Annotated in this window: 49 protein-coding genes, 1 tRNA gene, 3 pseudogenes and 1 riboswitch (1 of these 54 running past the window's edge); of the genes and pseudogenes, 33 read left to right on the top strand and 20 right to left on the bottom strand. The window is 64.6% G+C overall.

All coding sequences use genetic code 11. The features are described from left to right. Positions 1–646, bottom strand: the 5' portion of a protein-coding gene (gene recA / locus RZR99_RS24720; RefSeq protein ID WP_323122402.1) for a recombinase RecA. It extends 443 nt beyond the left edge of the window; only the first 646 of its 1,089 coding nucleotides appear in the window; the start codon lies at positions 644–646; its stop codon lies off the left edge, out of view. A 208-nt stretch (positions 647–854) separates the two neighbouring features. Between recA and RZR99_RS24715 the strand changes: the two genes are divergently transcribed. The 8 genes and pseudogenes from RZR99_RS24715 (at position 855) to RZR99_RS24680 (ending at position 8,365) form a co-directional block, all read left to right on the top strand. Next, complete coding sequence (locus RZR99_RS24715) at positions 855–1,580, top strand: response regulator transcription factor (protein ID WP_323122401.1); 726 nt, start codon at positions 855–857, stop codon at positions 1,578–1,580. A 14-nt stretch (positions 1,581–1,594) separates the two neighbouring features. Beyond that, entirely contained in the window at positions 1,595–3,142 is a 1,548-nt protein-coding gene (locus tag RZR99_RS24710) for a sensor histidine kinase (protein ID WP_323122400.1), read from the top strand. Positions 3,143–3,364: 222 nt separating this feature from the next. Then, positions 3,365–5,023 carry an MFS transporter gene (locus tag RZR99_RS24705; protein ID WP_323122399.1) on the top strand — a complete coding sequence of 553 codons (1,659 nt, stop codon included), beginning with the start codon at positions 3,365–3,367 and terminating at the stop codon, positions 5,021–5,023. 112 nt (positions 5,024–5,135) lie between these two features. Further along, positions 5,136–5,212: transfer RNA gene (locus RZR99_RS24700), tRNA-Met, on the top strand. Positions 5,213–5,377: 165 nt separating this feature from the next. Continuing rightward, positions 5,378–5,862: pseudogene (locus RZR99_RS24695) on the top strand (DUF2778 domain-containing protein). Continuing rightward, the gene (locus RZR99_RS24690) at positions 5,859–6,143 is read left to right on the top strand and encodes a hypothetical protein (protein ID WP_323122398.1); all 285 of its coding nucleotides are present in this window, start codon (positions 5,859–5,861) and stop codon (positions 6,141–6,143) included. Before RZR99_RS24695 ends, RZR99_RS24690 begins: the two are co-directional and overlap by 4 nt. 92 nt (positions 6,144–6,235) lie before the next feature. Then, positions 6,236–7,365, top strand: a protein-coding gene (locus RZR99_RS24685; protein WP_407655497.1) for an IS3 family transposase whose coding sequence is annotated in 2 segments (ribosomal slippage) — positions 6,236–6,485 and positions 6,485–7,365 — 1,131 coding nt in all. Because the reading frame shifts where the segments join, the coding sequence is not laid out codon by codon here. Positions 7,366–7,657: 292 nt separating this feature from the next. Next, positions 7,658–8,365 (top strand): AbiU2 domain-containing protein, encoded by a 708-nt coding sequence (locus RZR99_RS24680; RefSeq protein WP_323122397.1) that lies wholly within the window; start codon positions 7,658–7,660, stop codon positions 8,363–8,365. Positions 8,366–8,609: 244 nt separating this feature from the next. Here RZR99_RS24680 and RZR99_RS24675 read toward each other — a convergent pair whose 3' ends face one another. Further along, positions 8,610–9,119 carry a site-specific integrase gene (locus RZR99_RS24675; protein WP_323122443.1) on the bottom strand — a complete coding sequence of 170 codons (510 nt, stop codon included), beginning with the start codon at positions 9,117–9,119 and terminating at the stop codon, positions 8,610–8,612. A gap of 309 nt (positions 9,120–9,428) precedes the next feature. Here RZR99_RS24675 and RZR99_RS24670 point away from each other — a divergent pair, with 309 nt between their 5' ends. The 6 genes and pseudogenes from RZR99_RS24670 to RZR99_RS24645 all read left to right on the top strand — a co-directional run bounded on the left by RZR99_RS24670 (position 9,429) and on the right by RZR99_RS24645 (position 17,411). Continuing rightward, positions 9,429–11,936: a type VI secretion system Vgr family protein gene (locus tag RZR99_RS24670; protein WP_323122396.1), complete on the top strand. Its 2,508-nt coding sequence runs from the start codon at positions 9,429–9,431 to the stop codon at positions 11,934–11,936. Positions 11,937–11,995: 59 nt separating this feature from the next. After that, positions 11,996–14,752 carry a hypothetical protein gene (locus tag RZR99_RS24665; RefSeq protein WP_323122395.1) on the top strand — a complete coding sequence of 919 codons (2,757 nt, stop codon included), beginning with the start codon at positions 11,996–11,998 and terminating at the stop codon, positions 14,750–14,752. A 135-nt stretch (positions 14,753–14,887) separates the two neighbouring features. Beyond that, positions 14,888–15,463 (top strand): hypothetical protein, encoded by a 576-nt coding sequence (locus tag RZR99_RS24660; RefSeq protein ID WP_323122394.1) that lies wholly within the window; start codon positions 14,888–14,890, stop codon positions 15,461–15,463. Next, positions 15,460–15,711 (top strand): PAAR domain-containing protein, encoded by a 252-nt coding sequence (locus RZR99_RS24655; protein ID WP_323122393.1) that lies wholly within the window; start codon positions 15,460–15,462, stop codon positions 15,709–15,711. The genes RZR99_RS24660 and RZR99_RS24655 overlap by 4 nt, the downstream gene beginning before the upstream one ends. Before the next feature lie 50 nt (positions 15,712–15,761). Continuing rightward, positions 15,762–16,715, top strand: a pseudogene (locus RZR99_RS24650) (lytic transglycosylase domain-containing protein); the annotation flags it as partial. A 444-nt stretch (positions 16,716–17,159) separates the two neighbouring features. After that, on the top strand, positions 17,160–17,411 hold the full coding sequence (locus tag RZR99_RS24645; RefSeq protein ID WP_323122392.1) for a PAAR domain-containing protein: 252 nt from the start codon (positions 17,160–17,162) through the stop codon (positions 17,409–17,411). Positions 17,412–17,846: 435 nt separating this feature from the next. Here RZR99_RS24645 and RZR99_RS24640 read toward each other — a convergent pair. The 5 genes and pseudogenes from RZR99_RS24640 to RZR99_RS24620 all read right to left on the bottom strand — a co-directional run. Beyond that, a pseudogene (locus RZR99_RS24640) lies at positions 17,847–18,609 on the bottom strand (phage portal protein); the annotation flags it as partial. Positions 18,610–19,088: 479 nt separating this feature from the next. After that, entirely contained in the window at positions 19,089–19,763 is a 675-nt protein-coding gene (locus tag RZR99_RS24635; RefSeq protein WP_323122391.1) for a response regulator, read from the bottom strand. 394 nt (positions 19,764–20,157) lie between these two features. Beyond that, entirely contained in the window at positions 20,158–20,358 is a 201-nt protein-coding gene (locus tag RZR99_RS24630; RefSeq protein WP_323122390.1) for a hypothetical protein, read from the bottom strand. Positions 20,359–20,492: 134 nt separating this feature from the next. After that, positions 20,493–20,879: a hypothetical protein gene (locus tag RZR99_RS24625; RefSeq protein WP_323122389.1), complete on the bottom strand. Its 387-nt coding sequence runs from the start codon at positions 20,877–20,879 to the stop codon at positions 20,493–20,495. A 293-nt stretch (positions 20,880–21,172) separates the two neighbouring features. Continuing rightward, positions 21,173–22,210 carry an AraC family transcriptional regulator gene (locus tag RZR99_RS24620; RefSeq protein ID WP_323122388.1) on the bottom strand — a complete coding sequence of 346 codons (1,038 nt, stop codon included), beginning with the start codon at positions 22,208–22,210 and terminating at the stop codon, positions 21,173–21,175. A 187-nt stretch (positions 22,211–22,397) separates the two neighbouring features. Here RZR99_RS24620 and RZR99_RS24615 point away from each other — a divergent pair, with 187 nt between their 5' ends. After that, complete coding sequence (locus RZR99_RS24615; RefSeq protein WP_323122387.1) at positions 22,398–23,522, top strand: fatty acid desaturase; 1,125 nt, start codon at positions 22,398–22,400, stop codon at positions 23,520–23,522. Positions 23,523–23,591: 69 nt separating this feature from the next. Here RZR99_RS24615 and RZR99_RS24610 read toward each other — a convergent pair whose 3' ends face one another. The 3 genes from RZR99_RS24610 to RZR99_RS24600 all read right to left on the bottom strand — a co-directional run bounded on the left by RZR99_RS24610 (position 23,592) and on the right by RZR99_RS24600 (position 28,066). Then, positions 23,592–25,274, bottom strand: coding sequence for a purple acid phosphatase family protein (locus RZR99_RS24610; protein ID WP_323122386.1), 1,683 nt, complete (start codon positions 25,272–25,274; stop codon positions 23,592–23,594). Positions 25,275–26,160: 886 nt separating this feature from the next. Then, positions 26,161–27,381: a dicarboxylate/amino acid:cation symporter gene (locus tag RZR99_RS24605; protein WP_323122385.1), complete on the bottom strand. Its 1,221-nt coding sequence runs from the start codon at positions 27,379–27,381 to the stop codon at positions 26,161–26,163. Between the two features lie 22 nt (positions 27,382–27,403). Continuing rightward, positions 27,404–28,066 (bottom strand): GntR family transcriptional regulator, encoded by a 663-nt coding sequence (locus RZR99_RS24600; RefSeq protein ID WP_323122384.1) that lies wholly within the window; start codon positions 28,064–28,066, stop codon positions 27,404–27,406. Positions 28,067–28,201: 135 nt separating this feature from the next. Between RZR99_RS24600 and RZR99_RS24595 the strand changes: the two genes are divergently transcribed. Beyond that, positions 28,202–28,687, top strand: coding sequence for a GNAT family N-acetyltransferase (locus RZR99_RS24595; RefSeq protein ID WP_323122442.1), 486 nt, complete (start codon positions 28,202–28,204; stop codon positions 28,685–28,687). A gap of 115 nt (positions 28,688–28,802) precedes the next feature. On the opposite strand, the gene RZR99_RS24590 is transcribed toward RZR99_RS24595, so the two are convergent. Further along, on the bottom strand, positions 28,803–29,567 hold the full coding sequence (locus tag RZR99_RS24590; RefSeq protein WP_323122383.1) for a CerR family C-terminal domain-containing protein: 765 nt from the start codon (positions 29,565–29,567) through the stop codon (positions 28,803–28,805). Positions 29,568–29,660: 93 nt separating this feature from the next. Here RZR99_RS24590 and RZR99_RS24585 point away from each other — a divergent pair, with 93 nt between their 5' ends. From RZR99_RS24585 to RZR99_RS24570, 4 genes are all read left to right on the top strand, one after another. Then, positions 29,661–30,803 carry an HlyD family secretion protein gene (locus RZR99_RS24585; RefSeq protein ID WP_407655498.1) on the top strand — a complete coding sequence of 381 codons (1,143 nt, stop codon included), beginning with the start codon at positions 29,661–29,663 and terminating at the stop codon, positions 30,801–30,803. After that, entirely contained in the window at positions 30,796–32,376 is a 1,581-nt protein-coding gene (locus tag RZR99_RS24580) for an MDR family MFS transporter (RefSeq protein ID WP_323122381.1), read from the top strand. The genes RZR99_RS24585 and RZR99_RS24580 overlap by 8 nt, the downstream gene beginning before the upstream one ends. Positions 32,377–32,390: 14 nt before the next feature. Beyond that, complete coding sequence (locus RZR99_RS24575; protein ID WP_323122380.1) at positions 32,391–33,884, top strand: efflux transporter outer membrane subunit; 1,494 nt, start codon at positions 32,391–32,393, stop codon at positions 33,882–33,884. 116 nt (positions 33,885–34,000) lie between these two features. Beyond that, positions 34,001–34,375 carry a DUF4377 domain-containing protein gene (locus tag RZR99_RS24570; protein WP_323122379.1) on the top strand — a complete coding sequence of 125 codons (375 nt, stop codon included), beginning with the start codon at positions 34,001–34,003 and terminating at the stop codon, positions 34,373–34,375. Between the two features lie 82 nt (positions 34,376–34,457). Here the strand turns inward: RZR99_RS24570 and RZR99_RS24565 are convergent, their stop codons facing one another. Next, complete coding sequence (locus RZR99_RS24565) at positions 34,458–34,805, bottom strand: GFA family protein (protein ID WP_323122378.1); 348 nt, start codon at positions 34,803–34,805, stop codon at positions 34,458–34,460. Between the two features lie 475 nt (positions 34,806–35,280). Here RZR99_RS24565 and RZR99_RS24560 point away from each other — a divergent pair, with 475 nt between their 5' ends. Continuing rightward, positions 35,281–35,526 (top strand): DUF1272 domain-containing protein, encoded by a 246-nt coding sequence (locus tag RZR99_RS24560; protein WP_323122377.1) that lies wholly within the window; start codon positions 35,281–35,283, stop codon positions 35,524–35,526. A 38-nt stretch (positions 35,527–35,564) separates the two neighbouring features. Here the strand turns inward: RZR99_RS24560 and RZR99_RS24555 are convergent, their stop codons facing one another. Continuing rightward, positions 35,565–36,281 (bottom strand): FadR/GntR family transcriptional regulator, encoded by a 717-nt coding sequence (locus tag RZR99_RS24555; protein WP_323122376.1) that lies wholly within the window; start codon positions 36,279–36,281, stop codon positions 35,565–35,567. A 108-nt stretch (positions 36,282–36,389) separates the two neighbouring features. On the opposite strand from RZR99_RS24555, the gene dgoD reads away from it, so the two are divergent. Next, on the top strand, positions 36,390–37,538 hold the full coding sequence (dgoD, locus tag RZR99_RS24550; RefSeq protein ID WP_323122375.1) for a galactonate dehydratase: 1,149 nt from the start codon (positions 36,390–36,392) through the stop codon (positions 37,536–37,538). Positions 37,539–37,615: 77 nt separating this feature from the next. Here dgoD and RZR99_RS24545 read toward each other — a convergent pair whose 3' ends face one another. Beyond that, positions 37,616–38,548: a CopD family protein gene (locus tag RZR99_RS24545; RefSeq protein WP_323122374.1), complete on the bottom strand. Its 933-nt coding sequence runs from the start codon at positions 38,546–38,548 to the stop codon at positions 37,616–37,618. Positions 38,549–38,942: 394 nt separating this feature from the next. On the opposite strand from RZR99_RS24545, the gene RZR99_RS24540 reads away from it, so the two are divergent. The 3 genes from RZR99_RS24540 (at position 38,943) to RZR99_RS24530 (ending at position 42,567) form a co-directional block, all read left to right on the top strand. Next, on the top strand, positions 38,943–39,704 hold the full coding sequence (locus RZR99_RS24540) for a c-type cytochrome (RefSeq protein ID WP_323122373.1): 762 nt from the start codon (positions 38,943–38,945) through the stop codon (positions 39,702–39,704). Between the two features lie 19 nt (positions 39,705–39,723). Then, entirely contained in the window at positions 39,724–41,022 is a 1,299-nt protein-coding gene (locus RZR99_RS24535) for a c-type cytochrome (RefSeq protein ID WP_323122372.1), read from the top strand. Between the two features lie 129 nt (positions 41,023–41,151). Next, the gene (locus RZR99_RS24530) at positions 41,152–42,567 is read left to right on the top strand and encodes a DEAD/DEAH box helicase (protein WP_323122371.1); all 1,416 of its coding nucleotides are present in this window, start codon (positions 41,152–41,154) and stop codon (positions 42,565–42,567) included. A 41-nt stretch (positions 42,568–42,608) separates the two neighbouring features. Here the strand turns inward: RZR99_RS24530 and RZR99_RS24525 are convergent, their stop codons facing one another. From RZR99_RS24525 to RZR99_RS24515, 3 genes are all read right to left on the bottom strand, one after another. Beyond that, positions 42,609–43,142, bottom strand: coding sequence for a hypothetical protein (locus RZR99_RS24525; protein ID WP_323122370.1), 534 nt, complete (start codon positions 43,140–43,142; stop codon positions 42,609–42,611). 74 nt (positions 43,143–43,216) lie between these two features. Then, positions 43,217–44,044 (bottom strand): ferritin-like domain-containing protein, encoded by an 828-nt coding sequence (locus tag RZR99_RS24520; protein WP_323122369.1) that lies wholly within the window; start codon positions 44,042–44,044, stop codon positions 43,217–43,219. A gap of 296 nt (positions 44,045–44,340) precedes the next feature. Beyond that, entirely contained in the window at positions 44,341–45,981 is a 1,641-nt protein-coding gene (locus RZR99_RS24515; protein WP_323122368.1) for a gamma-glutamyltransferase family protein, read from the bottom strand. A gap of 218 nt (positions 45,982–46,199) precedes the next feature. On the opposite strand from RZR99_RS24515, the gene RZR99_RS24510 reads away from it, so the two are divergent. Continuing rightward, positions 46,200–46,979 carry a DeoR/GlpR family DNA-binding transcription regulator gene (locus RZR99_RS24510; RefSeq protein ID WP_323122367.1) on the top strand — a complete coding sequence of 260 codons (780 nt, stop codon included), beginning with the start codon at positions 46,200–46,202 and terminating at the stop codon, positions 46,977–46,979. Between the two features lie 315 nt (positions 46,980–47,294). Continuing rightward, positions 47,295–47,492 carry a hypothetical protein gene (locus tag RZR99_RS24505; RefSeq protein WP_273999025.1) on the top strand — a complete coding sequence of 66 codons (198 nt, stop codon included), beginning with the start codon at positions 47,295–47,297 and terminating at the stop codon, positions 47,490–47,492. 82 nt (positions 47,493–47,574) lie between these two features. Here the strand turns inward: RZR99_RS24505 and RZR99_RS24500 are convergent, their stop codons facing one another. Then, positions 47,575–47,949 carry a hypothetical protein gene (locus tag RZR99_RS24500; RefSeq protein ID WP_323122366.1) on the bottom strand — a complete coding sequence of 125 codons (375 nt, stop codon included), beginning with the start codon at positions 47,947–47,949 and terminating at the stop codon, positions 47,575–47,577. A 165-nt stretch (positions 47,950–48,114) separates the two neighbouring features. Between RZR99_RS24500 and glpD the strand changes: the two genes are divergently transcribed. From glpD to RZR99_RS24480, 4 genes are all read left to right on the top strand, one after another. Next, on the top strand, positions 48,115–49,650 hold the full coding sequence (gene glpD, locus RZR99_RS24495; protein ID WP_323122365.1) for a glycerol-3-phosphate dehydrogenase: 1,536 nt from the start codon (positions 48,115–48,117) through the stop codon (positions 49,648–49,650). A 77-nt stretch (positions 49,651–49,727) separates the two neighbouring features. Next, complete coding sequence (gene glpK / locus RZR99_RS24490) at positions 49,728–51,230, top strand: glycerol kinase GlpK (RefSeq protein WP_323122441.1); 1,503 nt, start codon at positions 49,728–49,730, stop codon at positions 51,228–51,230. 90 nt (positions 51,231–51,320) lie between these two features. Then, positions 51,321–52,037 carry an MIP/aquaporin family protein gene (locus RZR99_RS24485; RefSeq protein WP_323122364.1) on the top strand — a complete coding sequence of 239 codons (717 nt, stop codon included), beginning with the start codon at positions 51,321–51,323 and terminating at the stop codon, positions 52,035–52,037. A gap of 205 nt (positions 52,038–52,242) precedes the next feature. Beyond that, positions 52,243–52,929 (top strand): HAD family hydrolase, encoded by a 687-nt coding sequence (locus tag RZR99_RS24480; protein WP_323122363.1) that lies wholly within the window; start codon positions 52,243–52,245, stop codon positions 52,927–52,929. A gap of 45 nt (positions 52,930–52,974) precedes the next feature. On the opposite strand, the gene ribB is transcribed toward RZR99_RS24480, so the two are convergent. After that, entirely contained in the window at positions 52,975–53,697 is a 723-nt protein-coding gene (gene ribB / locus RZR99_RS24475) for a 3,4-dihydroxy-2-butanone-4-phosphate synthase (RefSeq protein WP_323122362.1), read from the bottom strand. 125 nt (positions 53,698–53,822) lie between these two features. Continuing rightward, positions 53,823–53,971: riboswitch (FMN riboswitch) on the bottom strand. Between the two features lie 124 nt (positions 53,972–54,095). Further along, a complete protein-coding gene (locus RZR99_RS24470) occupies positions 54,096–54,758 on the bottom strand; it encodes a helix-turn-helix domain-containing protein (protein WP_323122361.1) in 663 nt (220 codons plus the stop codon). A 426-nt stretch (positions 54,759–55,184) separates the two neighbouring features. Between RZR99_RS24470 and miaB the strand changes: the two genes are divergently transcribed. Both miaB and RZR99_RS24460 read left to right on the top strand, forming a co-directional pair. Then, positions 55,185–56,558: a tRNA (N6-isopentenyl adenosine(37)-C2)-methylthiotransferase MiaB gene (gene miaB / locus RZR99_RS24465; protein WP_323122360.1), complete on the top strand. Its 1,374-nt coding sequence runs from the start codon at positions 55,185–55,187 to the stop codon at positions 56,556–56,558. A 28-nt stretch (positions 56,559–56,586) separates the two neighbouring features. Continuing rightward, positions 56,587–57,642 carry a PhoH family protein gene (locus RZR99_RS24460; RefSeq protein ID WP_323122359.1) on the top strand — a complete coding sequence of 352 codons (1,056 nt, stop codon included), beginning with the start codon at positions 56,587–56,589 and terminating at the stop codon, positions 57,640–57,642. Positions 57,643–57,671 lie beyond the last annotated feature (29 nt).

Here is a 57,671-nt window from a genome sequence, read left to right as displayed (position 1 = left end):
CCGGGTTGCCGAACATCACGCCGATCTTCATCCGGATCTGGTTGATGAAGATCACGAGGCAATTGGTACGCTTGATCGTGCCGGTCAGCTTGCGCAGCGCCTGCGACATCAGCCGCGCCTGCAGACCCGGCAGCGAATCGCCCATCTCGCCTTCGATTTCGGCCTTCGGCACGAGCGCCGCGACCGAGTCGATCACGATCATGTCGATCGAGCCCGAGCGCACCAGCGCATCGGCGATTTCGAGCGCCTGCTCGCCCGTATCGGGCTGCGAAATCAGCAGTTCCTGAATGTTCACGCCAAGCTTGCCCGCGTACTGGACGTCAAGCGCATGCTCCGCGTCGATGAACGCCGCCGTGCCGCCGATCTTCTGCATTTCGGCGATCACCTGCAGCGTGAGCGTGGTCTTGCCGGACGATTCCGGGCCGTAGATCTCGACCACGCGGCCGCGCGGCAGACCGCCGACGCCGAGCGCGATGTCGAGACCGAGCGAACCCGTGGATACCACCTGGATATCCTCGACCGCTTCGCCGGCGCCGAGCCGCATGATCGACCCCTTGCCGAACTGCTTCTCGATCTGCGCGAGCGCAGCCGCCAGTGCCTTGCCCTTTTCCGCGGTCATCCCGGAGGCCTTCTTGCTTTCTTCCATGAATCGTCCTTTGCTATGATGAGCAGCGTCTGCCCCGGGTGCACCGGTTTCGATCCGGCTCGACAAGCCGTTAGGTGCACGAATGCAGACACTGTATAAAAAAACAGTGGTTTATGCAAGCACGCGATGCGAGCACGCGTAATCCAGATCATTTCGGAGACAGCCGCGCCGGCCCCCACGCCGCGTTGCCGGCCATCGGTTGCGCATCATGCGAATTCTCATTGCCGAAGATGACAGCATACTCGCGGACGGCCTGACCCGGTCACTCCGCCAATCGGGCTATGCCGTCGATCACGTGAAGACCGGCGTCGAAGCCGATACCGCGCTGTCGATGCAGGCATTCGACCTGCTGATCCTCGATCTCGGCCTGCCCCGGATGTCCGGTCTCGAAGTGCTGCGCCGGTTGCGGGCCCGCAATTCGAACCTGCCCGTGCTGATCCTGACGGCCGCCGACAGCGTCGACGAACGCGTGAAAGGTCTCGATCTCGGCGCGGACGACTACATGGCCAAACCGTTCGCGCTGAACGAACTCGAGGCCCGCGTGCGCGCGCTGACGCGGCGCGGCGCGGGCGGCGGCCCGACCGTCGTCCGGCACGGCTCGCTCGCCTACGATCAGGTCGGGCGCATCGCGTATGCGAACGAGCACGTCCTCGACCTGTCCGCGCGCGAGCTCGGCCTGCTCGAAGTGCTGCTGCAGCGGATCGGCCGGCTCGTCTCGAAGGAGCAGCTGGTCGACCATCTGTGCGAATGGGGCGAGGAAGTCAGCAACAACGCGATCGAAGTCTACGTGCACCGGCTGCGCAAGAAGATCGAGCCGAGCGGGGTGCGCATCGCCACCGTGCGCGGCCTCGGCTACTGCCTCGAGAAAGTCGCCCCGGCAGACGGCCCCGCCGCGTCGGCGGCCCCGAGCGCCGTCAGTCCGTCGCTGCGCTGACGCGCGGGCGCCCGATGGCCACCCCGGCCCATTCCGCCCGCGCCGCACCGCCTCAGACCGACGCGGCGGACGCCGCACGCGACGCCCGCTACGAGAATCCCTTCGCCCCGCCCGACGAGGCCGACGCCGCCGAAGGCACGCGCCCGCGCTCGCTGTTCGGCGAAATCCTCGACTGGATGCTCGCGCCCCTGCTGCTGCTGTGGCCGATGAGCATCGCGGTCACTTACCTCGTCGCAAAGACGATCGCGAACGGCCCGTTCGATCGGGCGCTCGAAACCAACGCGTACGTGCTGGCGCGCCAGATCGCCCCTGTCAACGGCGTCGCCGAACTGACGCTGCCGCGCGCGACGCTCGACCTGCTGCGCACCGACAACGTCGACAGCGTCTACTATCAGGTGCTCGGCGCGCGCGGCGAACTGGTGTCGGGCGAAGCCGACATGCCGCTGCCGCGCGACGAGGATCGCCCGCCGCCCGGCGTCGTCGTGTTCCGCGACGATCTGCTGCGCGGCAACGACATCCGCGTCGCCTACACGACGGTCGCGCTCCCGCAGGCGCGCGGCGCGCAGCCGGTACTCGTGCAGGTCGGCGAGACGCTCGACAAGCGCAACGCCCTCGCGAACGACATCATCAAGGGCGTGATCCTGCCGCAGTTCGTGATCCTGCCGCTGGCGATTCTGCTGGTTTGGTTCGGGCTGTCGCGCGGCCTCGCGCCGCTGACCGCGCTGCAGGCGCATCTGCGCGGCCGGCGCCCCGACGACCTGTCTCCCGTCGAGGCACAGCGCGCGCCGCCGGAAATCGAACCGCTCGTTACATCGTTCAACGATCTGCTGGCCCGCCTCGAACAGAGCATGGCGCTGCAGAAGCGCTTCATCGCCGACGCCGCGCACCAGATGAAGACCCCGCTCGCCGGGCTGCGCACGCAGGCGGAGTTCGCGCTGCGGCACGACGTGCCGCCGGAGGTCGCGCGCTCGCTCGAGCAGATCGCGACCAGTTCCGAGCAGGCGGCGCGGCTCGTCACCCAACTGCTGGCGCTCGCCCGCGCCGAGAACCGCGCGAGCGGGCTCACGCTCGAACCCGTCGAAATCGCGACGCTTGCGCGGCTCGCCGTCCGCGACTGGGTGCAGGCCGCGCTCGCGAAACGGATGGATCTCGGCTACGAGGGCCCGGACGACGATGAGCGGCTCGACGTCGACGGCCACCCGGTGATGCTGCGCGAAATGCTCGGCAACCTGATCGACAATGCGATCCGCTATACGCCGGACGGCGGCCGCATCACGGTGCGCGTGCGGGCCGAGCGGCCGGCGGGCGTCGTCCACGTGGAAGTCGAGGACACCGGGCCGGGAATCCCCGTGCACGAACGCGAGCGGGTCGTCGAGCGCTTCTACCGGATCCTCGGCTGCGAAGGCGACGGCAGCGGGCTCGGTCTCGCGATCGTGCGCGAGATCGTCGCGCAGCACGGTGGCACGCTGACGCTCGACGACCACGTCTATCAGGCATCGCCGCGTCTCGCGGGGACGCTCGTCCGCGTCGGCCTCGCGCTACGGAATCCGGCCCCGGAATAACCCTGACTCCCGCCCCGGCCAGTCGAATCAAGCCGATCATTTGACCGACATTTACAATCAATTCGCCTATGATGATTAGTACATGTCTGGCGATGACGAATTTTAGCGCTCCGCAATTTTGATATTTCGAGTCAGTACGCCGTAAGTTTCCCCGCCAATAATCGATGCGGGAGCCGCCCGAGCAGGCGGACCGCACACGTATATCAAAATTGGAGACAATTCATGGCAACGGTAGGCGGGGACATTTCGCACGCACCGATGACGCGCGACGAGAAGCGGGTGATCTTCGCGTCGTCGCTCGGCACGGTGTTCGAGTGGTACGACTTTTATCTGGCCGGCTCGCTCGCGGCCTATATCAGCAAGAGCTTCTTCTCCGGCGTCAATCCGACCGCCGCATTCATCTTCACGCTGCTGGGCTTCGCGGCGGGCTTCGCGGTCCGGCCGTTCGGCGCGATCGTGTTCGGCCGCCTCGGCGACATGGTCGGCCGCAAGCACACGTTCCTGATCACGATCGTGATCATGGGCGTCTCGACCTTCGTGGTCGGCTTCCTGCCCGGCTATGCGTCGATCGGCATCGCGGCGCCGGTCATCTTCATCGCGATGCGGTTGCTGCAGGGCCTCGCGCTCGGCGGCGAGTACGGCGGCGCCGCCACCTACGTGGCCGAACACGCGCCCGCGCACCGCAGGGGCTTCTACACGTCGTGGATCCAGACCACCGCGACGCTCGGCCTGTTCCTGTCGCTGCTCGTGATTCTCGGCGTGCGCACCTCGATCGGTGAGGAAGCCTTCGGCGCATGGGGCTGGCGCGTGCCGTTCGTCGCGTCGATCCTGCTGCTTGCCGTGTCGGTCTGGATCCGTCTGCAACTGAACGAATCGCCGGTGTTCCTGCGCATCAAGGCCGAAGGCAAGACGTCGAAGGCGCCGCTCACGGAAGCGTTCGGCCAATGGAAGAATCTGAAGATCGTGATCCTGGCGCTGGTCGGGCTGACGGCGGGCCAGGCGGTGGTCTGGTACACCGGCCAGTTCTATGCGCTGTTCTTCCTCACGCAGACGCTGAAAGTCGACGGCACGAGCGCGAACATCCTGATCGCGGCCGCGCTGCTGATCGGTACGCCGTTCTTCGTATTCTTCGGCTCGCTGTCGGACAAGATCGGCCGCAAGCCGATCATCCTCGCGGGTTGCCTGATCGCCGCGCTGACCTACTTTCCGCTGTTCAAGGCGCTGACGCACTATGCGAATCCGGCGCTGGAGACGGCCACGCAGCAGTCGCCGATCACGGTGATCGCCGATCCGGCCGAGTGTTCGTTCCAGTTCAATCCGGTCGGCACCGCGAAGTTCACGGATTCCTGCGACATCGCGAAAAGTGCGCTCGCGAAGGCGGGCCTGAACTACGAGAACGTCGCCGCGCCGGCAGGCACGCCCGCGCAGATCAAGGTCGGCGACGCCGTCATCCCGACCTACGACGGCAAGGCGGCCGACGCGAAGGACCAGGCCAAGGTCTTCGACAAAACGCTCGCGGCAACGCTGAAGGACGCGGGCTATCCGGCCAAGGCCGACCCGGCCCGCCTCAACTGGCCGATGACGATCGTGATTCTGACCATTCTCGTGATCTATGTGACGATGGTGTACGGACCGATCGCCGCGATGCTGGTCGAGATGTTCCCGACGCGGATCCGCTACACGTCGATGTCTCTGCCGTACCACATCGGCAACGGCTGGTTCGGCGGCTTCCTGCCGGCGACCGCGTTCGCGATCGTGGCGGCGAAGGGCGACATCTACTCGGGGCTCTGGTATCCGATCGTGATCGCGCTGGCGACCTTCGTGATCGGCCTGCTGTTCGTCAAGGAGACCAAGGATACGAATATCTACGCGCAGGATTGACGCGCAGAGGCCGCCTGGCGCGCGAGACCGGCCTGGCGGCCCCGCCTTTTTAAAGAAATTGGGGATAAGCGCTTGACACGTTCGCGAAGCTTCCCCATAATCGCTTTCTCTTGGCGAATTAGCTCAGTCGGTTAGAGCGACGGAATCATAATCCGCAGGTCCGGGGTTCGAATCCCTGATTCGCCACCATATGCAGAAAGGGTCTCCGATGGAGACCCTTTCTCATTTATATTCCGCAAAATTCCGCCTGTTCCGCAAAATGGATTCACGGCGCGGCCATAGTCGTTCCGACAGCTGGCGAATTCACCAGTGCTTTGCTACAGTTTTCCGACATTTGACTCTCGCGGAAAACCTATGCCGGCGACGTGTCTCTACACCTTGAACAATCAACGCCTGTCTACGCTGACATGCACTGGATTCGGCAGCGCCGCCGCGTTCTCCGGCGAATCGGCATACGTCAACAACCCTCGGGCAACCTCGGTCGCCGGACAGGGGCCTCTTCCAGCCGGCCGCTATTTCATCGTCAACCGGGAAAGCGGCGGCCACCTCGGGTGGCTGTACGATTCAGTCAAAGACGCTTGGTCGAACAGCAATCGTTCCACGTGGTTTTCGCTCTATCGGAACGACAGCGCCATTGACGACTGAACGTACATCAATGGCGTGAAGCGCGGGTAACTTCAGGCTACATCCAATCGGACGCGGGGGCATTAGCGATGGGCTGTATCACGCTGACGTCGCCCGCTCAATTCGATCGACTACGCTCGTTTCTCTTGTCTCAGCCGACTCAAGTGATTCCGGGAACTACCATCAAGTACTACGGAACCGTAGACGTGCGATGAAACTGCTAATCCGTCTCGCGATTGCTGCCGCCCTGACCGTGCCGATTTGCCTCGGCCTGGCGCGAATCGACATACTCGCTCGCTGGGTCTGGAGCGAGTCGACATGGAACGCGCTGCTACCGCTTTTCAGACTGCTCGGCATCTACGGCAGCGAGGGTGGCGAGGACGTCCTCGTCACCCTGCTGTTAATCCTGAGCTTCACTATCGCCTTCGCCGTCGCATCGGGAATCGTCTGGATCGCGACTAGATTTATCGTCCGTCGGCACAACAAAACCGCATGAATTGCCACTACCTGGGCCCCGGACAATTGACCTTTCCCCTCTGAAGTATCCCACTGTAAAGTTAGTGGCAAGGCCGCAGGAGAACCCTTGTCATGAAGAAGTCGCGGTTCAGCGAAGAGCAGATTATCGGGGTGCTGAAGGAAGCCGACGCAGGCATGAAGGTCGCAGACCTGTGCCGCAAACACGGCATATCGGATGCGACGTTTTATAACTGGCGTAGCCGTTACGGCGGCATGGACGTGTCGGAAGCGCGACGATTGCGGCAACTAGAGGAAGAAAATCAGCGGCTCAAGCGGCTGGTGGCCGACCAGGCGCTGGACATCCAGGTCCTGAAGGACGTTCTCGGAAAAAAGTGAGTTCGCCCGCGCAGCGTCGAGAAGTTGTGCGGCAGGTGATTGAACAGCACGACTTTTCGGAGCGCTGGGCGTGCGCGCTCATTGGCCTGAATCGCCGAACGTACCGGCGGCCGGCGCCGCCTGACGCCGACCATGAAGTACGGCAACGGCTGCGCGAGCTGGCACAGGAGCGGCCACGGTTTGGCTCGCCCCGCCTGCATGTCTTGCTACGCCGAGAGGGCCTGGTCCAGAACCACAAGCGTACTGAACGGCTGTACCGCGCAGAAGGCCTATCGCTTCGGCTGAAACGTCGCAAGAAACGCCCGAGTCATCTACGCGTAGTCATGCCGACGCCCAACGGCGCAGACGAAAGCTGGGCGATGGACTTTGTTGCTGACGCGCTGGCGCATGGTCGACGCATACGCATGTTGACGATCATCGACGCGTGGAACCGCGAGTGTCCGCACATCGAGGTCGACTTCTCGCTAACGGGGGTACGCGTGGCGCGTGTGCTCGAGCAGTTGCGGCAACGAGGACGATGTCCCAACCTGATTCAGATGGATAACGGGCCGGAGTTTGTCAGCAAGGCGCTCGATGCCTGGGCGCACGAACATGGCGTCAAGCTGCAGTTCATCCGTCCAGGCAAGCCGGTGGAAAACGCGCACATCGAAAGCTTCAACGGCCGACTGCGCGAAGAATGTTTGAACCAGCATGCGTTCGTCAGTCTCGACGATGCACGCATGCGAATCGAAGCCTGGCGCACTGACTACAACTCAGTGCGCCCGCATAGCGCCTTGGGGCAACTGGCGTCGGACCAATCCCGGCAACTGCATCAACCGAAAACCGGCGAACCCACTAAATTACGAATGGTGTACTCGGCGGGGTAAGGTCACCTGCGCGGTTCGTGCTTGTCCTGACACCACTGATGCTGATGTTTTGGTCCATGTTTTATCTGAAGACGAACAGGATCATATTTCTACAGAAAAAACACGAGGTGAAAGGACTGCTTGACCGGTATGGAGAAAAGCTTATCTTCACCATTGTCGGCGCAGCACTCGCCGTTGTGGGTCAGATAGTTGTCAAGATGTATCTGGGGAAGTAATTCCCCGTGTGCGAAATACACCGAGCCCGCGAGCAACGATCAAATAGATCAAGCGCAACGACATGGAGACGCACGCAATGGACTTTGATGAAGAACTTGCGCAGATGAAAGTTGCGGTGAAAGCCGCCGAAGATGAAGTAATGCAGGCGGTCATGTTCCATGAGAGCTGGAAGCCAACCGCATACGATGAAGGACTTCAGGTGCGAATGGGAAATTCATATGCCACCCACACATTTCACATAGTACGACACGCACTTCGACGCGAGATGCTCTTGGCGCTCATGCGAATTTGGGATACGAACAAACAGGCACTTCGAATGAGTGCCATTGCTGACAAACTGAAGAATGGTGAATTCTTCGACAATCTTGTGGCCGTCCGGGCCAAAAGCAGAGGTTCATCAACGATCGATATGAGAGGCGCTCTTGAACCGAAGAGGGATAAAATCATCGAACTGGTTCAAAAGTATTCAGAGAACGGTGACGGTTTCGCAGTATTCCAGAGGGTCAAGACACTGCGCCACGAACAACTGGCGCATCGACAAATAGGCCCGACAAAGATGAAGCCGACAGATGCGGATGGCGCAAATGTCCCTGACAAGGAAATTGAAGTCTTCCACAACGACACTGCTGAGATTGTTCGGCTGTTACTTAGCGTGGTACACGCTACCGCGTTTGATATTGCTTCGGATGGCGCAGGGGTCTACGAACACCACGCCAAGTTCTTTTGGGCGGCAGCGCGCGGAGAACGAACTGAGGGACATCCAAACTACATGCCACCGGCCTGACGAGGCAATCGAAACCTCATCTGGCTAGTTAAGATCATCCGCCCGAGGGCGAACATGCATAGCGCCGAAGAAGCAAAAAGCATGATCTACTCGGAGGTCACCGGGTCCGACCAGGACCGTACCGCTGCTTTCCTCGCGCGGTACGGCCAGCAAGTCGAGCGATGCGCGGAGTTGACGGTGCAAGCGATGATGGACTGGCAAGCGTTCGACGAGGCAGCGAGGCAAGATGAAAAGCGCGGGCATATCACTCTCCATCGCGCTCCGACTCCGCGTCACCGGTAGCAGCCAAACCAGCAGCTTGCAACATCGCACTAGCGGCCGTCTCCATCGAATTTCGAACAGGCTCCATCCAGAGACGCGCATAGATCGCCGTCGTCTGTGTCGACTTGTGATTTACGATCACCGACAAATTCGCACCGGTCCCGGCCTGCCACGAGCCCATCGTGCGGCGAAGATCGTGCAGCCGCAGATCGGCAATACCGGCTTTGTCGAGAACTATCTTCCACGCCTTCTTCGGCTCCACCAGATGGCCCGATTCTCCCGTTCCCGGAAACACAAAGTCTGAATCCGCGCACACCGCCGAGTTCTTCCGGGCTTCGAGGATCGCAATGGCATCCGGGACAAGCGGCACCGATTGCGGCGTTCCATTCTTCGTTTCCCGGATGCGCCACTCGCCTCGTTCCAAGTTCACGTCGTTCCAGTTCATCGCGAGCACGTTGCTGCGTCGCGCACCGGTTAGGAGACTCATAAGTATGTAGTCGCGTAAGCCCTTTTTGCTTCCAATCTACGTCTCATATTAGACAATGTCTAATATCGGGCGGACATCAAACGTCAAAAATCGTCACCTTTCCGCTATCAATCGGGCCGACTTTGATATGCTCTTTTGAGCATCGGGACGGGATTTTCCAGTGCCTCTTCTCTCAGACGCCCCGATATTCGAAGGCCCGGCTTTCGGTCTCCATACTGCAGTCGGGCCTTCGCATTTTCTGATATGACGCACGCAGTCTCGGCCTCGGAATGTTGATAGCGGTCGAACTCGCTTTACACAAAACGGGGTGACCACGTGGCCGGGGAAATCTTGCTGAAAGTACTGCGCGGCGGCTACGCGCAGTTCGATCGCATCGTCAAACTCGACACGCCGCTCGGCGACGACTGGCTCGTGCCGCTGTACGTCAAGATCAACACCCGGCTCGGGCGCAACTTCGAGGTGATCGTCGACGCGTCATCGGTCGTCGGCGACAAGATCAAGCTGAACGCCCTGATGCTGCAACCCGTCACGCTCTGGATTCGCCAGACGGACGGCGGCTATCTGCCGATCCACGGCTACGTGCAGCAGGTTCGCCGCCTGGGATGTGACGGGGCGGTGTCGTATTTCCAGCTCCGGTTCGCCTCCTGGTTAAGCTTCCTCAAGCTCAGCAGTGACCGGCGCGACTGGCAGGAAGCCAGCGGCTGGCAGATTCTCGCCGACATATTCGACAAGCATCCGCAGGCTTCCGGCAACTATGGGCTGGAACTGCGCGCGGCGATGCGCTCGTATTCGCACCGCATGCAGTGGGAAACCGACTGGAATTTCGTGCACCGGAGCCTGGAAGAGGTCGGTGTGTTTCCGCGCTTCGATTTCGCGACGGACGGCAAATCGCACAAGGTCGTCATCATGGACGATCTGTATTTCGGCCCTTCGCTGCCGCAGCCGGAAATGAAATTCAGCCACGCGGGCTCGAACGAGGAGTTCGACGGGCTGACGCAATTGAGCGAGCAGCAGGACGCGCAAAGCGCGACGCTGACGCTCGGCACGGCCGACTATAAGCGGCCGGACCTCGATAAGCAGGTCAGCACACCCGCCGCAAATCTGGATGAGCTGCCCGGACAGGGCGAGGATTACCTCTATACCGGCTCGCAGACGTGGGCGGTATCCGATATCGGACAGCAACAGGCCAACATTCGCACCGAGGAATGGGCTTCGCGGGCGAAGCGCTATTTCGCGGTCGGCAGTCCGCGCTACGCGTTGCCCGGCTACTGGTTCAAGGTGACGGGACACCCGATCCTCGACACGCTGTTGGCCGAAGACCGCGAGCTGTCGATCATCGCGAGCGACTGGCTGATTCAGAACAACCTGCCCGGCCTTGACACACTCGCGCGATTTCCGCGTAGCCTGCGCAGCGAGATCGAGCAGGCGCAGGCGGCCGGGGCCGGTACGGCGGTCAGTCACCGCGACGGCGGCGTCGGATTTCTCCAGGTCGAGATCGAGGCGCAGCGCCGCCGCACGCCGTTCCGTAGCCCGTTCGAGCACGAGAAGCCCGAGATGCACCTGCAAACGGCGATGGTCGTGACGGACAGCGACGACGAAATCCACACGGACGACGGCAACCGCGTGCGGGTCCGAACAACGGACAGCCGAAAGGATCGCAATACGAAGTCGACGCCGTGGATTCGAGCGGCGATGCCTGACGCCGGCGCGAAGCGCGGCGGCTACTTCCCGTTGCGCAAGGGCGATCAGGTGCTCCTGGGTTTCGTAAATGGGGACTGTGACCGACCCGTCATCATCTCGAGGCTGCACGGGGGCGCGACGATGCCGGTATGGCACACGCACGGCCTGCTGTCCGGTTTACGGTCCCGCGAATACGGCGGCGACGGCTTCAACCAGCTCGTGATGGACGACTCTAGCGGTCAGAACCGGGTCCACCTTTACTCATCGAGCTACAGCTCTCACTTACATTTGGGTTACCTGGTCGAGCAATCCGACAACACGCGCGGCGCGTTCCTCGGCAGCGGTTTCGACCTGAAGTCCGGCGCACACGGTGCCGTGCGTGCCGAACAGGGGCTATATGTGTCGACACAGCCGGCCACCGGGCAGCCGCTGAACGTGACGGCGGCAACCGAGCCACTCGCAGGCGCGGAAGCCGTATTCGAAACCGTGTCGAAAGCCAGCGAAACGAACCGGGCCGAAAGCCTGCAAGACGGCCAGACCGCACTGAAGTCGTTCAACGACGCGACGCAGCGCACCGTTGCGGGTTCGACCAGCGGTGGCCGCACGGCCGGCGGTGGCACAGGCAATGCGAACGGCTTTTCGAAGCCCGTGATGCTGCTGTCGAGCCCGGAAGGCATCGCCGCGTCGACGCAGCAATCGGTGCATGTCACGGCGAACCAGCACGCGAACGTCGTTGCCGGCAAGAACGTCAACCTCGCGGCCGGCAAGTCGTTGTTGGTCAGTGTGCTCGACAAAGTCAGCCTGTTCGCGCAGAACCTCGGCATCAAGATTTTTGCGGCGAAGGGGCCGGTGGACATTCAGGCGCAAAGCGGCCCGGCGTCCCTTGTGGGCCTGCAGGACGTGAAGATCGAAAGCGCGGACGGGCGGTTGATTCTGACGGCTGCGAAAGAAGTGTGGATCGGCGCCGGCGGCTCGTACATCAGCATCAAGGGTGGTTTGATCGAGAACGTGACGACCGGGCAGATTCTGGAAAAGTGCGGGAATTGGGACAAGCCGAGCGGCGCGAGCGGGACGATTCGCGATCCGTTGCAGGCGACGCCGGTGTCGACCGATGGCGGGCGCGGTTCGCTCTTCTCCGGCTGACACAGCGGCGGGCATCGTCCACGCAGAAAAAAAACGAGAAACGAGAGATTTCGAGAAACATGAGCAAAAATCCCCTCTCCCCGAAGTCTGCCGCGCCAGCCAAGCCAGCGTCCGCGCCGAGCACACCCGCGACGCCACCGTACACGCCGCTGAACTGGGCCTTTCCGTTCACACCGTCCGGCAAGGAAGATCCGGCCAATCCCATGACCTACATGAAGGCGCTGGCGGTCGCTGAAGATGGGTTCTATCCACTGGGCGCAAACGGCATGTGGCACGGCGGCATCCACTTCGACCAGAACACGGGAGCGCAACTGAAACAAGGCGACGGCATCCGCGCAGTCGCCGACGGCGAAGTCGTCGCGTACCGGCTCGACAGCAAATATCCGGAACAGGACTACCAAGACGGCCGACACGCGTTGTATTCGACGGGCTTTGTGCTGATCCGGCATCGGTTACAACTACCGCCAGCACCACCGCCACCGAAACCGAAACCGAAACCGGACCCGGACCCGACCAAGAATTCGGCTGCGCAACCGGCGACGTCATCCAAGGCGACCGCGACGCCCGGGGCCACGCCATCACCGGGAGCGGCACCGGCAGCGAACACGAACAAGCCGGCACCAGGCGAAGTGTTGACGCTCTTCAGCCTGTACATGCACACGATGGACTACGACAGCTACAAGTCGGCGGCGGAACAGGCGAAAGTCGCCCAAGTCGATCCGGCGAAGCTAAACATGGGGCCGATGCCATATTGGGAAGGCGACCGTTTCTATCGGGTCGGCGACAAGGCCAAGGATCCACAGGAGATGCCGCGGCCGAAGGTGCCCTTGTCGAGCACACGCGATGTGCTTGGGGAGTTCATCGCAAGCGATTTCAAGAAGGTGCCCGAGCCGGTAGCAGATGCGAAAGACACGACGCCGCTCCCACCTCCCGTCACGGGCCTCCGTATCCGCGATCTGCCGAACGGGAAGATCATCGGCATCCTGCCGCGCGGGGCCGAATTGATCGTCACTACCGACGACCAGACAAAAGCGAAACCAGGCTGGGTAAAGATCAAGGCGATCAAGTCTGGCACGCCGGCCAGCGCAGTCGTCGGCCAGCCGGTGTCGCCACACGCGCCGTACGGGTATGTCTACGAGAAGGAACTGGACCCGATCGTCGACCCGAAGCCGCTGGACACGGTCGTCGTGCTGAAAGACCCATATACGGTCAAGGCAGGCGACGTGATCGGCCAGTTCGGCCACTATCTGCGCTACCCGGACGCAAAGCTGCTGCCGCCGAAACCGACCCGGCCATTGCTGCATCTCGAAGTGTTCGCCGGTCCTGAGCTCGAAGCATTCATCCAAAGGAGCCGTGAACGGGCAAAGCAGTTGCCGGCGTCCAAAGCGTTTCTGGAAATTTCGCAGGGTGCGCGACTCGTTAGCGATCTACCGGAACCGGACCAGAAGCTGCAACCCGGCGTCAAGCTTGCACCTCTCGCCGGCGACTCAAAGGGCAAGTGGGTCAAGGTACAACCGAAAACAGCCGCACCCGTCCATGGCAACCGCCACGCAAAGCCGGTATTCAACGACACCGGTACGCCTGTCTGGGTCGACGGCGGCCTTGCCAACACGACCACCACCGCGATCGTGCCCGGCTGGAAGGATTTCCCGTTGAGCTGCTCGAACGCAAAGGGGCCGGGAGCGGATTTCCGTGACGTGTTCCGGAGCGTCGATCTGGAGAAGAACGGCGCGGGGAGCATCGCGAAAGACGACAAAGGGCGCCGTTGGTATTACGTGAAGATCGGCACCAAGGACGGCGGAACACGCGATGGATGGGTATGCGAGCAAGACCACCCGCTCGTGCGGATGTGCGGGCCGTGGGACTGGCCGGGCTTCGAATTGGTCGACAACAGCAGTATCATGCCGGTCGACATGTTCAAGCGCTACATCCACGTTGCTGAACAGTTTCTGGCCGACGAAGACAAAACCGAATTCGAGACAAGCGCAGCCACGGTCAACGCGAGTCCGCTCATTGCGAAGCTCGAGAAGGCGATCGACGCGAACCACGACGGGAAGGTGACGGCACAAGAACTGAAGCATGCGCAGGAAACGCCATGGATGGCAGAAGCCCTCACCCACCTCGTCGTACGCTGCGAAAGCGAATGGGGCGGCGGCCTCGGTAAGTGGGAAGCACTGTCGCCGCTGATGAAGAAGCTGCTTTGGCTGTGGAAGACCGAGATCGAGCGGATCGGGAAGTTGCAGTGGTGGGAGCAAGTCACCGGCGTGGAAGGCTTCCCGAAGGAACCGAACCCTTGGCATTTCCATTCGATTGGAATTGTCGGAAATTTCATCGCGAAGCCTGTCACTGGCGAAAATAACTTCAACGAGGAAGACGCTAAGGACGCACTAAAATATATCTTTGACAAATATGGGCGCACCATCGCCGAGACCGTTGAGCGTATGTATCGGACGGAGACGAGACATTTCCAATCGAGCCAATATCGTCGATGCGGAACGGGCGGCATGGAAGTACATGGTCCAGCACCGTACTATGGATGGACTTCCGATTTTTACAGCGAACCTCCGATTGGGACATGGGCAGCCTTTGAAGGTGCCGGCCTCAGCGGAGCAGGTGGAAATGCGCAAGTTACGGATCGAAAGAAAGTGTTCGTCGTAGTTTCATCAGTGCGAGTAGGTATGGAATTCAAGGCCAAGTACATCGTGCACTACAATGGAAATTACGCGCGGTGGTTCTCAACCGACGCAAATGCACAGGCGGTTTACCGGAAAACACTTGAATCCATAACACCTCGAATCGTAAATTCATTTCAGTGATCTGACATGAGAATCGTTGATAAAATTGTAACGCTCACCCTCCTTCTGATAATTTCATGCGGCGCCCACGCCTCAACCGAAATCTGCAGAAGCGAATTAAGAGAGTTAGTTGTGCCTCCGCTTGAGCATGTTGCAATGAACAAGAAAGACATCCAGGCGGACATTGAAGATGTGTCTGATGGAGTTTATAGCGTCAGACTGCACGTCGCTACAGATAGCCCCGACAATCTTGATAAACAAGTGTCTATCGGCTGGGTGAATTTGGATACAAACTCAATGAAGGTACTGGATGTAACGCGAGACCCCGAACATCCAGACATGCTAAAAGTAGATGATGAAAAATACCGAAAATTCATTTCGGATTGCATTCCCAATAAATCGAAAGCAGCATCGAACTGCGACGACATCAACAAGCGTGCCTCGAAGCCTGCTACCGATATACCTCATTCTGAAAGTGGGATGGTAGTCATTGGAAACGGTCGACTCCAGTTTTATTCAGCACCGGATTACTCGTGCAAAATGCCAGGAGTCTTTATTTTGACTGGTGAATCTGTCGATGCATACACCCGCTATCACGAATTCACGTCTGTCACTTACCAGAACTCCAAGAAAACCAGCCCCGTTCGAGGCTGGGTAAGAAGTAGCCGACTGCGATCCAACGGCCTTGGTGCTGCTCCGCGGCAACCCGCCGCTAGCGAGCCCACGAAATGATGAATCTCATCCGCGTCGGTGACGACACCGACCACGGCGGCAAGGTCGAAACTGGCTCAAGCACAATGCACTTCGAAGGCCGTTATGTCGCTCGCAAGGGGGATTGCGTGTCGTGCCCGCAGCATCCTGACGTGTCGCCCAACGTCATCGAAGAAGGTGACCCGTCGATGACGGACGACGGCATCCCGATCGCTCGGCATGGTCACCGGGCCACGTGTGGCTGCCACCTGATTTCGAGCCTCGTCTAACGATATCAGTGCATGAAAGCGCACCTCCGCGCATAAAAACGCACGATTGATTCGAGACAAGCGCAGCCACGGTCAACGCGAGTCCGCTCATTGCGAAGCTCGAGAAGGCGATCGACGCGAACCACGACGGGAAGGTGACGGCACAAGAGCTGAAGCACGCGCAGGAAACGCCATGGATGGCAGAAGCCCTCACCCACCTCGTCGTACGCTGCGAAAGCGAATGGGGCGGCGGCCTGGGTAAGTGGGAAGCACTGTCGCCGCTAATGAAGAAGCTGCTTTGGCTGTGGAAGACCGAGATCGAGCGGATCGGGAAGTTGCAGTGGTGGGAGCAGGTCACCAGTATTGATGGCTTTCCGAAGGAGCCCAATCCTTGGCATCTCCATCCGATTGGAATTGTCGGAAATTTCAAAGCCAGCACCAGTAGCGCATTGGACGAACTTATAAAGAGGATTGGAGACATAATCTCCGGTGGCGAAGGCGGATACGAATCCTACAACTCGGGAACGAAGGGTGTTCCTGGAGGAAAGGTCGGCCATTCCTATATGAGCCCAGGTGCTGGCACCGTCACAGGCAAAACGATCAATGAGATTCTTGCCACAGACCCACTTTCTGGTACCGACTCAAAACGAATGTTCGCAACAGGAAAGTATCAAACGACGCTTTCCACTCTTAGATCTGGAAAGGCGGCGCTTGGACTGACGGGGGATGAGAAATACGATGCTGTAATGCAAGAGCGATTCTTCAAGGATTTTCTTTTCAGCAAGGCCGGAGGTGGAAAATTGGCATTTTTTGTAAAAAGCGGGGGTGGAACTGTAGACGGAGCGCAATATGCAGCGGCCCAAGAATGGGCCTCGATTTCCGTTCCCAAGGATATGCCCATTCAAGATGGAAGAATTTCGGATGGGCGCATGTCATATTATCAAGGCGCATCCAATTCGCACAATGCCGGTTCCACGGAAAAATTGCGCGACATACTTAACGAAATTGAGAGCACAAGAAATTAATTATGCGTATTCAATCCATTATTAAGCTGCTTCTCTGCATCGCCCTCTCTCTGATTGTGGGAACTGCGCTTGCCGATTCAAGTGTAAGTCCTCCGGGGGTTCCAAAAATCAAGATAGAAACCTCTTATGAAAAGGTACGCACAATCATGCTAAAGAGCGGATGGCACCCTTATCACGGAAAAAATGCATTACCTTGCCCCCCTGACGACAATAGATGTCAAGGACGCCCCGAAATGCAAGCCTGCTCTGACGTCGACCTCGGTCGATGCTCTTGGCTGTGGGAAAAAAATGGCCGAATTGTACTAATTAGAACGCAAGACGATGATCTATTTTATGGATTCTCCAAATATTACGGACAATGAACCACCGTAGTGTCCGGAAGATCGAGTTGTCGGAGGGAGCCGAATTTTCACTTCATTAGCCTGTATTTCCCATATTCCATTCATGATGAACCTGATTCGTGTCGGCGACGACACTGACCACGGCGGCAAGATCGAAACCGGCTCCACGACGATGCGCTTCGACGGACGTTTCATCGCCCGCAAGGGCGATCGCGTGTCGTGCCCGCAGCATCCCGATGTATCGCCCAACGTCATCGAGGAAGGTGACTCGTCGATGACGGATGGCGGCATCCCGATCGCATGGCACGGCCACCGCGCCACCTGCGGCTGTCACCTGATTTCCAGCCTCACCTAAGCGGCCACGGGAGAGCTGGTTGCTCGCGATCACGAAAGATCGAGACTGCATAACCAAGGCGCATAAAAGTGCATAGAAGAATCGGCCCGCCCATCGCCGCGCGGCCCGTGCCGGGCGGCCCGGAACGCCCGGCGCATGCGTGCATAAAAACCGTTCGTTTTTGCGGGCAGGTGGGGCGGGGTCACAACTGCGCGCGCCGGGTCTGAATCGTCATCCCTGGGGCAGGGTCCGGCCCCGTGGGGCGGCACCTCTGGCGCTTCAGGCGGCCCGCCGCGGTCCTGCGACGGGCTGGTCCGACCCCCTTGGGGTGCATCTCAGCGGCGACCGCCCTGAGGCACTCTAATCCGCCGGGGCCACGCCCAGGCGACAGACGTAAAAAAGCCGCCGGCACCAACGTGCCCGGCGGCTTTGCTCTGCCGGTTGCGCGGTCGGGCGTCAGCCCTTCGGCATCTCGAAGTCCTTGAACCGCACGACCTCGGCGCCGAGCCAGTCGTTCACCTCTCGCAGCCGTGCCTTCAGCGGTTCGATCTCGAGTTCGTTGAACACCTCGGCCGTGTCGTGCACGTCACCGAACCCGCCCGCGTTCGACGGGATGATCCCCATCAGTTGCGGGGGCACGCGGTGCGTCGCGAGCTGATCCTCGACCGTCACCTTCTTGATGTTCCAGAACTCGTCTTTCGCCGCGACCTCGCCGATCGGCAGGAGCTGGATGCCGTCCTTCTTTCCCTTCGGCGCATACATGAACAGGTTCCGGAAGCTGCCCGGCCCCTTCGCGTTCTTCAGCGCCAAGGTGCAGGTTGTCGACGTCCTCCTGGCGCTCAGCCGCGTCCGTCATGTACAGGATGAAGCCCGCGTGACTGCCGTTCTTGTAGTAGCGCCGGCGGAACAGCGTGGCGCTTTCGTTCAGCCAGGTCGAGTTCAACGACGACAGGTATTCGGGCAGCCCGTAGATCTCCTGATTCAGGTCGGGCTCGAACAGGTGATAGACCGCGCCATTCGGAAACTCATGCGGCTCGCGCACGTTCGTCACGAACCAGTATTGGCCCGGCTCGACGCCCACCCGTGTGTATTTCGCCAGTGAACACTTCAGTGCCATCGGTTTGCCGAGCCGGTTTGTGCGCAGTTCGAGGTAGCTGTTCGCGAAGACCAGGTACTCGAGCACGAACCGGCTGAAGTCCGCGCGCGGCAGCAGCGGATGGCGCGGCGAGCCATCGGCCGCGAATCCAAGGCAGAACAGGTGAATGCCTTCAGTCTCCAGAGCGGACAGCCTTCAACGCAATCCCGTCTCGCACTGTCCGCTCACCGCTGCGTTCTTGCAAAGCAACCCGCCATCAGACGCCGCACGTCCGGCTTTCCTGCCCAGCGGACTTCGCTCAGCTCACCCGCGTCGCCGCAGCGCAGTTCCGCTTAACCCAACGGTCCAAGTCCCGGCATCGCTCGAGCGGTGAACGCGAAACCGTCCGCCGACACCCGCAATCACCGGCAGCGAGTACCCGTGGCGGCAATCAGCACGCCCCAAACTTTCGGCGACGACACACCGACGTCGACCGCGAATGCCGTGTCGAGCACTCCGCCGACGAACCTTCCTATTCACGCTGCCGCATGATGCGCGGCACTCGACTCAGCAAAACCATCGACAACGGTGGCAGCACCACCTCGACCGCTCCGTGCACGACATCAATCCGCGGACGGCACATCGCCCGGCGTCGGCGCCGGTGCCGCGCCCGCCTCGCCCTTGTAGCGGATCAGATCGGCATCGCGCACGATGCCCAGCTTCTTCATCGCGCTCGATTTCTGCGAGCTGATGGTCTGCTTGCTGCGATGCAGTTGCGCGGCAATCTCGCCGACCGTGTACCCGGCACAAAACAACCGGACCACTTCGATTTCCCGCGCGGTCAGCTCGCGCGTGGACACCCCCATCTCGACATCGTCGAGCAGCTTCTTGATCGACGGCGACAGATAGTTCCCGCGCACATACGCCGCATGCACGGCCCCCACCAGATGCGACGTCGCATCCGACTTGCTGAGAATACAGGTGACGCCCTGCTTCTGAATCGCGCGCAGCACGCTCGGGCTGTCGATCATCGTGATCGTCACGAGCCTCAGCGCCGGGTAGCGGCGCTGCAGGAAAGACAGCAGCACGAGACCGTCGCCGTACTTGCCGCCCGGCATCACGTAATCCAGCACGAGCACGTCGCACGAGTGTTCGTCGAGCGCCGCGACCAGATCGGTCGAATTCGACACCGTTCCGGCCAGCTTGATCGTCGCGATCCCGGTCAGCGCCTGCGCGATGCCGAGCGCCACCGCCGGATGATCATCCGCCACCATCACACGTACGCAGAATTCTTTCATGATTGACTCCCCGAAACGCCCGGACAGCCCCCCGCTGCATCCCGTTCGTCGAAGGCCGTCGACCTGCGCGACATGAACGGAATGAGCAGAGCCGAGGCGCTGCTTGCATTGAATGAAATTGAAATGGATCTTACACGCGTCTCGAGTTCGCGATCCATGCCGGACACGCCATCAACCCGCCACGCTCCGTCTCGCTCCATCGGTGCCAAGTCGGCCGGAGCCGCACCACACCGGACTCCCGACGCCCGACTCATCAAGCGCCGTCAATCCCGGCGCCGTCCGTACAGTCGTCTGCCCATCGAATCGGCTCCCGACGTCCTCCAGGCCGCCGGGATATCGCGACACGCGCGTGCCGGCGAGTGCCGCGCTGCGCGAGCCGCCGACAAGCGCGAAATCAGTTCGATTTGCACGCATCCGATCTCGCGCGCTGCCGCCCCTTCGCCATCGTCTGCTCCCATTCCTGCATGACGCGTCGCTTCTGCAGCGGCGACATGATGAGGAATTCGTTCACTCTCGAGAGAAAATCCCGCCTGGCTCTCTCGGGAAGCATCGCGAAATCGAGCAGCAGCGCCGATACCTGATCTGTATAACGCACGTCCCGTCCCTTTCCGATTGAAATCCGCATTGATCAATCCATCGCCACCCTGGTAGCGCACCGCGTCGCAATCGTTCGAATCACGCGACACACGCCCCAGCCCGCTCGCATCTCAAACGCGGAGATCGGCCGTCCTACGGGACGCACTCTTCGTTTTCTTCACGCTTCATGGAACGGCCCGATCCGCTCCGCCTTTCCGCCGCACCGGCGCCGCGTTCGCAACGGCCGCTCCGCAACGAGATCCCGCCGCCCCCGGCCTCGTCGACGCTGCGCCCCTTGCCGATCAAGTAGCCGCGCTGTTCCGTCTCGGCGTGGTCGCGCGAGATCGACGCGCCATCCAAAACGCTCCCAACGGCGATCCCGCTGTCGGGCAGCGAAATATCCTGATACCGGCGAACGATGGAAGGTGCCTCGGTATATGGCGCGAGTGACAAGACGGCCGGGATCCACGTGCGGCCCGCCGCCACCCCGGCGCTTTTCCGCGTCTGTTTGGGTTGGCGGAAACATGAGCCGCCAATCATGCCAAGCAAAATCGCAAATGCAATTGATCGAACCTAAAATTAGAACCTGTCCTACTCTTTATTAATTTTCAATATAACTTTTACTATCACCGGGTTCGCCATTCTCGACAGGCACCCGGTGTTCCGCCGTCGCGTCGGCCCGGGCGTCACGAAGCCGCGTATCCAGGCAATCATTCCGAATCGGTTTTTGCGGGGGCCACTCGAACGATCGCAGAACGCGTAGTGCATCACCGCGTTCGCGTCGCTCGGCGAGAAGCGGATTCCGGCGGGAGCCGGAACCGCGAGCGGCACATTCAGCGCTTGCCGCTCGGCGGCACGCCGGTCCAGCGCTTGAACGCACGCGTGAAATTCGCGCGGTCGGTATAGCCGACCCGCGCGGCGATCTCGTCGACGGTCAACGGCGTCTCTTCCAGCAGGCGCTGCGCGTCGCGCAGACGGATTTCGGCAAGCAGGCCGGAGAATGTCGCCCCGTACTCGCCGAGCTTGCGCTTCAGCGTGCGCTCGGAGCAGTGCAGTTCGCGCGCGACCTCGCCCAGACCGGGATACCCCTGCGCACCGCAGATCAGCAGATTGCGCACCCGCTCGACCACGCTCTCCGCATAACCCAGTCGCGCCAGTTCCTCTTCGCATTGCTGCACGACCAGTTGCGCGGTTTGCGCATTCGCGGTCCTGATCGGCTCGCTCAGCAGCGCCGCGTCCAGCCGGATCCGGTTGGCCGGCGCATCGAAGTGACAACGCGGCAGGCGCGCGCGGTAGTGCGCGAAGTACGACGGTTCGGGCCATTCGAAACAGAGTTCCGCGTTCGACTTCAGCGTATTGTCGTACGCCGGACTCAGCAGCGAATTGAACAGGATCGCGGTTTCCACCATGAAATTCTCGACCGCGAATTGCCGCAGCCGGCCGAGCGGGAAAGCCTCGTGAATGTCGATCCATGCCGCGCTGGCCGACTGCGAAAACCGGACCGAAAAGAACGGCACGCGAGTCGGCAGATAGCGGATCCCCAGCTGGATCGCCTCGCCGAGCGTCGCGCAGCTCATCAAGCCGAAGCCGATCAGCCCGGACTTGGTCAGGCTGCTGCGCAAGCCGATCTCGATCGCGATCGACGGATCGTCGGTCGCGCCGAGCAGATTGAACACGATGCCCGCCTGCTGCAGCGGCGTAATCCGGGCATTGGGTTCGGCCAGCCTCGCGCGCGTCGCGCCGGTGCCCGCCAGGATCGCGTCATCGGCAATGCCGCGCTCTTCCGCCAGCATCAGCATGAACAACGCATAGGCCGACGAAACGGTCGCCTTGTTCAATTGCCTGGTCGGATCGGGGACAGATATCGCCATGCGGCGCTCCTGCGAGGGCATCCGCGCGATTATAGGCCGGTGGCCCCAAATGACACGGCTCAAGGGGCGATCGCGCAGGATGGCCCGAAATGACTCGCCGATTGGCACGCCCGGCTCTCGCCCGGCCGCGTCCGGGTTCCTAAGATGGCGTCATCGGCATCCCGCCTTCGACTGTGGAACTCGCAACATGCAGACACATACGGCTTCGCGTTTCGACAACGATGCGCAGAAAGTGGCTTACGTCCGCCAGCAGGTCAACGCGGCCAGCGACGCCGTGCGCGCGCAGTATCCGCTGCTCGATCGGCAGAATCTGATCGGCGCGACGGTCATGGCGCTGTCCGTCGCCGCGCTGCTGGCAAGCGCATGGCTCTATGCGATCGGCGTCATCGCCTGGTATGTCGCGCTGCCGTTCGCCGCGTTCGCGACGTCGCTGATCCACGAACTGGAGCACGATCTGATCCACACGATGTATTTCAAGAAGACGCCGTGGGCCTATCACCTGATGATGGCGCTGTGCTGGCTCACCCGCCCCGGCACGATCAACCCGTGGACGCGCCGCCGCATGCACCTGCATCATCACAAGGTGTCCGGCGGCGAATCCGATCTGGAAGAGTACGGCATCACCAACGGCGAGCGCTGGGGCGTGAAACGTCTGTTGATGATCGCCGACGGCATGCTCGCGGTGGCGTTCCGTCCGCTCGGGATGCGCCGCAAAGTGCATCAGTACGTCGCCGCGCAACCCGCGCAAAGCGCGACGGAGCGCATCCAGCTGCGCGTCGAGCAACTGACTTCATATCTGCCGGTCGGGCACCTGTACTACGTGCTGTGGCATGCGTTCATCGTCTATCACGTGGGCCTCTTCGCGCTGCAAGGTTCCGGTTACGCGGTGCCGGTACCCGATGCGCTGAGCGCCGCGATGCGCATCGTGGATTTCCTCGCGGTCACGTGGCTCGGCCCGAACTTCCTGCGCAGCTTCTGCATCAACTTCATCAGCTCGAACATGCATTACTACGGCGATATCGATTCGCGCAATATCGTCCAGCAGACCCAGGTTCTGAATCCCTGGTGGCTGATACCGCTGCAACTGTTCTGCTTCAATTTCGGCAGCACGCATGCGATCCACCACTTCGTGGTGCGCGACCCGTTCTACATTCGCCAGTTGACGGCGCGGCGCGCGCATGCGGCGCTGCGCGAGGTCGGCGTCCGCTTCAACGATATCGGCACCTTCCGGCGCGCGAACCGCTGGCACGCACCGGATCGTGCCGCGCACGGCACGATCGGAACGACCGGCGCGCGCGGGCCGGCGCACTGAACGACGCACCGCCCGATTCGCGGCGGGCGCGGCATCCCCACCGCGCCGCGCGCCCGCGCAACCCGCGCTTCAACCCCGCCGCGTCTTGCTCAACACGATCGTTTCGAACAGTTCGTAGTTCGCGGTGGGGGTCTGGTCGGCGCCCGGCGCATGGTAGTAGTTCACCGTGATCGACGTCTGTCCGCCCCGCTCGCCCGGCTCATAGTCGAATACGGCGATGCCGTAACCCGTGCCGGTATCGCGGCGCGCCGACCAGATCGCATCCTCGACGGCATCCGCGCCCGCGCGCGCGAACGTGTTCGCCGCGCTCCCCGGCGCCGGGCGGTTGGGCTTCGTGAACACCCTCGCCTGCGGCAAGCCGGTCGCCTGATCGACGCCGTAGACGTCGAGCGGCGCGCTGGTGCCGCCGCCGCCGAGAATCAGGTGGATCGTCCCCCGGCTCGTATCGAAGCGGCCGTCGACCGGATCGGTCGTGATCACCGGACGGGGCTGCAGCGTATCCACGACCACGCCCGTCGCGATATCGACGCCCGCGCGATGATTGCAGCCGCGCACCGGATAGCTGCGCTCGTAGTCGTGATCGTGGCCGCACAGCACCAGATCGACGCCATAGCGATCGAACAGCGGCAGCCATGCCTCGCGAATCCCCTTGTCGGAGCCGTTGCCGACCTTCGACGAGCTGAGCGCGTCCTGATGCATCTGGACGACGATCCAGTCGATCTCGTGATCCCGCGCCGCGTGCCGCAGCGTCTCTTCGAGCCAGCGCGTCTGCTCGCCGCGGCTGTAACCGCGCACATAGAACGACGTGCCCGGCTCGATCGGCGGATTGCCGGTGCTGGCGGCCGGCACCAGCGCGTTCGGACCCGCCACGAACGCGGCGGCGTCCTGGTAGACGACATCGTCCGCATCGAGCGACACGAACAGCACGGCGCCGACCCGGAAGCTGTACCAACGGCCCGGAAAGCGCGTGCCGTTGCCGGGCAGCGTGTAGCGCGCGAGGTACGAGTCGAGCCCCTGCGGGCCGTTGTGAAACTCGATCTCGTGATTGCCGGGGCACGGCATCCAGGGGCGGTTGGCCGAGGACGTCTGGTTGTTGTTGCCGAAATCGCGCCATACGTCGGGTTGATGCGCGGGATTCAGGTTCGCGTAGCAGAGGTCGCCGTTCAGCAGATGAAACAGCGGCTGGAACTGCTCGACGGCCTGAACCGCGAAGCGGCTCTGCGTCGACGACAGCACCCACGCGGTATTCGGCGTCGCCAGATCACCGTAGCTCGTCCAGCGAAACGGCGTACGGCCGCGAGGTGCGGTCCGGAACGTCGCCGTGAACGGAGCCGCGGCACGGCTGTCGTTGTCCGCCGTGACCGCGTACTCGTATTGCGTGCCGGGCCGCATTCCGCAGAGACGCGCGTGATAGGTGAACACCACGTCGCCGTTCAATCCGTCAGTGTAGGTGCGCTGTACGCCGTGCACCGTCGTCCACGACTCGCCCTCGCGCCTGAATCGCGCGCGGGGATTGAACGCGGGCGCGAGCGTCGCCCACGAGACGACGACCTCGGCGGCGGGATCGTCGCCCCAGGTCAGGTGGATCTGCTCGGGTGTGCCATCGGGATTCGCGCCGGCGGCGCGAGCCGCCGCCAGCCCGCCCGCGGCGGTTGCCAGACCGGACACGCCGGCCAGTTTCAGAAAGCCTCGGCGCGATACATAGGAACCCTGTTCATTCGCCGCTTCGTCGGGATTATTGGTATTCGACATGATGATCGTTGTAATCCTGGGGATGGGGAAAAGGTACGGGCAACCGCTCCGCCCGCACGCGGGGCGCGACGCATCGGTCCTGCCGGCGCACCGCGCAGCCCAGCTTGCGACATTAGTCCGGGATGTGTGACCCGGCGATGTCAGCGGCAAGAGCCCGCCGCCACCGGCCGCCGGTCCGGCTAACGCGCGCGACGCGAAGCCATTCCGCCGGGGATAAAAAAAAGCGCGCTTCCCGTGAAGGAAACGCGCGTAAATCCGCCTGACTTGCTTACCCGAGGGCCGATCGAGGCTTATCGTCAGACGGGACACGAGATACGATCTCGCGCCGAGAACACGGTTCAGACGCCGGGCGATTCTCCCGCGTGCGATGCGCGACGCCGTCGGCCGACCCGGCGACCCGGGCCGAAGGCCGGATCGCCGCGGCGCGGCTTGCGAACGTCGTAAAGGAAAGTGATCAGGCGAGCGCCGGACGCGAACGCGCGGCGCCGGTACGCCACCGCGCGCATCGAGCGCGCGCGCGGAGCCAGATGAACCGGCGCTTCGCGAAACCGCATCCCGCGCGGCGCGACCGTGCGGATGCGCGCTTCGCCCGCCTGATGCCACGCGGAAACCTTCGATGCGGAATGCGCGCGACCGCCGCCTAGCAGGCGCAGCAGACGGGCGAGCGCCGGCGAGCCTCTGCTTGCTCGACGGCGCCATTGTTGCCGTAGAATACGGGCAGCCATGGGTGGCCTCTCTAAACGTCCGATGGTCAGGTTGACGCCCGTGCTCGCAACACCGACGTCAACCGCTCTCCTTCAGACCGCCGCCCGCGCTCGCAACGCCGGCGTCGGTCCTGCTTCCCTGCTCGGTGCGGCCCCCTTCGCGCCGCACCTCCGCTACGCGTTCACACCCGGCTCTGCGCGGCCGGCAAACCGCCGAGCGGCGGCGCCTCGCGTTCGCCCGTATAGGACTCGCCGGAGATCCGCATCGCCACCGCCGTCGCCACCGTGCTCGCATAGACGTTCAGCGCGGTGCGTCCCATGTCGAAGAACACATCGACGCCGAGGATCAGCAGCACCGCTTCCGCCGGCAGGCCGATCGCCGCCAGAATGACCGTGATGGCGACGATCGCGCCGGACGGAACGTTGGCCGCGCCGTCGATCGTGATGATGGTGAGCACCGCGATCGTCAGCAGCAGCGGCCAGCTCCACGTGAGGTGATACGCATCCGCCAGGTAGCCGACCGCAAGCGCCGTGTAGAGCACCGCGCCGTCGCGATTGAAGATGTACGACAGCGGCAGGATCGTGGACGCGACCGACGACGGCACGCCCATCTCGGTCAGCTTCTTCAGGTGCACCGGAAACGTGATCTCGGACGAACGCGTCGTGAAACCCAGAATCAGCGGCTCGCTCACCTGCTTCAGCACCGCGAGCGGCGACAGCCCCGCCAGTTTCACGATGAGCGTCAGCAGCGCGGCGAGAATCGCCATGCCGAGATACGCGATGCCGAGCAGCTTGACGAGCGGCGTGATCGCGGCCATCCCTTTCGACGACAGCAGAAACGCGAGTGCCGCGAAGATCGCCAGCGGCGAAAATGCGACCACCCATTCCGTCAGCTTGAACAGCGCGGCAAGCAGCGATTCGAACACAGCGATCAGCGGCGCCGCGCGCTCCTCGACCGCGGACAGCGCCGAGCCGAGCAGCACGCCGAACACGAGCACCGGCAGCGAATTGCCGGCCGCCAGCGCCCCGACGATGTTCGCGGGAATCAGGTCGGTGACGAATTTCAGCCAGTCGATGTCGCCGGCCAGATTCGCGGGCAGCGACGCCGTATGCGCGAGGCTGGCGCCGACGCCCGGCCGAAACAGCATGTTGAGCCCGAGCCCGAGCGAGCTGGCGACCAGCGTCATCACGATGAAAAACGCAATGCTGAGCAGCGCGGTCCTGCCGAGATGGCCGCGCGAAATGCCCGCGCGAAACGCGCCGATCGTCACGGACATCAGGATCAGCGGCATCACGACCATCTTGATCGCATGCCCGAAAATGGTGGAAACGAACGCCAGCTTCGCGCTCACGCCGGGCACGAACAAACCGAAGAGAATCCCGAACACGAGGCCGGCCAGCATCTGAATCGGGAGTGAAATTCTTTTAGCTTTCGGATTCATGTTTGGCCCGGATGAGTTTGATTCGCGCGGACGTGCCATCCACGATGTGATTCCACATATGACGTCTCGCGGACTCCGGATCTTTATCCTTTATCGCCGCATAGATATTCAGGTGTTCGAGCGTTCCGCGCCTGACCGTTTCCGCGTCCTCGCGCGGCAATTCGTTGAGCGCCAGCGTTTGAGCCCGCAACACCTTGTACGCGGTGAACAGGCGGTCGTTGTGCGCGGCCTCGAACATTTCCTGATGAAACACCCAGCCGATCCGCTGCTCGATCATGATGTCGCTCGATGTCTGCCCGACAATCTGCTGCAGCTGCTCGGCGGCCCGCGCGAGCCCGTCGGTCACGCCGCTGCGGGCCGCCAGGTAAGCGGCCGTGCTCTCGAGCGCGAGTCGAACCTCGAAGATTTCGCGCAAATCCTGCGACGTCGGCGACGAAATATACGTACCGCTTTTCGTCACCACTTCGACAAGCCCCTCCGCCGCCAGCAACTGAATGGCGGTGCGGACCGGCATATGCCCCAGTCCGAGTTCGCCCGACAGGCCGCGGTAGGAAATCTTTTGTCCGGGCGCGAGACGACCGTCGAAGATTCGATTGCGAATCTGGTCGTATGCGTTATCGGTATCGGAAATGATGCCCTCAGTCATCTGAGATCGCAGTTTGATTATTCGTTGACGTGTCAGCCGTACGCGATTGCAGATTATGCCCGTTGTTTGGCATCATCAACTGATATTTTTGCAGCGTATTTTTGCGCAATGCCATTCAGTATTCACAATGCCGATATGTCTGAAAACCGCCTGCTTTTTTCGATTTGTTCCGTCTCCGCCGCCGACGTCATTCCGCTGCGCAGCACGATCCTGCTCGACGGAGATGTCGGGACGGCGCGATTTCGCGGCGACGACGCGCCGTCCACGCTGCATCTGGCCGTCCGACGCGACAGCGCGACCATTGCGGTGGCGACGATCTGCCGGGAGCCGCTGCCCGGCTCCAACGACACGACAGCGTGGCGATTGCGCGGGGTCGCGGTCGAACCCGCACTGCAGCGCTATGGATTCGGCAAGGTGATGATGAAGCTATGTCTCGAGCATGCGGAGCGGCAGTCCGGCCGGCTCGCATGGTGCACCGCACGCGAATCGGCGCGCGGCTTCTATGAATCGCTCGGCTTCGCGTCCGCGCGGGCGCCATTTACGCTCCCGACTCGCGGCGACTCGCTGTTCTACGAAATGCACTACGTATTGCCCGGCGCGCCGGCGGTCGATGCCGAGTGACGCACGCGAAGCCGGCTGATACCCGGCCGCCCCACATGCCGTGCGCCCTGAAGGCGCGCAAGGCGTCGGCTCCGCTCTGACGCCAGGCCCGACGCGCGGCGCGCGCCGGCCCCCTTCAGCGGGCTTTCACCTGACGCGGCGCGGCCGCACGGCGCGGCGTGTCCCGCGCCTCTTTCGCCTCGCGTTCGCGATGCCATTGCTCGAGCAGCGTGCGCGTCTGCGCGAAGATCGTCGTCCTAAGCAGCTCGGCCTTCTCCGCATCGAAAGCTTTCCACTCGAGCAGCGCCAGCGTCGAGCGATGCGCGACGTGGAAAATCGCCAGCTGGCCATGCAGGCTGAACATCCGGATGCGCGTCACCGTATCGTCCGGCGCAGCGCCGGTGATGCGCCCGATCAGCGCGCAACTCACGTTGTTCAACGGCCCGCGCACCCGCTGGAACAGGATCTCCGACGCACTCTCCGGCTCGTAGCCCGACTGCTCGCGCGCAAAGAAGAGCCGCTGGTTCGGCGTGCCCGGTTCGGAGAACATCCGGTAAGCGATCGCCTCCTGAATGCCCACGAACGCATCGATCAGCGCGTCGGCGCCGGCGTCGGCGTCCAGCACCGCTCGCGCCTGGTCGACCGCGGGCGCAAACCCGGCCCACACCTTGTCGGCGATCGACTCGATACACGCGCGATACACGCCCTCCTTGTTCTCGAAGTAGTACTGCAGCGCAGGCGCATTGACCCCCGCGCGCGCCGCGATATCGCGCGTCGACGCCCCTTCGAAACCGTGCGCACCGAACAGCTCGGCAGCGGCGTCGATGATGCGCTGCCGGGTCTCGTCGCCCCGCGCATAGCCGCCCGCCGACGAACGGCGCAGCTTCTTCGCTTCCTTCATAGCCCCCTCGCATGTCGATCGCCGAACATTTTACTTGACACAATTATAGCGAGTGGAATAATTCGACCACCTGGAATAATTTGGACTGGAATGATGTCGTCTACCGCCACGGACACCTCGCCGAAAGGCAATCGTCAGGATACAGCCGGACAGTCCGCGCGCCGCCCATCGAAGCGCATGATCCTGATCGTGCTCGGCATCGTCGCGTTCGTCGCGGCCGCGGTGTGGGCCGCGCGCTGGTGGACTGTCGGCCGTTTCATCGAAAGCACCGACGACGCGTATCTGCAGGCCGACAGCGTCACGGTCGCGCCCAAGGTGTCGGGGTACATCACGGACGTCTATGTCGGCGACAACCAGCAGGTGAAAGCGGGCGATCCGCTGGTGCGTCTCGACACGCGCCAGTACCAGGTATCGCTCGACCAGGCGCTCGCCACCGTCGACTCCCGCCGGGCGGACATCGAGCGCGCGCAGGCCGACATCCGGCAGCAGCAGGCCAATCTCGAGCAGGCTCAGGCGCAGCGGCAGGTCGCGCGCATCAGCGCCCGGCACGCGAGCGACGAAGTCACGCGCTACGCGCCGCTCGTCGCCACCGGCGCCGAGACCGCCGAGCGCGTGGCGGAACTGACGAGCACGCGCGACCAGGCGCAGGCCACGCTGTCGGCCAACACCGCCGCGCTCGATGCGGCCCGCACGCAGATCGCCGCGAGCACCGCGCAGCTTGCGCAGGCGCGCGCGCAGCTGGAGGCGGCGCAGGCCAGCGCGGCACAGGCGCGCCTCGATCTCGACAACACGATCGTCCGCAGCGCGCTCGAGGGCAAGGTCGGCGACCGCACCGTGCGAGTCGGCCAGTACGTCCAGCCCGGCACCCGGCTGCTGACCGTCGTGCCGGTGCAGCGCACCTATCTCCAGGCGAATTTCAAGGAAACGCAGATCGGCAGGATGCGTGTGGGCCAACCGGTCACGCTGACCGTCGACGCGCTGCCCGGCAAGGAACTGCACGGCACCGTCGACAGCTTCGCGCCCGGCACCGGTTCGCAGTTCGCGCTGCTGCCGCCGGAGAACGCGACCGGCAATTTCACCAAGATCGTCCAGCGGGTGCCGGTGCGGATCCGCGTCGACACGGGCACCGCGACCCGCAGCGTGCTGGTGCCGGGGCTGTCCGTGACGGTCGACGTCGACACGCGCTCCGCGCGCGACGACGACCGGCGCATCGACGCCGAGAATCATCATGGCTGATACGAGCGCCGCGGCCCCGCACGGAGAGCGGGCAAGCGCGGCCGACTGGATCGCGGTCGCGGCCGGCGCACTCGGCGCGCTGATGGCGACGCTCGACATCTCGATCACGAACTCCGCGCTGCCGCAGATCCAGGGCGAAATCGGCGCGACCGGCACCGAGGGCACCTGGATCTCGACCGGCTACCTGATGTCGGAAATCGTGATGATTCCGCTCGCGGCGTGGCTCACGCGCGTGTTCGGCCTGCGCAATTTCCTGCTCACGAACTCCGCGCTGTTCATCGTGTTCTCGATGATGTGCGGCTGGTCGCATTCGCTCACGACGATGGTGATCGGCCGCATCGGCCAAGGCTTCACGGGCGGCGCGCTGATCCCCACCGCGCAGACCATCATCCGTACCCGCCTGCCCTTGTCGCAACTGCCGGTCGGCATGACGATGTTCGGCCTGATCGTGCTGCTCGGTCCGCTGTTCGGTCCCGTGGTCGGCGGCTGGCTCGCGGAGAACATCAACTGGAGCTGGTGCTTCTTTTTGAACTTGCCCGTCTGCCTGCTGCTGATGACCCTGCTGATCGTCGGCCTGCCGTCGGACCGGCCGCAATGGCACACCTTCTTCAATGCGGACTGGCTCGGCATCGCCGGGCTCGCGATCGGACTCAGTTCCCTCACCGTCGTGCTCGAGGAAGGCCAGCGCGAGCGCTGGTTCGAATCGCACATGATCGTGATGCTCAGTTGGGTGTCGTTCGCGGGAATGGTGCTGATCGCCCTGTCTCAATTGACCTCGAAACGGCCGATCATGCGGCTCAGCCTGATGCGCAATCCGCGCTACGCGAGCGTGATCGTGATCGTGTTCGCGGTCGGTGCGGCGCTGTACGGCGTGTCGTACCTGCTGCCTCAATTCCTGAGTCTCGTCGCCGGCTACAACGCGCAGCAGTCGGGCGCGATCATGCTGCTGTCCGGGCTGCCCGCGTTCCTCATGATGCCGATCCTGCCGCGCCTGCTCGGCAAGGTGGATTTCCGGATCCTGGTGATCTCGGGACTCCTGCTGTTTTTCCTCAGCTGCATGCTCGACATCAGCCTGACCGCGCAAAGCGTCGGACACGACTTCATCTGGTCGCAGCTGATCCGAGGCGCCGCGCAGATGCTCGCGATGATGCCGCTCAACCAGGCATCGATGTCCGCCGTCGCGCGCGAGGATTCCGGCGACGCGGCGGGCCTGTACAACATGGCGCGCAATCTCGGCGGCTCGGTCGGACTCGCGATCATCGGCACCGTGATCGACCGCCGCACGGCGTTCCACGCCGCGATGATCCGCGAATCGGTCACGGCCAATTCACTGCTCGGCCAGGATCGCCTCGCGGCGAATGCCGCCGGGTGGTTCGCGCAGACGGGCGACATGGCGTACGCGAAGATGCGCGCGCTCGGCCAGTTCGCGCTGCAGATCCAGCAGCAAGCGGTCGTGATGACCTACTCGGAAACCTTCTACCTGCTCGGCCTGGCGCTGCTCGCCTGCGTGCCGCTCGCGCTGCTGCTGAAAACGCCGCGCGGCCCGCAGCCCACAACGTCCGCCGGTCATTGACTGCCCGCCCCGCCATGATGTCCGTTCGCCTCTCCCGCTGCGCGCTCGCCGCGCTCACGACCACCGCCGCCCTGGCGGGCTGCACGGTCGGCCCCGACTATCGCGGCGCGCCGCCCGCGCCGGACGATGTCGCGCAAACCCGCCAGTTCGTGCGCACGCCCGCGGCCGGCGTCAGCGCCGCGCACGCGCCGAGCCGGTGGTGGCTCGCGCTCGACGATCCGCAATTGAACGCGCTGATCGACGCCGCGCTCGCGCACAACCCGGATCTGCATGCCGCGCAGGCGCGCCTGCGCGAAGCCCGCTCGCAACTGACCCAGCAACGCGCGAACGCACTGCCGAAAGTGTCGGCCGATGCCGCCGCGCTGCGCACGCGCGCGCCGGACCTGAGCACGCTCAGCCTGCCCGGCGGCGCCGGCTCGACGAATCCGGCACTGCCCGCGTCGCTGACCGGTAGCGGCCCGCTGCAGCTCTATACGGCCGGCTTCGACGCCAGTTGGGAGATCGACCTGTTCGGCGGCACGCGGCGCGCGGTCGAGGCCGCGTCCGCACAGGCCGATGCCGTCGAGGCCGATCTGGCCGACACGCAAGTGTCGCTCGCGGCCGAGGTGGCCAGCGCGTATGTCGACCTGCGCGATCAGCAGCAGCGGCTCGCGCTGTCGCAGCGCACCGCCGAGATCCAGCAGCGCATGCTGACGCTCACGCTGCAGCGCCGCGCGCGCGGCGTCGCGGCCGACGCGGACGTCGAGCGTCTGACCACGCAGGTGGAAACGACCCGCGCGACGCTGACTCCGCTCGACGCACAGGTGAGCGATTCGCTGGATCGCCTCGCGGTACTGACCGGCCGGGCACCCGGCGCGCTCGACGCGGCGCTGGGCGCCGCGCAGGCGCTGCCCGCGCTGCCCGCGCTGCCCGGCAGCGTGGCGGTCGGCGACCCCGCGACGCTGCTGCAACAGCGGCCCGACATACGCGCCGCCGAGCGCCGGCTCGCGGCGAGCAACGCGCAGATCGGCGAGCACGTCGCCGACTTCTTTCCGAAGGTCACCTTGCTCGGCGACCTCGGCTTCAGCGCGACCGATCCGGGCCATCTGTTTCGCAAGCGCAACTTCAGCTGGATGGGTGTCCCGTACCTGCAATGGAACCTGCTCGACTTCGGCCGCACGCTCGGCGCGGTGCATGCCGCGCAGGCGTCGCGCGACGAGGCCGACGCGCGCTACATGAAGGCGGTGCTGTCGGCGCTGCAGGACGCGAATTCCTCGCTGTCGCGCTACGGCCACCAGCGCGAACACCTCGCGACGCTGCAGAAGGTCGAAACCTCGGCGAGCCATTCCGCGACGCTGATGCGCCAGCGTTATGCGGCGGGCGTCTCGACGCTGATCGATCTGCTCGACACCCAGCGCGAGGAATTCAGCGCGCAGCAGAATGTGATCGCGGGCCGCGCGGAATTGCTGAAGGATTTCGTGTCGCTGCAAAAGAGCCTGGGGCTGGGCTGGCAACCCGGTCCGGCCTGATCCGACCGGGCTCGGCCGACATCCGGGCTCGCCCAGCCGCGGCGCCTGGACGCACGGCGGTGAACCCGCCGGGCGTCGTCCGGTCCAACCTCGTCGTTTTCAAGATGAGGAATTCCATGATCCAGACGCTCCGCTACCCGCTCGCGGCTGTCGCGCTCGCCGGCGCGCTCGGCCTTGCCGGTTGCCAGACCCAGGCCACGCCGACGCCCGCCGCCGCGCAACAGTCCGACGGCCAGTCCGTCACGAAGACGATCTACGTCGCATCGCAAAAGGCGCGCTGCGTGGGCGTGGCGCCGATGGAATGCCTGCAGGTGCGCAGCAGTCCCGGCGAGCCCTGGGCGTTCTGGTACGGCAGCATCGAAGGCTTCGACTATCAGCCGGGCTACGAATACGTGCTCGAGATCAACGAGTACAAGGTGGCGAACCCGCCCGCCGACGCATCGTCGATCCGCTGGGTGCTGAAGCGCGTCGTCCAGCGCCAGCCGCGCTGACCGATCCCGCCATAAGGAAAAGCCGCGAAGCCCCCGACGGGGTTCGCGGCTTTTTTTGGCGGCGCGCCGGCTGGCGCGCGGATCAGTGCGAGCGCCCGTCGTAGTGCTGTACGGGGATCGCGTCGAGGTCGACCCCTTCCACGCAGCGAAGATTGATCGCCGCCATCCGGTTGCCTTTCGGATCCGTGCCCTCGCCGAACGGATGAATCCCGCATGTCGCGCAGAAGCGATGCTGGATCACGTGCTTGTTGAACATGTAGGTGCTGAGCGCATCTTCCGGCGTGAGCAGATGCAGCGCATCCCGCGGGACGAACCAGAGCAGCGCGCCCTTGCGCGAACAGATCGAGCAATTGCAGGCCAGCGCGCCGCCGATCTCGCCTTCCACCTCGAACTTCACGTTGCCGCAATGGCAACTGCCTGTATAAAGCATGTCTCCTCCTTCGCCGTGACCGGGACGGCGCAAGGCGGAATATCGCGCGCTTCCGACGCGAGGTCAAACGCCGACGCGAACAGCGCACTGCCGAACAGCCGCCGACAGCGCCCTGCCGCCGCGCCCATTCCGACCAAAGGCAAACGCTCCGATGCGATATGCCGCCGTCGGCGTCGGTCCCACTGCGCGGCCCGCAAAACATCGACCCGTTTTCAGTGGTTTTTTTGCGCGGATGCAGCGGAGCGTGAACCCTCGGTTTTTCTCGCGACCCACCACCTCACAGGATGCCCATCGTGCCGTCCAGGCCGAAACCAGCGCGATCCGCACTTGATCCGCAAAGGCTGCGCGGCGCATGCATCTTGCAGACGCATGAAGGAATCATGCTGCCAGTCCGCGCGATCCGCGCACGCGTACAGTAGTGCCCGATAGCGCCGCACGCGATCGTCCGCCGCGCACCATTTGTCTGGAGAATTCCATGCTCGAACTTCGCCCCGGTTGCGAATGCTGCGACACAGACCTGCCCGCCGATTCGGCGGAGGCCCGGATCTGTTCGTTCGAATGCACGTTTTGCGCAGCCTGCGCGGACGGCGTGCTAAACGGCCGCTGCCCGAACTGCGGCGGCGAGCTGGTGGCGCGGCCGCGCCGCGCGGCGGACAAGCTCGCGACTCATCCGTCCTCGACCCGACGCGTCGTGAAACCCGGCGGCTGCGCGGCGGCCTGAGCAAGCGCGCCTTCCCGCCTCGGCCGCCCCTCCTCCGGCTAGCCTTCGATCCGGGCGCGGGTACCCGCCAGCAGCGCCGCCATCGCCTGTCGCGCACGGACCGCGTCACGCGCGCGGATCGCCTCGAATACCGCCGAGTGTTCGGCGAGCGACGCGTTGTACACATCCGCGCGCTTCGCGTTCATGCGCAACTGGGCCTCCAGCGTCCGGTCGATCACCGCAGCGAGCGGCATCAGCAATTCGTTGCCGCCCGCTGCAAGTACGCTCAGGTGAAAGCGCAGGTCGGCGCGTACCCATTCGTCGACGTTGCGCGCCGCCGCCATCGCCGCATGCGCATCCTGGAGCGCGGCGAACGCACCGGGCGTCTGCGCATCCGCCGCGAGCCCGGCCGCATACGGTTCGATCATCTCGCGCATCTCCTGGAGTTTCAGCGCGAACGCGAGCGGCGGCGAGACCCGCGCGTACCAGTCGAGCAGATCCGCATCGAGCAGGTTCCACGCGGTGCGCGGCCGCACCCGCGTGCCGACCTTCGGACGCGACTCGAGCAGCCCCTTCGACGTCAGCGTGCGCAGCGCCTCGCGCAGCACCGTGCGGCTCACGCCGTAGGCTTCCATCAGCTCGGCCTCGCGCGGCAGCGTCGCGTCGGGCGCGTAGTCGCCGCGCAGAATCGCCGTGGCCAGCTGATAGGCGGTTTGTCCATGCAGATCGCGTTGAATGACGGCTCTCCCTGAATGACAACGCGGCGCCCGCCGCATGCCGGATGATCACTATGTGCACAATAGTGCTATTAATACTACTTTTTGCATGACTGGTGTAGGATCACCGCACCGATTCGCGTCACACCAGGACAGGAGACATTCGCGATGAAAATCACCCGCCTCGAGACCTTCGTGGTCCCGCCCCGCTGGCTCTTCCTCAAGATCGAGACCGACGAAGGCATCGTCGGCTGGGGCGAGCCTGTCGTCGAAGGCCGCGCGCACACGGTCGAAGCCGCGGTCCACGAGTTGGCCGACTATCTGGTGGGCAAGGATCCGCTCCTGATCGAGGATCACTGGCAGGTGATGTACCGCGGCGGGTTCTATCGCGGCGGCCCGATCACGATGAGCGCGATAGCGGGCGTCGACCAGGCGCTGTGGGACATCAAGGGCAAGCATCACGGCGCGCCGGTCCATGCGCTGCTGGGCGGGCAGGTGCGGGACCGCATCAAGGTCTATTCGTGGATCGGCGGCGATCGCCCGCACGACGTCGCGGCCAACGCGCGCGCGGTCGTCGATCGCGGCTTCAAGGCCGTCAAGATGAACGGTTCCGAGGAACTGCAGATCGTCGACACGTTCGAGAAGGTCGAGCAGGTGATCGCGAATGTCGCCGCGGTGCGCGAAGCGGTGGGGCCGCATGTCGGGATCGGCGTCGATTTCCACGGGCGCGTGCACAAGCCGATGGCGAAAGTGCTGGCGAAGGAACTCGACCCTTACAAGCTGATGTTCATCGAGGAGCCGGTGCTGTCGGAAAACGCCGAGGCGCTGCGCGACATCGTCAATCAGACGAACACGCCGATCGCGCTCGGCGAGCGGCTCTATTCGCGCTGGGACTTCAAGCACGTGATCGCGGGCGGCTATGTCGACATCATCCAGCCGGACGCCTCGCATGCGGGCGGCATCACCGAGTGCCGCAAGATCGCGTCGCTCGCGGAGGCCTACGACGTCGCGCTCGCGCTGCACTGCCCGCTCGGGCCGATCGCGCTTGCCGCATGCCTGCAGCTCGATGCGGTCAGCTACAACGCGTTCATCCAGGAACAGAGCCTCGGCATCCACTACAACCAGGGCAACGACCTGCTCGACTACATCCGGAATCCGGAAGTGTTCCGCTACGACGACGGCTTCGTAACGATTCCGCAGGGCCCGGGGCTCGGCATCGACGTGAACGAGGAAAAAGTGCGCGAAATGGCGAAGACCGGGCACCGCTGGCGCAATCCGGTGTGGCGCCACGCCGACGGCAGCGTCGCCGAATGGTGACCGGCGCGCGGCAATCGCGGTAACGCGGGCTGCCCGAGGGCAGCCCGCTCATACGAATCGGCGCGGCGAGCGCGCCGTCAGCCGATGGCCGCGAAGCCCGGCACGCTGAACGACAGCACCGCCGCCGCGATGAACACGCCGATCATCGTCAGCGCCTCGAGATGCAGCACGTTGCTGAACGTGTGGGCGTCCTCCGTCGACGCGGTGCGGCGCAGGCGCGGCAGCGCGGAAAAGCGGTTCAGGCCGCCGAGCAGGACGGCCAGCGTGACGAGCGACAGCTTAAGCAGCAACACGTGGCCCCACGTGCTGCCGCCGAGCGGCGCAAGCGACCCGCCGAGGCCGCGCGCAACGTTCAACGCCCCCGTCGCGAGCACGAAACCCACCGCGACGATCGACAGCCTCGACAATCGCTGCGACAGCCGGATCATCGCGCCGCGCGCGATCGACGAGCCGAGCGCGGGTAGCACAGTCAGCCCGCCCGCCAGCACGAGGCCGCCCCATACCGCGGTCGCCAGCAGGTGCAGGGTCTGGACCGCTGCCGCGGCCGACAGCGTGCCGGCATCGGCCGCGTGGCCGAGCGACGCCTTGCCCGCCGCGATCGCGATCGCCGCGAGCCACAGCAGCGCATAGGCGAGCGTGCCGTTCGGCCCCGCGAGCGCCACCGCCAGCAACACCACCGCCCCGCCGAACGCAACGCTCCACGCGAAGCCGGTATGCGTTTGCGTCAGCACCACGGGCAGCGCGTCGAGCGCGCCGCCGAGCCCCGCGCCGCTCATCGCCGCCGCCTGGTAGACCAGCCAGCCGCAATCGGCGAGCACGAGCACGGCCGCCGCGACGGCGAGCGAGCGCTGCGCGCGCTGCCAGGCCGGATGCGACGGCGCCACCAGCGGCCGCGCGCCGTCCTTGGCGAGCCACGCCTTGAGCAGCGCCGAGCCGACGGCGACCGCGAACGCGATGTCCATCAGCGCCGCCAGCGCGACCTGACCGAACCACAAGCTGTCGAGTTTCATCGCACACCGCCTTGCGCGCCGGCGCGGAGCCGGTCTCGTGCGTCGGAAAAAGGAATGCCGGGACTGTTGTTTTCAAGCAATCGCAAAAGAAGAAGCGTCATCGATGAGGCGAAAAGTGGAGAAATGGCACCGCGGCGGCCGGACAGGAAGGCTGCGCGCAGCCCGCGAGTGTACGGTCTTCGATGCGCAATGCGCAGCCAGGTTCACCCGCAAGCTCCGCTCCGCGCGTCAAATTGTCGCAATGTCGTCGCGGGACGGAACCGTGTCGCGCCCGCCAAATAGCCGTCATTACCCATCGATGATAGAATGCCGCGTCGCAGCAGCCATGCTGCCTGCCGTTACTTGCCGTCACGCCGAGCCGATCGAAGCCCGGTCAGGTCCCCGACGAATAACAATGGAGTCTCGTGTGTCTTCAAGACGCCTTTTCCGTCCGCTGCTCGCCCTTCTGTTGATCGGCGGAGCGGGCTTTCTGAGCACTGCACAAGCGCAGACCAAGCCCACGGAGCAAGCCCATACCCAGGCGCCGCTCAAGGCGCCCGATACGATGGCGGAGCGCGTGCGCGGCTGTACGGCATGCCACGGCACGCAAGGCCAGGGCACCGACAACGATTACTTCCCGCGTCTCGCGGGCAAGCCGGCCGAGTATTTGTACAACCAGCTCGTCAACTTCCGTGACGGCCGCCGCAAGTACCCGCCGATGAACTACCTGCTCACCTACCTGAGCGACGATTACCTCCGCGAGATCGCACAGCACTTCTCGGAACAGCGTCCGCCGTACCCGGCGCCCGCGAAGCCGACGCTGCCCGCCGCCACCGTCGCGCGCGGCAAGCAGCTCGCGCTGCACGGCGACGCGGTCCGCAAGATTCCGGCCTGCGTGGCCTGCCACGGCATCGCATTGACGGGCATGCAGCCCGCGATCCCGGGTCTCGTCGGCCTGCACAGCGACTACCTGAGCGCGCAGATCGGAGCATGGCGTTCCGGCACGCGTCATGCGAAGGCGCCCGATTGCATGCACGACATCGCCAGCAAGCTTTCCGATGAAGACGTGACCGCCGTGACGGCATGGCTCGCCGCCCAAGCGGCGCCCGCCAACCCCGTACCCGCCCCGGCCCGTTCGATGAAGACTCCGCTCGCCTGCGGCAGCGAACCGCAATAAGGCTCGGGAGACAGATTAAATGAAACGCAAGTCCCTCTTCGCACTCTCGGCTGTCGTGGTCATCGCGGCAGCGGCTCTCGTGCCGGTGTTCTGGCCCGGCAGCGACAACCTGCACGGCTCCGCGGCGGTCGCCGCGACGCCGGCCGACCAGGCCGCCCTCATCAAGAAGGGCGAATATCTCGCACGCGTCGGCGACTGTATCGCATGCCACACCGTGCGCGGCGGCAAGCCGTTCGCCGGCGGCCTGCCGATGGCCACGCCGTTTGGCACGATGTACACCCCGAACATCACGCCGGACGACCAGGCCGGTATCGGCAAATGGACGTCGGACGACTTCTACCGCGCGATGCACACCGGTCGCTCGAAGGACGGCAGCCTGCTGTACCCGGGCTTCCCGTTCACGAGCTACACGAAGGTCACGCGCGCCGACTCGGATGCGATCTTCGCGTACCTGCGCTCGGTCGCGCCGGTCGCGGTGCCGAGCCGTCCGCACGAACTGAAATTCCCGTTCAACAACCGCAACCTGCTGATCGGCTGGCGCACGCTGTTCTTCAAGGAAGGCGAGTACAAGCCGGATCCGACCAAGTCGGTCGAATGGAACCGCGGCGCGTACCTGGTCGAAGGTCTCGGCCACTGCAGCATGTGCCACACCTCGATCAACATGATGGGCGGTCCGGTCAGCTCGGCGGCTTTCGCCGGCGGCCTGATCCCGCTGCAGAACTGGTATGCGCCGTCGCTGACGAACGACAAGGAGCTGGGTCTGGGCGACTGGCACGTGCAGGAACTGTCCGATCTGCTGCAAGCCGGCGTGTCGAACAAGGGCGCGGTATTCGGCCCGATGGCCGACGTGGTCCACAACAGCCTGCAGTACATGAGCGACGAAGACACCCGCGCGATGTCGACGTATCTGAAGTCGATCCCGCAGAAGGCCGAAGCGCCGAAGAACATGCAGTACGAGCCGTCGAAGCAGTTCGGCACCGCGCTGCTGGAACAAGGCAAGAAGATCTATGCGGACAACTGCGCGACCTGCCACGGTGCATCGGGCCAGGGCAAGCCGCCGGCCTACCCGCCGCTCGCGCAGAACCACTCGATCATGATGGAATCGGCGGTCAACCCGATCCGCATGGTGTTGAATGGCGGTTATCCGCCGAGCACGTTCAAGAATCCGCGTCCGTATGGGATGCCGCCGTTCGCGCAGTCGCTGTCGAACCAGGAAGTCGCGGCGGTCGTCACGTACATTCGCTCGTCGTGGGGCAACAACGGTTCGCCGATCTCGCCGCAGCAAGTGAGCGATCTGCGTTCCGCGCCGCTCGACTAAGCATCGAATGACGCAAACGGGGCGCGGCTGCGGGAAACCGCGGCCGCGCCCTTTTGCTTTTCGGTAACGCCAGCATGCCGCGCAGGCCGCGCGGTGGCGTCGCCCTCCTATATAAAGTTAAGAGTCTCTATGTCTTTCGCTTCTCTCGGCCTCGCCGAACCGCTGGTCCGGGCCGTCAATGAACTCGGCTACACCGAGCCCACGCCGATCCAAACCCAGGCGATTCCCGCCGTGCTCGGCGGCGGCGACCTGCTCGCCGGCGCGCAAACCGGCACCGGCAAGACCGCCGGCTTCACGCTGCCGATCCTGCAGCGCCTGCACACCTTCTACGCGGCCAATCCCGGCGCGAAGCGCGCGGTGCGCGCCCTGATCCTCACGCCGACCCGCGAACTCGCGGCACAGGTGGAGGAAAGCGTGCGCGGCTACAGCAAATACGTGAAGCTGCGCTCCACCGTGATGTTCGGCGGCGTCAGCATCAATCCGCAGATCGACGCGCTCAGGCGCGGCGTCGACATCGTCGTCGCGACGCCGGGCCGCTTGCTCGATCACATGCAGCAGAAAACCATCGACCTGTCGCACCTCGACATCCTCGTGCTCGACGAAGCCGACCGGATGCTCGACATGGGCTTCATCCACGACATCAAGCGCGTGCTCGCGAAGCTGCCGCCGAAGCGCCAGAACCTGCTGTTCTCCGCCACCTTCTCGGACGAGATCAAGGCGCTGGCCGACAACCTGCTCGATTCGCCCGCGCTGATCGAGGTCGCTCGCCGCAACACGACCGCCGAAACCATCGCGCAGAAGATCCACCCGGTCGATCGCGATCGCAAGCGCGAACTGCTCACGCACCTGATCCGCGAACACAACTGGTTCCAGGTGCTGGTGTTCACGCGCACCAAGCACGGTGCGAACCGGCTGGCCGAACAACTCGTGAAGGACGGCATCAGCGCGCTCGCGATTCACGGCAACAAGAGCCAGTCGGCCCGCACGCGCGCGCTGAGCGAGTTCAAGACCAACACGCTGCAGGTGCTGGTCGCGACCGATATCGCCGCGCGCGGGATCGACATCGACCAATTGCCGCACGTCGTCAACTTCGACCTGCCGAACGTGCCGGAAGACTACGTGCACCGGATCGGCCGCACGGGCCGCGCGGGCGCGAACGGCGAAGCGGTGTCGCTCGTCTGCGTGGATGAAAAGCAGCTGCTGCGCGATATCGAACGGCTCATCAAGCGCGAGATTCCGCAAGAAGTGATCGCGGGCTTCGAACCCGATCCGAACGCCAAACCGGAGCCGATCCTGCGACGCGGCCAGCGCGGCGGCGCAAGCGGCGGTGGTGGTAGCGGCGGCGGTAATCGCGCCCCGCGCGCCGCCGGCCAGGCGCAAGCACCGGCCCAAGGCTCGGCCAAACGCGACGGCGGCGGCCAGCAGAAGCCGGCCAAGCCGCGCGGCGCACCGCAAGGCGGCAATGGACCCCGTCCGGCGGGTACCGGCGGCAGCGCGCACGCGAATCGCAACCGTTCGTCGCGCAGCGGCCAGCGCGGCCGTTAAGCTTCAGCGGGCTGTGCGGCACCGCGCGCGGGCCATGGCGGCTAGCGCGCGGCCGCCGCCGCTTTCAGTGCCTCGACCTGCCGCGCCCAGCGATCGATCACGGCGGCCGCGTCCTTTCCCAGTTCGAACGTGATGCCCGCCGTCAGCCGCGCGTAGCCGACCCGCTGCACTTCTCCGCGCACGATCGTCGCGCGGAAACACGCGAGCCCCGCAGCCGTCGTGCCGGCCGGCTCGACGTGCAGCTGTACCTGGTAGAAAGCCGCCTCGGCGACGAAGCCCAGCGTGGCCGCGCGGCGCGCCGGCAGCGCCCGAGCGCCGCGAGAGCCGGGCCAAAGAGAGAAATACAGCGTGCGGGAATCGGGCGCGTAGAGTTCGCCCGCACTCAACAGCGCGGTGCGTATCTCAGGTGTGGCAACGGGATCGTCCGGCCGATCGCCGGCCGTGTCGACGACGAGCAGCGACGCGGTGAACCCCGCCTTCTGCATCAGGCGTTCGCCGTCGAATAGCGCGACGACGGCAGGCGGCCACGCGTCGAACGTCGTTCGTTCGAGCGCGCGGCGGTCGGGATCGGTCACGGCGGGTTCCTCGCGAAGTCACGGATACGACCCGCAGCATACGCGTACGGCACGACGACGCCCACCTGCCCGAGTCACCTGAAGAAGACGTGTTGAGTCAGCTTTGTCAGCGGGTATTGCACGCCCGGCTGAATGCGCGCGGGCAGGTCGAGCGGCTTCAGCAGCATCTTCACGCACATCTCGGCGGACAGATTGCGGCGCACCAGCGCATTGACTCTCGCCGCGCGTTCACGGTGATAAGCGGAATCGCCGATGCGATCCGGATAGCGAATGGCGAATACATGCCGCAGCGCAATTTCCGAATCTTCATTCTTGATTTCCATCACTCGTCGCAATAACGCGCCGAGCACCGCAAGCCGGCCATTGCCTTCGATTTTGTTGTATTTCTTGAAGTATCTGAAAAAGTGCTTGTAATGCCGCACTTCGTCGGTCCGGATGTTGTCGGTGATCTGCTTGAGCACGGGCTCGTCCGAGCAGTCGTTGATCGCACGGTAGAGCGTCGCGGTCCCGGTCTCGACGACGCAGCGCGCGACCATCTCCAGCGCCCGCGTCTTTTCGAATGCCTCGACCGAGCAAGTCTTCGAATATTCGTCGAAGAAATTCCTGAACGCGAGATCCCAGTCGAACTCGGGCCAGACGTACGCGATATACGCCTTCAACGCGCGGCCGTGCTGCAGTTCCTCATGTTCCCATTCGCTATTGAGCCAGGCGGATACTTCGGGATCGTCGTTGAAGAACTGGCTCAGGTTGCTGGTGTAGAGATCGGATCCGCTTTCGATGAACGATGCCGCGCACAGCAGCAGCAGCAGATCCTCGTTGGCCGCCGCGCGTTGACGATCGATCCGCGTCAAGTCGATGTCTTCAATACGCCAGGGCATGACATGCGTCGTTTCAGCCTGCATGGTGTCAGCTCCCAAGCGCCGCATTCGGCATCGAGCCCAGCCGGGCACGTGGTGTCGCGCGTGCAAGATTGGCGCTCTTGTCGAATACAGCGTTTTGCAATCGGTTATTCGATAGTCCCTGGCATCTTAGCCGGACTTTTATCATCGTGCTCCCAATCACTGACCATGCGGAACTAGCGCGGTTCCACGGTCGATCTCACGCAATATTAGACAGGTAATTCGAAAGGCGTTTGCGTATAAAAGGAAAGCGGCCGTCATGGCCGCTTTGCTTACAAGACTTAAAAGAAACGGGACGGTCAGAATCCGGCCGCCAGACCGTCGCGCCGGCTGTCGCTGGCGGCCACGTAGCCGCGCTCGGGCTCGTCGCGGTCCAGCCGCCAGATGAACTGGCCGGAGCCGAAGTCCATGTAAGGATCGTCGATCGACTGGATCGAATGGCCGCGCGCCTCGAGTTCGGCGACCACCGCCGGGTCGAGCGTCGCTTCCACGTCCAGCGTGAAGTCGCGGTTCACCTTCCAGCGCGGCGCGTCACACGCGGCCTGCGGCTGCTGGCCGTAGCCGAGCATCCGCACGAGCGTCTGCAGGTGTCCTTGCGGTTGCATGTCGCCGCCCATCACGCCGAAGCTCATCACCGCCTCCTGCCGGCCGGCCACCTGCTGCGTGACGAACGCCGGGATGATGGTGTGGAACGGCCGCTTGCCGCCCTCGACCACGTTGGGCGACGCCGGATCCATCGAGAAGCCGCAGCCCCGGTTCTGCAGCGCGATCCCCGTACCCGGCACCACCAGCCCCGAACCGAAGCCCATGTAGTTGGACTGAATGAAGCTCACCATCATTCCGCGCTCGTCGGCGGCGCTCAGGTAGATCGTGCCGCCGGCGCGCGGCATGCCGAAGCCGAAACGGGTCGCGCGCTTCATGTCGATCAGCCTGGCGCGCTCGGCGAGGTAGCCGGCATCGAGCATCTGCTCCGGCGTGACGTCCATCGAGCGCGGGTCGGCAACATAGCGATAGGTGTCCGCGAACGCGAGCTTCATCGCCTCGATCTGCACGTGCTGCGAATCTGCCGAATCGAGCGGCAGATTCGGCAGATCGAAGCGCTCCATGATGCCGAGCGCGATCAGCGCGGCGATCCCCTGCCCGTTCGGCGGAATCTCGTGCACCGTGTGACCCCGGTAGTCCTTGCCGATCGGCTCGACCCACTCGGGCCGGTAGCCGCGCAGGTCGCCGGCCGTCAGCGCGCCGCCGCCGTCGCGCGCGAAGCCTGCGATCGCCTCGGCGAGACTGCCCTCGTAGAACGCGCGCGGGCCTTCGTTCGCCAGCGTGCGCAGCGTCTGCGCGTGGCCCGGGAAGCAGACCCGCTCACTGACCTGCGGCGCGCGGCCATGCGGCATGAAGGTGTCGGCAAAGCCCGGCAGCCCCTGCAGTTCGGGCACGGCCGCCGCCCACTTGTGGGCGACGATCGATGCGACCGCATGACCGCGCTCGGCGATGTCGATCGCCGGTTCGAGCAGATCCGCGAACGGCAGCGCGCCGAATTTTCCGTGCAGCGCCTCCCAGCCTGCGATCACCCCGGGTACGGTGACGGTGTCCCAGCCGCGCTTCGGCTGGCGCGCGAGACCGTCGCCCGCGTCGCCGTGACGGCGCCGGAAGTAGTCGACGTTCCACGCGGCCGGCGCCACCCCCGACGCGTTGAGTCCGTGCAGCTTCGCGCCATCCCAGACCAGTGCGAACGCGTCGCCGCCGAGGCCGCACGATACCGGTTCGACCACCGTGATCACCGCCGCGGCCGCGAGCGCCGCATCCACGGCGTTGCCGCCCTTCCACAGCATCCGCAGCCCGGCCTGGGCCGCGAGCGGATGCGACGTCGAGACGATATTGCGCGCGAAGACAGGCATGCGCGTCGTCGGATACGGGTTCTGCCAGGTAAAACGGGTCATGTCGAAACTCTCGGGTCGAGACGATGAAGAGGCCTGCCGGCAGGCCTGAAGCCTGCCATTCCAGCGCGAATCGCGGCTTCGATCAAATTCATTTATCAAATGAATCCATGCATCTGATGCATGAATGAACCCTGTGGCGGCCGCGACGAGCGCCGAAGGTTCGTTCGAACCCACTTACAATACCGCCTTACCGTCCCATCGAGCCCTCAGAACGCGATATGACCCGTGACCCTCGCATCAGCCTCAACGCGCGCCAACAGGAACTGCTCGATTGGGTGCAACGCGACGGCTTCGTGACCGTCGACGATCTCGCCGCGCACTTCGACGTGACGCCGCAGACGATCCGGCGCGACGTCAACTGGCTGGCCGACCTGAACCTGCTGCGCCGCTACCACGGCGGCGCAAGCCTGCCCACCAGTTCCGAGAACGTGTCGTACACCGCGCGCCAGCGGATGTTCCACGACGAGAAGCGCCGCATCGCGACGCTCGCCGCGTCGCACATCCCCGACCAGGCGTCGTTGTTCATCAACCTCGGCACGACCACCGAGGAAGTCGCCCGGGCGCTCAACCGGCACCGCGGGCTGCGCGTGATCACCAACAACCTGAACGTCGCAGGCATGATGAGCGGTTACCCCGAATGCGAGGTCCTGATCACGGGCGGCATCGTGCGCCCTTGGGACAAGGGCATCGTCGGCGAACTGGCGATCGATTTCATCCGCCAATTCAGGGTGGACTACGCGATCATCGGCACGTCGGCGATCGAGACGGACGGCACGCTGCGCGATTTCGACACGCGCGAGGTGCGGGTCGCCGAGGCGATCATCCAGCATGCACGCACCGTCTATCTGGTGACCGATCATTCGAAATTCGGCCGGCCCGCGCTGGTGCGTCAGGGCCATCTGAACCAGATCGACGCGCTCTTCACCGACAAGCCGCTGCCCGCCGAGATGGATGAGACGGTCGCGGCGGCCGGCACGCAGGTCTACGTCGCCGACTAGCCTTCCCGCTCGTGCGCGCTGCTGCGGCGCACCCAAAACCTCAAGTGAAATCAAGAAGTTGGCGCGCAAGCGAACCCGCTTCGCGGCCCTTTTGCTGTCAATCAGAAAATTATCGGGGCGGGATTTGGAGATGTCCGCACGATTGACTAGACTCCAGTTCCCCGACGCGACTGCCTGCACGATGCGGGCAGCCGGAGCGAGAAGAGCGCCAACGCCGGCGGTAGCAGCTTTTCCCCCCACGCCTTCCCTCGCTGGGTAACTCGTACCGGACCGATCAGCCGGTTCGTGGGCAGTACGGTTGTCATGGAGAGAACGATGCTAAGTCCGCATGAATTTGCCACGCTGTTGCTTGTGAAGGACGCGCCCGATCAAGCCGACATGGAGCGCGACGAACTGGATGCGCTGCTGGAGCGTCAGCTCGTCAAGCTGGAAGCCCTCGGTTCGGGCCGGAAGTATTGCGTCACCGAAAGCGGCGACGCCGCGTTGAGATCGATCAAACACCGCTTCTCCTGAAGCGGCTCGTGCTCGACGCTCCCCTCACCCCGGGCGGCAGCCCCGGCCAGCCGGGCCGCGCCGCCTTTCAAACCCTGTTGCTTCAGCCGCCGCGCAGCGAAGGATCGACCGCCGCGCGCCAGCTGAGCGCCTGCGCACGTGCCCCGTTGAAATAGCTCGCCCACTGGCCGCGCGCGGCCGGGTCGGCGTTCGCGCCGAGTGCCGCATGACGCGCAACGAGTTCGTTCTTGAACGCGCAGAACTGCGGCTCCGTCACCTTGCCGTGGCGCTTCGCCACCCATGCGTCGTAGAGCGCCGAATACACCGACGGCGCATCCGCCCCGTAATCGGCCGCCGTGCCGCCGCAGCTCGCCTGCAGATCCGCGAACGAAGGCGCGCCCCAGCCGCCCGACAGCGGCGGCGTCCCCACACATCCGGCCAGCAGCGCGAACGCACCGGCCGCCATCAACTTGCGCATACTCCACCTCGAAACGGTTCGATTCCGTGAGTATCGTCCGGGATCGAACGGCGCGCCACCCGACCCTCTTAAACGAACTTTACTTTTTCGCTTTTGTTCATTAAATTTCGAATTCGAACATTTCTAGTTCGCCTCATTTTCTGTTACAGACGGTAGGGACAGCAGGTGACTCAACAGAATCGGTATGATCTGCTCGTCGTCGGCGGCGGGATCAATGGGGCCGGCATCGCGCGCGACGCGGCCGGCCGCGGCCTGTCGGTGCTCCTGTGCGAGCAGGACGACTTGGCGTCGCATACGTCTTCGTCCAGCACGAAGCTGATCCACGGCGGGCTGCGGTATCTCGAGTACAAGGAATTCGGGCTGGTGCGCAAGGCGCTGCAGGAGCGCGAGACGCTGCTGCGCGCGGCGCCGCACATCATGTGGCCGCTGCGCTTCGTGATGCCGCACATGCCGAACCTGCGTCCGGCGTGGCTGATCCGGATCGGCCTGTTCCTCTACGACCACCTTGCGAAGCGCGAACTGCTGCCGGGCTCGCGCGGCATCGACATGCGCCGTCACGCGGCGGGCGCGCCGCTGATCGATTCGATCAAGCGCGGCTTCGTCTATTCGGACGGCTGGGTCGACGACGCGCGCCTCGTCGTGCTGAACGCGATCGACGCGCAGGAGCGCGGCGCGCGCATCCTCACCCGCACCAAGCTGATCGCCGCCGAACGCGGCAACGGCGAGTGGCGCGCGCAGCTGCAGAAGGCGGACGGCACCGTGATCACGGTCCACACCCGCGCGATCGCGAACGCCGCCGGTCCGTGGGTCGGCTCCGTGCTGCACGGCGCGCTCGGGCGCGGTGCTCAGCACAGCGTGCGGCTCGTGAAGGGCAGCCACATCATCACGAAGCGCCTGTTCGACCACGATCACGCGTACATCTTCCAGAATCCGGACAAGCGGATCATCTTCGCGATCCCCTACGAACACGACTACACGCTGATCGGCACGACCGACGTCGAGTACCACAACGACCCGGCGAAAGTCGCGATCGACGGCGACGAAACGCTCTACTTGTGCGAGTCGATCAATCGCTATTTCAAGCGTAAGATCTCGCCCGCCGACGTTCACTGGACCTACTCCGGCGTGCGCCCGCTCCTCGAGGAGGAGGGCGCGGACAACCCGTCCGCGGTAACCCGGGATTACCGGCTCGACCTGGACGAAGGCGACAACGCCCCGCTGCTGTCGGTGTTCGGCGGCAAGATCACGACGTTCCGCAAGCTCGCGGAGGAAGCGTCCGATCTGCTGTGCCGCGCGCTCGGCTCGTCCGCCGGCGCCTGGACGGCCGGCCAGGCACTGCCCGGCGGCGACATCGCGCAGGCGCGCTTCGCGCCGTTCGCCGACGGTTTCGCGAAACGCCATCCGTGGCTGCCGGCCGGCCTCGCGCGCCGCTATGCGCGGGCCTACGGCACCCGCGCCGAACGCGTCGTCGGCCCCGCGAAGTCGCTGGCCGAACTGGGCGCGGCGCTCGCGCCCGGCCTCTACGAAGCGGAACTGCGCTATCTGCGCGACGCCGAATGGGCGACCTGCGCGGACGACGTGCTGTGGCGCCGGTCGAAGCTCGGCCTGCACGTCGCGCCGGGCACGCTCGATGCGGTCACGGCCGCGGTCGATGCGTGGTTTGCGACGGCGCGCGAGCCCGCCGCGCCCACCGCGCACTGAGAGAAGGTCCCGTAACACCCAAACGCGCCGCTGCTTGCGGCGCGAATCACAACGACGTTTGCATGGAGATGAGACAAATGCCGGATCAGTACATCCTCGCTCTCGACCAGGGCACCACCAGTTCGCGCGCGATGCTGTTCGATCGCCAGGGCAACATCGTGTCGATCGCCCAGAAGGAATTCGAGCAGATTTATCCGCAGCCCGGCTGGGTCGAGCACGACCCGCAGGAAATCTGGTCGACCCAGGCGGGCGTCGCGGCGGAAGCCGTCACCCGCACCGGCCTGAACGGTACGTCGATCGCCGCCATCGGCATCACGAACCAGCGCGAGACCACGATCGTCTGGGATCGCGAAACCGGCCAGCCGATCTACAACGCGATCGTGTGGCAGGACCGCCGCACCGCCGATTTCTGCGACCAGCTGAAAGCGCAGGGCCTCGACGAGAAAGTGCGCGCGAAGACCGGCCTGCCGATCGATTCGTATTTCTCCGGCACCAAGATCCGCTGGATTCTCGACAACGTCGAAGGCGCGCGCGAGAAGGCGCGCCAGGGCAAGCTCGCGTTCGGCACGGTCGACAGCTGGCTCGTGTGGAACTTCACGAAGCACGAACTGCACGTCACCGACGTGACGAACGCGTCGCGCACGATGCTGTTCAACATCCACACCCGCCAATGGGACGACGAGCTGCTCGAAGCGCTCGACATCCCGCGCAGCATGCTGCCCGAAGTGAAGGCATCGTCGGAAATCTACGGCCACACCAAGACCACGGTGTTCGCATCGAAGATCCCGCTCGCCGGCATCGCGGGCGACCAGCAGGCCGCGCTGTTCGGCCAGATGTGCACGACGTCCGGGATGGTGAAGAACACCTACGGCACCGGCTGCTTCCTGATGATGAACACCGGCACGAAGCCGATCGAATCGAAGAACAACCTGGTGACGACGATCGCGTGGCAGATCGGCGACGAGGTGAACTACGCGCTCGAAGGCAGCATCTTCATCGCAGGCGCGGTCGTGCAGTGGCTGCGCGACGGTCTCGGCATCATCAAGAGCGCGGCCGAAATCGAGGCGCTCGCGGCCAGCGTGCCGCATACGGACGGCGTGTACCTCGTGCCCGCCTTCGCCGGCCTCGGCGCGCCGCACTGGAATCCGCGCGCGCGCGGTTCGCTGTTCGGCGTCACGCGCGGCACCACCTCCGCCCACATGGCGCGCGCGGCGCTCGATTCGATCGCCTACCAGTCGCTCGACGTGCTGAAGGCAATGGAAGCCGACTCGGGCATCCGCATCGGCGAGCTGCGCGTCGACGGCGGCGCCAGCGCGAACAACCTGCTGATGCAATTCCAGGCCGATCTGCTCGGCGTCGATGCCGTGCGCCCGCAGATCACCGAAACCACCGCGCTCGGCGCCGCGTATCTGGCGGGGCTGGCGATCGGTTACTGGAAGAACCTCGACGACCTGCAAAGCCAGTGGCAGCTCGACAAGCGCTTCACGCCGTCGCTGCAGGGCAAACAGGTCGACGAATGTCTCGCCGGCTGGCAGCGCGCGGTACGTGCGGCAAAAGTCTGGGCGGACGACGCCAAATAAACCGAAGCTCCGCTTCGACCCCTCAGTAAAAATAGCAGGCGGGCCGCGCAATCGCAGCGCGAGTCCGCCGCACTGGTAGAGAGACACACAATGTCACCTTATATTGCAGAGTTCATCGGCACGGCGATCCTCGTCCTGCTGGGCAACGGCGCGGTCGCCAACGTACTGCTCGCCAAGACCAAGGGCAAGGGCGCCGACCTGATCGTGATCGTGATGGGCTGGGCGATGGCCGTGTTCGTCGCGGTCTACGTGACTGCATCGTTCAGCGGCGCGCACCTGAACCCGATCGTCACGATCAGTCTCGCGCTCACGGGCAAGTTCGCATGGTCGAAGGTCGCCGGCTATATCGCGGCACAAATGCTGGGCGGCATGGCGGGCGCGCTGCTCGTATGGCTGGCCTACCGCCAACACTTCGCGAAGGAAGTCGATCCCGACCTGAAGCTCGCGGTGTTCTGCACGGCGCCCGCGATCCGCAGCGTCACGCACAACGTGCTGACGGAGGCGATCTGCACCTTCGTGCTGATCCTCGGCGTGCTCTATCTCGCCGCGCCACAAGTCGGCCTCGGCGCGCTCGACGCGCTGCCGGTCGGGCTGCTGGTGCTCGGCATCGGCATCTCGCTCGGCGGTCCGACGGGATACGCGATGAGCCCCGCGCGCGATCTGTCGCCGCGCATCATGCATGCGCTGCTGCCGATCCCGGGCAAGCGCGACAGCGACTGGCGCTACGCATGGGTGCCGGTGCTGGGGCCGCTGCTCGGCGGCTCGCTCGCGTCGGGCCTGTACCTGTACCTGCATTCGACGCGCTGAACGGCGGCGCGCCTCGTCCGCACAACACAACACAGCCCGCATGCGGCAACGCATGCGGGCTGTTTCGTCACCGGGCCGGACCCGCGTCTGTTGCACAGGCCGCTTACGCCGGATCCGCCGCGCTCGCGGTACCCGCCGCGCCGGCGAAAGCACGTATCATGGCGTTTGATGCGCCTTACCGTTGCCCGACCCTTTCCTTTCTCCTATGCTCGACCACCTCATTTGCGACTGCGACGGCGTGCTCGTCGACAGCGAAGTGATCGCCGATCGCGTGCTGTTCGAGACGCTGTCGGCCGCCTTCCCCGCCATCGATTTCGAAGCCGACGCGAGTGCCGCGTTCGGCCAGCAGACCTCGCGCTTTCTCGCCGGCCTGGAAGCCCGCCACGGCATCGCGATGCCGCCGGATTTCCTGCAGACGATCGACCGGCACATCGAGGCCGCGCTCGCCCGCTCGCTGACGCCGATCGCCGGCGTGCGCGACGCGCTGCTGAAGGTGACGCTGCCGGCGGCGGTGGTATCGAACAGCCGGCTCGAGCGAGTGCGCCATTCGCTGAAACGCGCGGCGCTGACGGAGGTGTTCGGCGAGCGGGTATTCAGCGCCGAACAGGTCGCGCGTCCGAAGCCCTATCCCGACGTGTATCTGCTCGCGGCCGGCGCGCTCGGCGTCGAGCCGGCGCGCTGCCTCGTCGTCGAGGACAGCGTATCGGGGTTGAACGCCGCGCGGGCGGCAGGCATGAAGACGGTCGCGTTCGTCGGCGCGAGCCACATCCCCGGCGGCTACGAGGACGCGCTCCGCAAGATGGGCATCACGCGCATCATGCGATCGATGGATGAATTGCCGGCGCTCGTCGAAGCGGGCCTGCGCGGCGAATTCGGCGACGTGCAGTCGTAAGCGCGGCGCCTCGGCGGCCGGCCCGCGAGCCGACCGCCGGAAGCCTCACGCCGCGTCGATGCAGCAGGCTTCGCGCTCGCGCACGGCCGCCAGCCCGGCGCGGAACGTCACCAATTCGGCGATCGTCAGCATCGGCAGATCATGGCGCTCGGCGAAACGCGCGACATCGTCGCCGCGCGTCATCGTGCCGTCCGGATTCATCAGCTCGCACAGTACGCCGGCCGGCTTGAGGCCCGCGAGGATCGTCAGGTCGACGGTACCCTCGGTATGGCCCCGGCGCGCCAGCACGCCGCCCGGCGCCGCGCGCAGCGGAAACACGTGGCCGGGGCGAACGATGTCGGCCGGCTTCGCGTGATCGGCGATCGCCGCGCGGATCGTCGTCACCCGGTCGGCGGCCGACACGCCGGTCGATACGCCGGTGCGCGCCTCGATCGACACCGTGAACGCGGTACCGTTCTTGCTCTCGTTCAACTGCGCCATCGGCGGCAGTTCGAGCGCGCGCACCGTCGCATCCGGCAGGCACAGGCAGACGATGCCGCTGCATTCGCGGATCAGCAGCGCCATCGTGGCATCGGTGAGCCGTTCGGCGGCGACGATCAGGTCGGCTTCGTTCTCGCGGTCGTGATCGTCCTGCAGGACAACCGCGCGGCCGTCGCGCAACGCATCCAGCGCGGCGGCAATGCGCGGCGGCACCGCTTCGGTGTCGAGCAACGGGAGATCGGCAAAAGCGTCGGCAGGCGCCGACGAGGAAGGCAGCGGAAAGGACATGGAAACGCTCCTCGCAAAACAGAATGGGCGAAAAACGTTTCAGGGCATTGCAAACAGACAGAACGACGCCCCTCCGCTCCATGCGAACGCATGCAGCGGGCGAGGCCTGACGCACGTGACTATCTGCACATCTTCTTTCATCCGGACTGTGACCGTCGGCTCTGGCTTCCAACCAGATCTGCTGACCCCGTGCGAAGCACGGGCGCTCGCGGGCTTGTCGGCTCGAAGCCGACCTACCGCCGGTGGGGAATTTCGCCCCGCCCTGAAGACGCACTGATTGCCGGACGAACCGGCGGGCCAAGGATACAACAGCCGCGGACGCGCCGCAGCGGAAACCGCCAAAACGCCGCAGCGGAAACCGCCAAAACCCTACTGACGACGCCGTCTAAACCCGCGCGTCACTCCGGCACGTGCCAGCGCGGCGGCACTTCGGCGTTCACCGTGACGCGAAACGCGCGCGCCTCGGTGTCGCCGGGGTTGCGCAGCGTGTACGGCTGGTCGGCGTCGAACACGATCGCGTCGCCGGTCGCGAGCAGTTGGCGGCGCTCGTGCACGCTGATCTCGAGCGTGCCTTCGCTGACCACCAGATTCACGCTCGTGCCCGGCGGCCGCTGCGCGCCCGTCTCGGTGTGCAGCGGCGCGATCCGCAGCTCGTGGAACTCGGCCGCCGACGGTTCGCCTTCCGGATACAGCGCCCGCGTCGAAAAGCGGCCGTTCGAGCTGATCACGCGCGCCGCCCGATCCGCTGCGAGATGTTCGAAACCGTTCACCGCGTGGCGGCGCAGGAAGGCCGCGACCGACACCTTCAGCGCCGCCGCGATCTTGCACAGCACCTTGATCGACGGCACGCTGCGCGCGGACTCTATCTGCGCGAGCATCGCCCGCGACACGCCGGACAACCGCGCCAGCGCGTCGAGCGACAGCTGCCGCTCGGCGCGCAGCCGCGCCAGATTCACGCCGACGAGCCGCTCCAGCGCATCGAACGGCTCATGCGGCGCGAACGCCGCGGCCGCGCCATCCGCGGCGGACACCTCGCGCACCAGCGCCAGGGAAGAATGCATGGAATAGCCTCCAGGGCTGCGCGGCAGCCCAGCGAACTCAGGTGGGGCAAGACTAGCATCGGGGTTCGCGGGGGCAAACGAAGTTATCTTCACACTGTTATCAGCATTGCAGAGGAATGCGCGCCGCCGCCGGCCCTTGCGCCGCCGCGGCCGCGCACGCCGGACACCGCGCGTCGGGCCGGACCGCCGCTGAACAAGGGCCACACCACATGGCTCGCCGCGTCGCAGTTCGCGCCCCGCCCGGCAAGCCCGAAAAGCTATAATGGAAAGCTTTCCCGGCGGTATCTCCGGCGCATCCGCGCCGCTTCGCGACACGCGCGGCTCCACGCCCGTCCCGCGAGCGGCGCCGGTCGGCGGCCCATGATCCGTCCCCGATCCATTTTTTGAACGACGCCCCCAGGTCAACCACTGCGAACGGCGAACCCCATGACCAAAAAAGTTTACGTAAAGACCTTCGGCTGCCAGATGAACGAGTACGACTCCGACAAGATGGTCGACGTGCTCAACGCCGCTGAAGGCCTCGTCAAGACGGACACCCCGGAAGACGCGGACATCATTCTCTTCAACACCTGCTCGGTGCGCGAAAAGGCGCAGGAAAAAGTGTTCTCCGATCTCGGCCGGGTTCGCGAGCTGAAGGAGGCGAGGCCCGACCTGCTGATCGGCGTCGGCGGCTGCGTCGCGAGCCAGGAAGGCGCGTCGATCGTCGCGCGCGCGCCGTACGTCGACCTGGTGTTCGGCCCGCAGACCCTGCACCGGCTGCCCAAGATGATCGACGCGCGACGCGCGAGCGGCCGCGCGCAGGTCGACATCACGTTCCCGGAAATCGAGAAGTTCGACCACCTGCCGCCCGCGCGCGTCGAGGGACCGAGCGCCTTCGTGTCGATCATGGAAGGCTGCAGCAAGTACTGCAGCTATTGCGTCGTGCCGTACACGCGCGGCGACGAAGTGTCCCGCCCGCTCGACGACGTGCTGACCGAAATCGCCGGCCTCGCCGACCAGGGCGTGCGCGAAGTCACGCTGCTCGGCCAGAACGTGAACGCGTATCGCGGCGCGCTGACGAACGGCTCGCCCGACATCGCCGATTTCGCGACGCTGATCGAATACGTGGCCGATCTCCCCGGCATCGAGCGCATCCGCTACACGACGTCGCACCCGAAGGAATTCACGCAGCGCCTGCTCGACGTCTACGCGAAGGTGCCGAAGCTCGTGAACCACCTGCATCTGCCGGTGCAGCACGGCTCGGACCGCATCCTGATGGCGATGAAGCGCGGCTACACGGTGCTCGAGTACAAATCGGTGATCCGCAAGCTGCGCGCGATCCGGCCGGACCTGTCGCTGTCCACCGACATCATCGTCGGCTTCCCCGGCGAGACGGAAGACGACTTCAACAAGACGATGACGCTCGTCGAGGAGATGCGCTACGACACCAGCTTCTCGTTCATCTACAGCCCGCGCCCCGGCACGCCCGCCGCGAACCTGCACGACGACACGCCGCGCGAGGTCAAGCTCAAACGCCTGCAACATTTGCAGGCGACGATCGAGGAGAACGTCGCGCGCATCAGCCGGTCGATGGTCGGCAGGGTCGAACGGATCCTGGTCGAAGGGCCGTCGCGCAAGGATCCGAACGAGCTGGCGGGCCGCACGGAAAACAACCGCGTGGTGAATTTCCCCGCCCCCGTCGCGTCGCATGCGCGCCTGATCGGCCAGATGATCGACGTGAAGATCAATCACGCGTACCCGCACTCGCTGCGCGGCGATCTCTCGCTCGCGCACGACGATGCCGGCGCGAGCACGCACTGAACGTCCACCGAAGGAGCCTGACGCCACTTTGAAAACCGCCCAAGCACTGGAATTCACCGCGCCGCGCGACGACAACGCCCGCCTCGCCAATCTCTGCGGCCCGCTCGACGAGAACCTGCGGCAGATCGAACAAGCGCTCGACGTCACCCTGCAGCGGCGCGGCCACCGGATCGCGATTCGCGGCCGCGGCGCCAAGCTGGCGCTCGCGGCGCTCGAGAACTTCTACAACCGCGCCCGCGAACCGCTGTCGCTCGACGACATCCAACTGGCGCTCGTCGAGGCCCGCCACGCGGCGAGCCGGCCGGCGCGCGCGAACGGCGGCGACGAACCCGACGTGCGCTTTCGCGGCGACCCCGATCATCCGTTCGACGACCCGGCCGCGCGCCTCGACGACGAACCCGACGACGAAGCGGCGCCGAAACTCTACACGCGCCGCGCCGACCTGCGCGGCCGCACGCCCGCGCAGCGCGAATACCTGAAGCAGATCCTGTCGCACGACGTCACCTTCGGCATCGGGCCGGCGGGCACCGGCAAGACCTATCTCGCGGTCGCCTGCGCGGTGGACGCGCTCGAACGCGATCAGGTCAAGCGCATCGTGCTCACGCGCCCCGCCGTCGAGGCGGGCGAGCGGCTCGGCTTCCTGCCGGGCGATCTCGCGCAGAAGGTCGATCCGTACCTGCGCCCGCTCTACGACGCGCTGTACGACCTGCTCGGTTTCGACAAGACCGCGAAGATGTTCGAGCGGCAGATGATCGAGATCGCGCCGCTCGCGTACATGCGCGGCCGCACGCTCAATCACGCGTTCATCATTCTCGACGAGGCGCAGAACACCACGCCCGAGCAGATGAAGATGTTTCTCACGCGGATCGGCTTCGGATCGAAGGCGGTGGTGACGGGCGACACGACCCAGGTCGATCTGCCGCGCGGCCACAAGAGCGGCCTGATCGAGGCGCAGCAGGTATTGACGGACGTGCGCGGCATCGCGCTCACGCGCTTCACCAGCGCGGACGTCGTGCGCCACCCGCTGGTCGCGCGGATCGTCGAGGCCTACGACGAATTCCACGCGCAGCACAAGGACGCCTGAACCGGCGGGTGCGGCGCTCGGCCGCACCC

This window comes from Burkholderia alba, from assembly GCF_034721475.1.
Lineage (GTDB): Bacteria > Pseudomonadota > Gammaproteobacteria > Burkholderiales > Burkholderiaceae > Burkholderia > Burkholderia alba.
The sequence above is the reverse complement of the archived record's forward strand: the minus strand, read 5'-3'. Positions and strand labels throughout refer to the sequence as shown.

Coding starts and splice junctions, on each gene's coding strand:
- RZR99_RS24715 (WP_323122401.1), top strand. CDS start 855: ATGCGAATTCTCATTGCCGAAGATGACAGCATACTCGCGGACGGCCTG.
- RZR99_RS24710 (WP_323122400.1), top strand. CDS start 1,595: ATGGCCACCCCGGCCCATTCCGCCCGCGCCGCACCGCCTCAGACCGAC.
- RZR99_RS24705 (WP_323122399.1), top strand. CDS start 3,365: ATGGCAACGGTAGGCGGGGACATTTCGCACGCACCGATGACGCGCGAC.
- RZR99_RS24690 (WP_323122398.1), top strand. CDS start 5,859: ATGAAACTGCTAATCCGTCTCGCGATTGCTGCCGCCCTGACCGTGCCG.
- RZR99_RS24680 (WP_323122397.1), top strand. CDS start 7,658: ATGGACTTTGATGAAGAACTTGCGCAGATGAAAGTTGCGGTGAAAGCC.
- RZR99_RS24665 (WP_323122395.1), top strand. CDS start 11,996: ATGAGCAAAAATCCCCTCTCCCCGAAGTCTGCCGCGCCAGCCAAGCCA.
- RZR99_RS24660 (WP_323122394.1), top strand. CDS start 14,888: ATGAACAAGAAAGACATCCAGGCGGACATTGAAGATGTGTCTGATGGA.
- RZR99_RS24655 (WP_323122393.1), top strand. CDS start 15,460: ATGATGAATCTCATCCGCGTCGGTGACGACACCGACCACGGCGGCAAG.
- RZR99_RS24645 (WP_323122392.1), top strand. CDS start 17,160: ATGATGAACCTGATTCGTGTCGGCGACGACACTGACCACGGCGGCAAG.
- RZR99_RS24635 (WP_323122391.1), bottom strand. CDS start 19,763: ATGAAAGAATTCTGCGTACGTGTGATGGTGGCGGATGATCATCCGGCG.
- RZR99_RS24625 (WP_323122389.1), bottom strand. CDS start 20,879: ATGATTGGCGGCTCATGTTTCCGCCAACCCAAACAGACGCGGAAAAGC.
- RZR99_RS24620 (WP_323122388.1), bottom strand. CDS start 22,210: ATGGCGATATCTGTCCCCGATCCGACCAGGCAATTGAACAAGGCGACC.
- RZR99_RS24615 (WP_323122387.1), top strand. CDS start 22,398: ATGCAGACACATACGGCTTCGCGTTTCGACAACGATGCGCAGAAAGTG.
- RZR99_RS24610 (WP_323122386.1), bottom strand. CDS start 25,274: ATGTCGAATACCAATAATCCCGACGAAGCGGCGAATGAACAGGGTTCC.
- RZR99_RS24605 (WP_323122385.1), bottom strand. CDS start 27,381: ATGCTGGCCGGCCTCGTGTTCGGGATTCTCTTCGGTTTGTTCGTGCCC.
- RZR99_RS24600 (WP_323122384.1), bottom strand. CDS start 28,066: ATGACTGAGGGCATCATTTCCGATACCGATAACGCATACGACCAGATT.
- RZR99_RS24595 (WP_323122442.1), top strand. CDS start 28,202: ATGTCTGAAAACCGCCTGCTTTTTTCGATTTGTTCCGTCTCCGCCGCC.
- RZR99_RS24590 (WP_323122383.1), bottom strand. CDS start 29,567: ATGAAGGAAGCGAAGAAGCTGCGCCGTTCGTCGGCGGGCGGCTATGCG.
- RZR99_RS24585 (WP_407655498.1), top strand. CDS start 29,661: ATGTCGTCTACCGCCACGGACACCTCGCCGAAAGGCAATCGTCAGGAT.
- RZR99_RS24580 (WP_323122381.1), top strand. CDS start 30,796: ATGGCTGATACGAGCGCCGCGGCCCCGCACGGAGAGCGGGCAAGCGCG.
- RZR99_RS24575 (WP_323122380.1), top strand. CDS start 32,391: ATGATGTCCGTTCGCCTCTCCCGCTGCGCGCTCGCCGCGCTCACGACC.
- RZR99_RS24570 (WP_323122379.1), top strand. CDS start 34,001: ATGATCCAGACGCTCCGCTACCCGCTCGCGGCTGTCGCGCTCGCCGGC.
- RZR99_RS24565 (WP_323122378.1), bottom strand. CDS start 34,805: ATGCTTTATACAGGCAGTTGCCATTGCGGCAACGTGAAGTTCGAGGTG.
- RZR99_RS24560 (WP_323122377.1), top strand. CDS start 35,281: ATGCTCGAACTTCGCCCCGGTTGCGAATGCTGCGACACAGACCTGCCC.
- RZR99_RS24555 (WP_323122376.1), bottom strand. CDS start 36,281: ATGCGGCGGGCGCCGCGTTGTCATTCAGGGAGAGCCGTCATTCAACGC.
- dgoD (WP_323122375.1), top strand. CDS start 36,390: ATGAAAATCACCCGCCTCGAGACCTTCGTGGTCCCGCCCCGCTGGCTC.
- RZR99_RS24545 (WP_323122374.1), bottom strand. CDS start 38,548: ATGAAACTCGACAGCTTGTGGTTCGGTCAGGTCGCGCTGGCGGCGCTG.
- RZR99_RS24540 (WP_323122373.1), top strand. CDS start 38,943: ATGGAGTCTCGTGTGTCTTCAAGACGCCTTTTCCGTCCGCTGCTCGCC.
- RZR99_RS24535 (WP_323122372.1), top strand. CDS start 39,724: ATGAAACGCAAGTCCCTCTTCGCACTCTCGGCTGTCGTGGTCATCGCG.
- RZR99_RS24530 (WP_323122371.1), top strand. CDS start 41,152: ATGTCTTTCGCTTCTCTCGGCCTCGCCGAACCGCTGGTCCGGGCCGTC.
- RZR99_RS24520 (WP_323122369.1), bottom strand. CDS start 44,044: ATGCAGGCTGAAACGACGCATGTCATGCCCTGGCGTATTGAAGACATC.
- RZR99_RS24515 (WP_323122368.1), bottom strand. CDS start 45,981: ATGACCCGTTTTACCTGGCAGAACCCGTATCCGACGACGCGCATGCCT.
- RZR99_RS24510 (WP_323122367.1), top strand. CDS start 46,200: ATGACCCGTGACCCTCGCATCAGCCTCAACGCGCGCCAACAGGAACTG.
- RZR99_RS24505 (WP_273999025.1), top strand. CDS start 47,295: ATGCTAAGTCCGCATGAATTTGCCACGCTGTTGCTTGTGAAGGACGCG.
- RZR99_RS24500 (WP_323122366.1), bottom strand. CDS start 47,949: ATGCGCAAGTTGATGGCGGCCGGTGCGTTCGCGCTGCTGGCCGGATGT.
- glpK (WP_323122441.1), top strand. CDS start 49,728: ATGCCGGATCAGTACATCCTCGCTCTCGACCAGGGCACCACCAGTTCG.
- RZR99_RS24485 (WP_323122364.1), top strand. CDS start 51,321: ATGTCACCTTATATTGCAGAGTTCATCGGCACGGCGATCCTCGTCCTG.
- RZR99_RS24480 (WP_323122363.1), top strand. CDS start 52,243: ATGCTCGACCACCTCATTTGCGACTGCGACGGCGTGCTCGTCGACAGC.
- ribB (WP_323122362.1), bottom strand. CDS start 53,697: ATGTCCTTTCCGCTGCCTTCCTCGTCGGCGCCTGCCGACGCTTTTGCC.
- RZR99_RS24470 (WP_323122361.1), bottom strand. CDS start 54,758: ATGCATTCTTCCCTGGCGCTGGTGCGCGAGGTGTCCGCCGCGGATGGC.
- miaB (WP_323122360.1), top strand. CDS start 55,185: ATGACCAAAAAAGTTTACGTAAAGACCTTCGGCTGCCAGATGAACGAG.